This window comes from Enterobacter sp. K510, assembly GCF_055804875.1.
Window position 1 is genome coordinate 1 of sequence record NZ_JBNRLQ010000004.1, and the last position, 57,671, is coordinate 57,671.

Annotated in this window: 44 protein-coding genes and 2 pseudogenes (1 of these 46 running past the window's edge); 31 read left to right on the forward strand and 15 right to left on the reverse strand. The window is 56.1% G+C overall.

Features of this window, described 5'->3' with window-relative positions; translation table 11 throughout:
* The 4 genes and pseudogenes from ACQUTD_RS07805 to ACQUTD_RS07820 form a co-directional block, all read left to right on the forward strand.
* Positions 1–219 (forward strand): annotated as a pseudogene (locus tag ACQUTD_RS07805) (dimethyl sulfoxide reductase subunit B); the annotation flags it as partial.
* A 1-nt stretch (position 220) separates the two neighbouring features.
* Positions 221–1,084, forward strand: coding sequence for a DmsC/YnfH family molybdoenzyme membrane anchor subunit (locus tag ACQUTD_RS07810; RefSeq protein WP_473274987.1), 864 nt, complete (start codon positions 221–223; stop codon positions 1,082–1,084).
* A gap of 270 nt (positions 1,085–1,354) precedes the next feature.
* Positions 1,355–2,503: an MFS transporter gene (locus ACQUTD_RS07815; RefSeq protein ID WP_473274986.1), complete on the forward strand. Its 1,149-nt coding sequence runs from the start codon at positions 1,355–1,357 to the stop codon at positions 2,501–2,503.
* Positions 2,504–2,625: 122 nt separating this feature from the next.
* Entirely contained in the window at positions 2,626–3,108 is a 483-nt protein-coding gene (locus tag ACQUTD_RS07820) for an anti-virulence regulator CigR family protein (protein ID WP_473274985.1), read from the forward strand.
* Positions 3,109–3,157: 49 nt separating this feature from the next.
* Here the strand turns inward: ACQUTD_RS07820 and pflA are convergent, their stop codons facing one another.
* From pflA to ycaO, 4 genes are all read right to left on the reverse strand, one after another.
* Positions 3,158–3,898 (reverse strand): pyruvate formate lyase 1-activating protein, encoded by a 741-nt coding sequence (gene pflA / locus ACQUTD_RS07825; RefSeq protein WP_072568024.1) that lies wholly within the window; start codon positions 3,896–3,898, stop codon positions 3,158–3,160.
* 189 nt (positions 3,899–4,087) lie between these two features.
* On the reverse strand, positions 4,088–6,370 hold the full coding sequence (gene pflB, locus ACQUTD_RS07830) for a formate C-acetyltransferase (protein ID WP_473274984.1): 2,283 nt from the start codon (positions 6,368–6,370) through the stop codon (positions 4,088–4,090).
* Positions 6,371–6,421: 51 nt separating this feature from the next.
* Positions 6,422–7,279, reverse strand: coding sequence for a formate transporter FocA (gene focA / locus ACQUTD_RS07835; RefSeq protein WP_473274983.1), 858 nt, complete (start codon positions 7,277–7,279; stop codon positions 6,422–6,424).
* Positions 7,280–7,683: 404 nt separating this feature from the next.
* Positions 7,684–9,444, reverse strand: a complete 1,761-nt coding sequence (gene ycaO / locus ACQUTD_RS07840) for a 30S ribosomal protein S12 methylthiotransferase accessory factor YcaO (RefSeq protein WP_318377506.1) — start codon at positions 9,442–9,444, stop codon at positions 7,684–7,686.
* 138 nt (positions 9,445–9,582) lie between these two features.
* Between ycaO and ACQUTD_RS07845 the strand changes: the two genes are divergently transcribed.
* The 13 genes from ACQUTD_RS07845 (at position 9,583) to ACQUTD_RS07905 (ending at position 24,563) form a co-directional block, all read left to right on the forward strand.
* Positions 9,583–10,275 carry a DUF421 domain-containing protein gene (locus ACQUTD_RS07845; RefSeq protein WP_318377507.1) on the forward strand — a complete coding sequence of 231 codons (693 nt, stop codon included), beginning with the start codon at positions 9,583–9,585 and terminating at the stop codon, positions 10,273–10,275.
* Between the two features lie 161 nt (positions 10,276–10,436).
* Positions 10,437–11,525 carry a 3-phosphoserine/phosphohydroxythreonine transaminase gene (gene serC / locus ACQUTD_RS07850; protein WP_473274981.1) on the forward strand — a complete coding sequence of 363 codons (1,089 nt, stop codon included), beginning with the start codon at positions 10,437–10,439 and terminating at the stop codon, positions 11,523–11,525.
* A 72-nt stretch (positions 11,526–11,597) separates the two neighbouring features.
* Positions 11,598–12,881, forward strand: coding sequence for a 3-phosphoshikimate 1-carboxyvinyltransferase (gene aroA / locus ACQUTD_RS07855; RefSeq protein WP_473274979.1), 1,284 nt, complete (start codon positions 11,598–11,600; stop codon positions 12,879–12,881).
* 208 nt (positions 12,882–13,089) lie between these two features.
* A complete protein-coding gene (cmk, locus tag ACQUTD_RS07860) occupies positions 13,090–13,773 on the forward strand; it encodes a (d)CMP kinase (protein WP_072568029.1) in 684 nt (227 codons plus the stop codon).
* A gap of 117 nt (positions 13,774–13,890) precedes the next feature.
* Positions 13,891–15,564 (forward strand): 30S ribosomal protein S1, encoded by a 1,674-nt coding sequence (gene rpsA / locus ACQUTD_RS07865; protein WP_072568030.1) that lies wholly within the window; start codon positions 13,891–13,893, stop codon positions 15,562–15,564.
* Positions 15,565–15,722: 158 nt separating this feature from the next.
* Positions 15,723–16,010 (forward strand): integration host factor subunit beta, encoded by a 288-nt coding sequence (gene ihfB / locus ACQUTD_RS07870; protein ID WP_072568031.1) that lies wholly within the window; start codon positions 15,723–15,725, stop codon positions 16,008–16,010.
* A gap of 218 nt (positions 16,011–16,228) precedes the next feature.
* The gene (locus tag ACQUTD_RS07875) at positions 16,229–18,493 is read left to right on the forward strand and encodes a ComEC family protein (RefSeq protein ID WP_473274978.1); all 2,265 of its coding nucleotides are present in this window, start codon (positions 16,229–16,231) and stop codon (positions 18,491–18,493) included.
* Positions 18,494–18,529: 36 nt separating this feature from the next.
* Positions 18,530–20,278, forward strand: a complete 1,749-nt coding sequence (msbA, locus tag ACQUTD_RS07880) for a lipid A ABC transporter ATP-binding protein/permease MsbA (RefSeq protein ID WP_072568033.1) — start codon at positions 18,530–18,532, stop codon at positions 20,276–20,278.
* Positions 20,275–21,270 carry a tetraacyldisaccharide 4'-kinase gene (gene lpxK, locus ACQUTD_RS07885; protein WP_473274977.1) on the forward strand — a complete coding sequence of 332 codons (996 nt, stop codon included), beginning with the start codon at positions 20,275–20,277 and terminating at the stop codon, positions 21,268–21,270. Before msbA ends, lpxK begins: the two co-directional genes overlap by 4 nt.
* A 25-nt stretch (positions 21,271–21,295) precedes the next feature.
* Positions 21,296–22,525, forward strand: a complete 1,230-nt coding sequence (locus ACQUTD_RS07890) for a DNA glycosylase AlkZ-like family protein (RefSeq protein ID WP_473274976.1) — start codon at positions 21,296–21,298, stop codon at positions 22,523–22,525.
* Positions 22,526–22,579: 54 nt separating this feature from the next.
* A complete protein-coding gene (gene ycaR, locus ACQUTD_RS07895; RefSeq protein ID WP_072568036.1) occupies positions 22,580–22,762 on the forward strand; it encodes a protein YcaR in 183 nt (60 codons plus the stop codon).
* Positions 22,759–23,511 carry a 3-deoxy-manno-octulosonate cytidylyltransferase gene (gene kdsB / locus ACQUTD_RS07900; protein ID WP_473274975.1) on the forward strand — a complete coding sequence of 251 codons (753 nt, stop codon included), beginning with the start codon at positions 22,759–22,761 and terminating at the stop codon, positions 23,509–23,511. The genes ycaR and kdsB overlap by 4 nt, the downstream gene beginning before the upstream one ends.
* A gap of 146 nt (positions 23,512–23,657) precedes the next feature.
* Positions 23,658–24,563, forward strand: coding sequence for a phosphotransferase (locus ACQUTD_RS07905; RefSeq protein WP_473274973.1), 906 nt, complete (start codon positions 23,658–23,660; stop codon positions 24,561–24,563).
* On the opposite strand, the gene elyC is transcribed toward ACQUTD_RS07905, so the two are convergent.
* On the reverse strand, positions 24,528–25,307 hold the full coding sequence (gene elyC / locus ACQUTD_RS07910) for an envelope biogenesis factor ElyC (protein WP_473275000.1): 780 nt from the start codon (positions 25,305–25,307) through the stop codon (positions 24,528–24,530). The genes ACQUTD_RS07905 and elyC overlap by 36 nt on opposite strands.
* A gap of 115 nt (positions 25,308–25,422) precedes the next feature.
* On the opposite strand from elyC, the gene cmoM reads away from it, so the two are divergent.
* The 7 genes from cmoM to ACQUTD_RS07945 all read left to right on the forward strand — a co-directional run bounded on the left by cmoM (position 25,423) and on the right by ACQUTD_RS07945 (position 36,098).
* Positions 25,423–26,202: a tRNA uridine 5-oxyacetic acid(34) methyltransferase CmoM gene (cmoM, locus tag ACQUTD_RS07915; RefSeq protein ID WP_318376035.1), complete on the forward strand. Its 780-nt coding sequence runs from the start codon at positions 25,423–25,425 to the stop codon at positions 26,200–26,202.
* A gap of 3 nt (positions 26,203–26,205) precedes the next feature.
* Positions 26,206–27,528, forward strand: coding sequence for a chromosome partition protein MukF (mukF, locus tag ACQUTD_RS07920; protein WP_072568040.1), 1,323 nt, complete (start codon positions 26,206–26,208; stop codon positions 27,526–27,528).
* Positions 27,509–28,213: a chromosome partition protein MukE gene (gene mukE / locus ACQUTD_RS07925; protein WP_072568041.1), complete on the forward strand. Its 705-nt coding sequence runs from the start codon at positions 27,509–27,511 to the stop codon at positions 28,211–28,213. Before mukF ends, mukE begins: the two co-directional genes overlap by 20 nt.
* Entirely contained in the window at positions 28,213–32,667 is a 4,455-nt protein-coding gene (gene mukB, locus ACQUTD_RS07930; protein WP_473274971.1) for a chromosome partition protein MukB, read from the forward strand. The genes mukE and mukB overlap by 1 nt, the downstream gene beginning before the upstream one ends.
* A gap of 169 nt (positions 32,668–32,836) precedes the next feature.
* Positions 32,837–34,693, forward strand: coding sequence for a L,D-transpeptidase (gene ldtD / locus ACQUTD_RS07935; protein WP_473274970.1), 1,857 nt, complete (start codon positions 32,837–32,839; stop codon positions 34,691–34,693).
* 181 nt (positions 34,694–34,874) lie between these two features.
* Positions 34,875–35,423 carry a peptidoglycan L,D-endopeptidase MepK gene (gene mepK / locus ACQUTD_RS07940; protein ID WP_072568044.1) on the forward strand — a complete coding sequence of 183 codons (549 nt, stop codon included), beginning with the start codon at positions 34,875–34,877 and terminating at the stop codon, positions 35,421–35,423.
* 27 nt (positions 35,424–35,450) lie between these two features.
* Positions 35,451–36,098 carry an MBL fold metallo-hydrolase gene (locus ACQUTD_RS07945; protein WP_318364422.1) on the forward strand — a complete coding sequence of 216 codons (648 nt, stop codon included), beginning with the start codon at positions 35,451–35,453 and terminating at the stop codon, positions 36,096–36,098.
* 43 nt (positions 36,099–36,141) lie between these two features.
* Here the strand turns inward: ACQUTD_RS07945 and aspC are convergent, their stop codons facing one another.
* From aspC to pncB, 4 genes are all read right to left on the reverse strand, one after another.
* Complete coding sequence (gene aspC, locus ACQUTD_RS07950) at positions 36,142–37,332, reverse strand: aspartate transaminase (protein WP_318364421.1); 1,191 nt, start codon at positions 37,330–37,332, stop codon at positions 36,142–36,144.
* Positions 37,333–37,518: 186 nt separating this feature from the next.
* The gene (locus ACQUTD_RS07955) at positions 37,519–38,610 is read right to left on the reverse strand and encodes a porin (RefSeq protein ID WP_318373077.1); all 1,092 of its coding nucleotides are present in this window, start codon (positions 38,608–38,610) and stop codon (positions 37,519–37,521) included.
* 594 nt (positions 38,611–39,204) lie between these two features.
* Positions 39,205–40,605 carry an asparagine--tRNA ligase gene (gene asnS / locus ACQUTD_RS07960; RefSeq protein WP_072568048.1) on the reverse strand — a complete coding sequence of 467 codons (1,401 nt, stop codon included), beginning with the start codon at positions 40,603–40,605 and terminating at the stop codon, positions 39,205–39,207.
* A 166-nt stretch (positions 40,606–40,771) separates the two neighbouring features.
* Positions 40,772–41,974, reverse strand: a complete 1,203-nt coding sequence (gene pncB / locus ACQUTD_RS07965) for a nicotinate phosphoribosyltransferase (RefSeq protein WP_473274968.1) — start codon at positions 41,972–41,974, stop codon at positions 40,772–40,774.
* Positions 41,975–42,239: 265 nt separating this feature from the next.
* Here pncB and pepN point away from each other — a divergent pair, with 265 nt between their 5' ends.
* Entirely contained in the window at positions 42,240–44,852 is a 2,613-nt protein-coding gene (gene pepN, locus ACQUTD_RS07970; protein WP_321987248.1) for an aminopeptidase N, read from the forward strand.
* 56 nt (positions 44,853–44,908) lie between these two features.
* Here pepN and ssuB read toward each other — a convergent pair whose 3' ends face one another.
* The 5 genes and pseudogenes from ssuB to ssuE form a co-directional block, all read right to left on the reverse strand.
* The gene (gene ssuB / locus ACQUTD_RS07975) at positions 44,909–45,676 is read right to left on the reverse strand and encodes an aliphatic sulfonates ABC transporter ATP-binding protein (protein WP_473274966.1); all 768 of its coding nucleotides are present in this window, start codon (positions 45,674–45,676) and stop codon (positions 44,909–44,911) included.
* Between the two features lie 3 nt (positions 45,677–45,679).
* Positions 45,680–46,462 carry an aliphatic sulfonate ABC transporter permease SsuC gene (gene ssuC / locus ACQUTD_RS07980; protein ID WP_318376028.1) on the reverse strand — a complete coding sequence of 261 codons (783 nt, stop codon included), beginning with the start codon at positions 46,460–46,462 and terminating at the stop codon, positions 45,680–45,682.
* A 9-nt stretch (positions 46,463–46,471) separates the two neighbouring features.
* Positions 46,472–47,617 (reverse strand): FMNH2-dependent alkanesulfonate monooxygenase, encoded by a 1,146-nt coding sequence (ssuD, locus tag ACQUTD_RS07985; RefSeq protein ID WP_318364415.1) that lies wholly within the window; start codon positions 47,615–47,617, stop codon positions 46,472–46,474.
* On the reverse strand, positions 47,614–48,588 hold the full coding sequence (locus tag ACQUTD_RS07990) for a sulfonate ABC transporter substrate-binding protein (protein WP_072568054.1): 975 nt from the start codon (positions 48,586–48,588) through the stop codon (positions 47,614–47,616). Before ACQUTD_RS07990 ends, ssuD begins: the two co-directional genes overlap by 4 nt.
* Positions 48,581–49,155, reverse strand: a pseudogene (ssuE, locus tag ACQUTD_RS07995) (NADPH-dependent FMN reductase). Before ssuE ends, ACQUTD_RS07990 begins: the two are co-directional and overlap by 8 nt.
* Positions 49,156–49,393: 238 nt before the next feature.
* Between ssuE and pyrD the strand changes: the two are divergent.
* Entirely contained in the window at positions 49,394–50,404 is a 1,011-nt protein-coding gene (gene pyrD / locus ACQUTD_RS08000) for a quinone-dependent dihydroorotate dehydrogenase (protein ID WP_318364413.1), read from the forward strand.
* A 166-nt stretch (positions 50,405–50,570) separates the two neighbouring features.
* A complete protein-coding gene (gene zapC, locus ACQUTD_RS08005; RefSeq protein ID WP_072568057.1) occupies positions 50,571–51,113 on the forward strand; it encodes a cell division protein ZapC in 543 nt (180 codons plus the stop codon).
* Here zapC and ACQUTD_RS08010 read toward each other — a convergent pair.
* The gene (locus ACQUTD_RS08010; RefSeq protein WP_473274964.1) at positions 51,110–52,219 is read right to left on the reverse strand and encodes an MOSC N-terminal beta barrel domain-containing protein; all 1,110 of its coding nucleotides are present in this window, start codon (positions 52,217–52,219) and stop codon (positions 51,110–51,112) included. The two genes, zapC and ACQUTD_RS08010, sit on opposite strands and share 4 nt — an antisense overlap.
* A gap of 100 nt (positions 52,220–52,319) precedes the next feature.
* On the opposite strand from ACQUTD_RS08010, the gene rlmKL reads away from it, so the two are divergent.
* The 4 genes in view from rlmKL to pqiB are tightly spaced (at most 14 nt apart) and all read left to right on the forward strand, a layout consistent with a single transcriptional unit that may run on beyond the window.
* Entirely contained in the window at positions 52,320–54,437 is a 2,118-nt protein-coding gene (gene rlmKL / locus ACQUTD_RS08015; RefSeq protein WP_473274962.1) for a bifunctional 23S rRNA (guanine(2069)-N(7))-methyltransferase RlmK/23S rRNA (guanine(2445)-N(2))-methyltransferase RlmL, read from the forward strand.
* Between the two features lie 11 nt (positions 54,438–54,448).
* The gene (locus ACQUTD_RS08020) at positions 54,449–56,356 is read left to right on the forward strand and encodes an ABC transporter ATP-binding protein (protein WP_318373066.1); all 1,908 of its coding nucleotides are present in this window, start codon (positions 54,449–54,451) and stop codon (positions 56,354–56,356) included.
* 14 nt (positions 56,357–56,370) lie between these two features.
* On the forward strand, positions 56,371–57,624 hold the full coding sequence (gene pqiA, locus ACQUTD_RS08025; protein WP_473274961.1) for a membrane integrity-associated transporter subunit PqiA: 1,254 nt from the start codon (positions 56,371–56,373) through the stop codon (positions 57,622–57,624).
* Positions 57,625–57,628: 4 nt separating this feature from the next.
* Positions 57,629–57,671, forward strand: partial view of an intermembrane transport protein PqiB gene (gene pqiB, locus ACQUTD_RS08030; protein WP_318364407.1) — the 5' portion only. 1,598 nt of this gene lie beyond the right edge of the window; the window shows 43 of its 1,641 coding nt (coding positions 1–43); its start codon is at positions 57,629–57,631; its stop codon lies beyond the right edge, outside the window.

The window sequence follows — 57,671 nt, forward strand, 5'->3', positions numbered from 1 at the left end:
ACGGAGGGCAAAAAGCCGATCTGCGTCGAGTCCTGCCCGCTGCGCGCGCTGGACTTTGCGCCCGTTGACGAGCTGCGTGAAAAATACGGCAGTCTTGATGCCGTCGCCCCGCTGCCGTCCGGGCATTTTACAAAGCCGAATATCGTGATCAAACCCAACGCCAACAGCCGTCCCACCGGGGATAAAACCGGCTTTCTGGCTAACCCGCAGGAGGTGTGAGATGGGCAACGGATGGCATGAATGGCCGCTGATGATTTTTACCGTGTTTGGTCAGTGCGTGGTCGGTGGATTTATCGTCCTCGCCGTCGCGCTGCTGCGTTTTGAGACGACATCGTTGCAACGGCAACGCATCTTCACCGCCATGACCGGCCTGTGGGTGTTAATGGGGCTGGCCTTTGTGGCCTCGACCCTGCATCTGGGATCGCCCCTGCGCGCCTTTAATGCGCTCAATCGCATTGGGCATTCAGCGCTCAGTAACGAAATTGCCAGCGGTGCGCTGTTCTTTGCCGTGGGCGGATGCGGCTGGCTGCTGGCGATGATGAAAAAGATGCCGCCCGCGCTGTTACGCGTCTGGCTGGTGATCACCTCGCTGCTGGGGCTGACGTTTGTCTGGATGATGGCCAGGGTGTATGACAGCATCGACACCATACCTACCTGGTACAGTCTGTGGACCCCGCTGGGCTTTTTCCTGACTATGCTGATTGCCGGGCCGCTGTTAGGGTATCTGCTGTTACGGTTGGCCGGGTTTCGGGCATGTGGCATGCGCGCGCTGCCAGCGGTGACGCTGCTGGCGATCATAATCAGCCTTGTGGCTGGCCTGATGCAGGGCCATGAACTGGCAGCGATTTCCAGCTCTGTGCAGCAGGCTGCGGCGCTGGTGCCGGAATACGGTACCCTGATGGCCTGGCGCGTCGTGCTGTTGCTGGTGGCGCTGGCAGTATGGATCGTCCCACAGCTTAAAAACCGCCAGCCTGCCGTGCCGCTGCTGTCGCTGGCATTCTTGCTGGTGCTGGCAGGGGAGATGATCGCGCGCGGCATTTTTTATGGTTTACACATGACGGTCGGCATGGCGGTGGCTGGCTGACGTCATCAGGGTAAAACCGGGGGGCTAACCGCCGGTTTTACCGTTTTTTCACCATGAAATATTTCAACTGAATGTACCGGCATATCCCGGAAATAACTCATATAAAACATCACGCTATTCACTTTCCTCTTGCCTTACCCGCTCCGTTAGATGAGTAAATTCAATCGACGCCCTCTAAAACGCCCGCAGCGCCATTTTCCGTAGATTGACAAAGTTTTTGCCGGTGGCATGATGCGCTCGAATTCTGATCATCCTCACGGTTTTTCATCCATGTTTACTTATACCCGGCCGGTGCTGTTACTGCTCTGCGGCCTGTTACTGCTGACGCTGGCGATCGCAACGCTGAACACGCTCGTCCCGCTCTGGCTCGCCCATGAAAACCTTCCGGTATGGCAGGTTGGTATGGTCGGCTCTGCCTTTTTTACCGGCAACCTTGTCGGTACCCTGTTGACCGGGCGGCTGATTAAACGCATGGGGTTTAACCGTAGCTATTACATCGCGTCGCTGGTGTTCGCCAGCGGCTGCGTCGGCCTCGGTCTGATGGTCGGCTTCTGGAACTGGATGCTGTGGCGCTTCATCGCCGGTATTGGCTGCGCCATGATCTGGGTGGTGGTGGAAAGCGCGCTGATGTGCAGCGGCACGTCGCGCAATCGTGGCCGCCTGCTGGCCGCCTATATGATGGTCTATTACATCGGTACGGTGCTGGGACAACTGATGGTCAGCAAACTGTCCACCGAGCTGATGCATGTCCTGCCGTGGGTGACCGGTATCGTGCTGGCGGCTATTCTGCCGCTGCTGTTCACCCGTATTGTCGATCAGAACAGCGAACATCAGGAAACCACCAGCGTCTGGCCGATGCTGCGTCTGCGTCAGGCGCGGCTTGGGGTTAACGGCTGTATTATTTCCGGCATCGTGCTGGGTTCGCTGTACGGCCTCATGCCGCTCTGGCTGAACCACCGCGGTGTGAGTGATGCCGGGATTGGCTTCTGGATGGCCGTGATGGTCAGCGCCGGTATTCTCGGACAGTGGCCGATTGGCCGACTGGCGGATCGCTTTGGGCGTCTGCTGGTGTTACGGGTGCAGGTTTTTGTGGTGATTATGGGATGTCTGGCTATGCTCAGCAATGCGGCGATGGCACCGGCGCTGTTTGTCCTCGGCGCGGCGGGGTTCACGCTCTATCCGGTGGCGATGGCCTGGGCCTGCGAAAAGGTCGAACATCATCAGCTGGTGGCGATGAATCAGGCGCTTCTGCTCAGCTACACCGTCGGCAGTCTGTTCGGCCCGACCTTCACCGCCATGCTGATGCAAAGTTATTCCGATAATTTGCTGTTTATCATGATCGCCAGCGTCTCCTTTATCTATCTGCTGATGCTGCTGCGTAAAGCAGGTCAGCATCCAACGCCAGTGGCTCACGCCTGATAAATAAAAAAGCCTGTCCATGACAGGCTTTTTTACGGCTGCTTTCCAGGATTTCTTTCCTGTTTTTGTAAAGCGGAACGGACGATAATTGTCACGAGTACACTCTGAATAAGGCGGCAATTATGCACACTCGTCGTTTTAATACCCTCGCGCTGGCAGTCGTTTTATCCCTGTCCTTTGTTTCCGCACCGGGCATGGCTAACCCTGGTAACGGGAATGGCAACGGCAATCACGGTAACAGCGGCAATCACGGTAACGCGGATCATGGGAATAAACAGAAAAATGACCATGGCAACCGGGGCGGGGCAGACAAGAAAAACGTCAGCGATGATGTCTCTGTCCGGCTGAGTTACGATCGCGCCCGTTCGCTGGCGGTGAATCATGGCCTGACGGGTTACCGTTCACTGCCGCCTGGTATTGCCAAAAACCTGGCGCGCGGTAAGCCTCTGCCGCCGGGCATTGCCAAAAAAATGGTGCCGTCTTCTATGCTGGGGGAACTGCCTGCTTACCCCGGTTATGAATGGCGTATCGCCGGTGACGATCTGGTATTGATTGCACTGAGCACGGCCATTGTGACGGCAGTCATCAACGGCGTGTTTGAATAAAAAAAAGCCCGGTCGCTGTGCGGCACCGGGCTTTTTGTTTTTATCAAGCTTAGTACATGACCTTGTGACCATACTGTTCAAGGATGCCTTTCACGCGCTCCATGGTCTCTTTTTTCGGCGGATGTACACCATCAAGCTTGTACTCTTCGCCCATCGCCACCCACTTATGTTTGCCCAGCTCGTGATAGGGGAGCAGTTCGATTTTCTCAACATTGCCCATGTCGCGGGTAAACTCACCTAAGCGGTGGGCGGAATCATCATCGTCCGACCAGCCGGGCACCACCACATAGCGGATCCAGACCTTAATGTTTTTCTTCGACAGATACTGAGCAAACTCCAGCGTACGGTGATTGGAGACGCCCACCAGATTCTGGTGGATCTCATCGTTCATCTGTTTCAGATCGAGCATCACCAGGTCGGTGACTTCCAGCAGTTCATCAATGACCGGATCGTAACGACGCACAAAGCCATTGGTATCGAGGCAGGTATGAATACCTTCCTTGTGACAGGCGCGGAACCAGTCACGTACAAATTCAGCCTGGAGAATGGCCTCGCCGCCGGACGCGGTCACGCCGCCGCCTGACGCGTTCATAAAGTGGCGGTAGGTCACCACTTCTTTCATCAGCTCCTCGACGGTAATTTCTTTACCGCCGTGCGTGTCCCAGGTGTCACGGTTATGGCAGTACAGGCAGCGCATCAGGCAGCCCTGAAAGAAGGTGATAAAGCGAATGCCCGGGCCATCTACGGTGCCACAGGATTCAAAGGAGTGAATGCGACCGATCACTGACATTGCGATGTATCTCCAGGTGTAGCCCGTCCCGGGCTTGTATTGCACAGCTCAAACCGGCTGTGTTAAGTCTGTTTTGGCAATGGCCTGAATAGACACTTGGCAAAGCAGGCTTGATGGAGAGAGGGATCTGTTAAAAAGGCCCCACATAAGTGGAGCCTTTATTGTACGCTTTTTCAGCCGGACATGAAATTACATGGTCTGGGTGAAGGTACGGGTAATAACGTCCTGCTGCTGTTCTTTAGTCAGGGAGTTAAAACGTACCGCGTAGCCGGATACACGAATGGTCAGCTGCGGATATTTTTCCGGGTTTTCCATCGCGTCGAGCAGCATTTCACGGTTCATGACGTTGACGTTCAGGTGCTGACCGCCTTCGATGGTAGACTCGTGATGGAAGTAACCATCCATCAGGCCTGCCAGGTTGGTTTTACGCACTTCGTCATCTTTACCCAGCGCATTCGGTACGATAGAGAAGGTGTAAGAGATACCATCTTTAGCGTAAGCGAACGGCAGTTTTGCAACGGAAGTCAGAGAGGCAACGGCGCCTTTCTGGTCACGGCCGTGCATCGGGTTAGCACCTGGTCCAAACGGCGCGCCAGCACGACGACCATCCGGGGTGTTACCGGTTTTCTTACCATACACAACGTTAGAGGTGATGGTCAGAACAGACTGCGTCGGGATAGCGTTACGGTAGGTAGTCAGTTTCTGAATTTTCTTCATGAAACGTTCAACCAGGTCAACCGCCAGGTCATCTACGCGAGCATCGTTGTTACCAAACTGCGGGTATTCACCTTCGATTTTGAAGTCGATCGCCAGACCGTCTTCGTCACGCACCGGGGTGACTTTCGCATATTTGATTGCAGACAGGGAGTCAGCCGCAACGGACAGACCTGCGATACCACACGCCATGGTGCGGATAACGTCACGGTCGTGCAGCGCCATCAGAGAGGCCTCGTAGCTGTACTTGTCGTGCATGTAATGGATGATGTTCAGTGCGGTAACGTACTGTTTAGCCAGCCAGTCCATGAAGTGATCCATGCGATCCAGCACTTCGTCGAAGTTCAGGACATCGCCTTTAATAGGTTCAGACTTCGGACCCACCTGGATTTTCATTTTTTCATCAACGCCGCCGTTGATAGCGTACAGCATGGTTTTTGCGAGGTTAGCGCGAGCGCCGAAGAACTGCATTTGCTTACCAACAACCATCGGGCTTACGCAGCAAGCGATCGCGTAGTCGTCGTTGTTGAAGTCAGGACGCATCAGGTCATCATTTTCATACTGCAGGGAGGAAGTATCGATAGACACTTTCGCTGCGTATTTTTTGAAGGCCATCGGCAGTTTTTCTGACCACAGCACGGTGATGTTTGGTTCCGGAGACGGACCCATGGTGTACAGGGTGTTCAGGAAACGGAAGCTGTTTTTGGTGACCAGAGTACGGCCATCAACGCCCATACCACCGATAGATTCAGTTGCCCAAATCGGGTCGCCGGAGAACAGTTCATCATACTCAGGGGTACGCAGGAAGCGAACCATACGCAGTTTCATGACCAGGTGGTCAATCAGTTCCTGAGCTTCTTGTTCGGTGATTTTGCCCGCTTTCAGGTCGCGCTCAAAGTACACGTCGAGGAAGGTGGAAACACGACCGAAGGACATTGCTGCGCCGTTCTGGGATTTCACAGCGGCCAGGTAGCCGAAGTAAGTCCACTGTACCGCTTCTTGCGCATTTTTTGCCGGAGCAGAAATATCGCAGCCGTATTTAGCAGCCATCTCTTTGATCTGGCCCAGAGCACGGTGCTGTTCGGCGATTTCTTCGCGCAGACGGATAGTCGCTTCCAGATCAATGCCGTTTTCCAGTTTGTCCTGCAGGGACAGGAACTGGGCGTATTTGTCTTTCATCAGGAAGTCGATGCCGTACAGCGCAACGCGACGATAGTCACCGATGATACGGCCACGGCCATAGGCGTCCGGCAGACCGGTCAGCACACCGGATTTACGGCAGTTCAGGATGTCTTTGGTGTAAACATCGAACACGCCCTGGTTATGGGTTTTACGGTATTCGGTGAAGATTTTTTTCAGCATCGGGTCCAGCTCGCGGTTGTACGCTTTGCAGGAACCTTCAACCATTTTGATGCCGCCGAACGGGATGATCGCACGTTTCAGAGGCGCTTCAGTTTGCAGACCAACGATTTTCTCAAGGTTTTTGTTGATGTAGCCAGCATCATGAGAAGTAATGGTGGAGGCAATTGAGGTGTCGAAATCAACAGGTGCGTGAGTGCGGTTTTCCAGCTTCACGCCTTCCATCACTTTGTCCCAAAGCGAGGTGGTAGCTTCAGTGGCGCCGGCCAGGAAGGATTCGTCACCCTCGTAAGGCGTGTAGTTTTTCTGGATAAAGTCGCGTACGTTGACTTCGTTCTGCCAGTCACCTTTCGCAAAACCTTCCCAGGCTGTGGCTAACTTTTCATTAAGCTCGGACATATGATACCTACCTTCTTAAGTGGATTTTTTATTTACTGCCTGAGGCAACCATTAATGATGGTCGTCGCCACGCAGGTAAATGACCCAGTATGTCAACCCAACAAGTAAACCCCCGCCGATAATGTTCCCGATGGTTACCGGGATCAGGTTATCTGTTATGAAGTTCATCACTGTCAGATGAGAAAAACTTTCTGGAGTCGAACCGACCGCGGTCCAGAACTCCGGCGCTGCAAAATGACGAATTACGATACCCAGTGGGATCAAAAACATATTTGCAATACTGTGTTCAAAGCCGCTGGCGACAAACATACCGACGGGCAGAACCATGATGAGGGCTTTATCCATCAGGCTGCGGCCGGAGTAACTCATCCATACCGCCAGACAGACCATCAGGTTTGCCAGGATCCCGAGAGCCACGGCTTCGACAAAAGTGTGATGCATTTTATGATCGGCGGTTTGCAGGAGGTTGAGTCCCCAGCCACCGTTAGCGACCATATATTCACCAGATAACCACATCAACAGTACGAATAATAGCGCACCAATCAGGTTGCCGACATAAACGTTAACCCAGTTCCGGGCGAGCTGGCCCCAGGTGATGCGTCCGCTGGCTTTCGCGACGACAATCAGTACCGTTGAAGTAAACAGGTCGGCGCCGCAGATAACGCACAGGATCAGCCCCAGTGAAAAACATATGCCGCCAATCAGTTTGGCGATACCGAACGGCATAGTCGCGGTGCCGGTCGTGGCAGTGATGTAGAACACGAAAGCGATGGAGATGAATACGCCCGCGGTGATCGCCAGATAAAAGGTGGTCAGCGGAAGTTTCGTTGCTTTATAGACACCGGCTTCCTCGGCAACTTTCGCCATAGCAGCTGGTAGCAATAGATCAAAAGGGTTGTCAGCTTTCACACTAACTCTCTCTTTATTAAGTCGGCGACGAGATACTAACAAAGCATTATAGAAGAGAAATTGATGTGGATCATATCTCGCCTGGCTTATAGGCCCGTAAAGCGCATGGTTTTTCGGCAAATACGGAGTAACGTGTTGATTATCCAAATAAAAATAAATTTTAAAGTTTATTAAAAGTGTTGAAAAAAATTATATGCTCTCCCGGCTGACAGTTAATTAATATGGAGTAATGACTTAAAAAAGTAACAATTCGGCTGGGTGTCGATAATAATATTCACCCATAATTAACTTAATTATTACATTTGCGGTTCATTACAAAATAATAAAAAAAAGGGGCGATTTAATCGCCCCGTAATATAGCCTGAACCTGCGTTTACGCCTACAGGTTGTAATGTTATTTCTGCTTATTTTGTCCAGTAGGCCGCTTTCGCGCGCTGCAACTTCTCATATGCCTGTAACAGAGACTGATGCGCCGGGAAGGCGGTCAATGTGCCATCGGCGGCCTGCAGGCCATAGAAGGGCGCTTCACCGCTCAGCGCCGCGCTGGCCGCTTCCACGGCCTCTGCGCCGTACATGCGCACAAAAGCGTGCAGATATTGCAGCGGCTCGCGATCCTCTTCCTGCGTCAGCAGCAACAGCGTTTGCAGGCAGCGGTAATAGTTGGCGCGTTCCGGGGTAAAGATCGAGGCGTTGAACTCCATCGTCCATTCCGTCCAGATCAGCGCCTGCTCGGTGTCGCCACCCGCCAGCGCCAGCATCGCTTTCAGTTCGCCGATGCGCAGCGTGTACCAGCCATTATCTTTACCCGTGGCGATACCCAGCAGTTCACGCACGCGGGTGAAATCGTCATGGCCTTCTTCATCCAGCTGCGCGATCAGATTGAGATAATCTTCTTTTTCCCACGCGCTGCCCGGCAGCGCCAGCAGAGTCTCACGCAGGTGCGCGCCCATGCTGTTATTCGCCAGCCACAGATCTTCCGCCGGATAAATATCAGACATCCCCGGCACGATGATGCGGCAGGCGTACACGCTCAGGTGCTCGTAGTCGGCGATATAGACTTCTTTATCTTCCGCCTTAAAGATAGCCATCAGGGTGGCAAACTCTTCTTCGGTGGTGCCGGCAAAGCTCCAGTCCACGAACGGATAATCCGCATCCTGTTTGAACATGTCCCAGGAGATCAGACCGCTGGAATCGATAAAGTGCGTTTCGAGATTCGCATGTTCAGCCACTTCTTCATCATCAAAGGTTGGCGGCGTAAAGACGTCGAGATCTTTCAGTCCGCGTCCCTGCAACAGCTCGGTCACAGTACGCTCAAGGGCCACGCCAAAGTCCGGGTGCGCGCCGAAAGAGGCGAAGCAGGTGCCGTTAGCCGGGTTAAACAGCACGACGCAGATCACCGGATATTTACCGCCCAGCGAGGCGTCATACGCGAATATCGGGAAACCTTCGGCTTCCAGCGTTTCAATAGATGCCACCACGCCCGGATAGCGCGCCAGAACGTCAGCCGGGATTTCCGGCAGGCTGATGCTTTCGGCGATGATGCGGTTTTTGATATGGCGCTCAAACACCTCAGACAGACCCTGTACGCGGGCTTCGTTGGCGGTATTACCGGCAGACATACCGTTAGACACGTACAGGTTGCCAACAATGTTCATAGGAATATAAACCGTCTGCTGATCGGACTGACGGGTGAACGGCAGGCCGCAGATCCCGCGCTCTTCATTGCCGGACTGCAAATCAATCAGCATGCTGGCGGTCAGTTCGTTTTCCGGATCGTAGAACGCGCGCAGACGCTCGTCGAGAATGCCTTCCGGCAGTTCATCGTCTTCCGGCAGCGGGAACCATTTTTCGTTAGGGTAATGAACGAACGGGCCATTGGCGATGGCATCGCCCAGCCAGAAGTCGGCAAAGAAATAGTTGGTGGAGAGGCGTTCGAAATATTCGCCCAGCGCGGAAGCCAGCGCCGCCTTTTTGGTCGCGCCTTTGCCGTTGGTAAAGCACAGTGAGCAGGCTTTATCCCGGATGTGCACAGACCAGACGTTCGGAACCGGATTCAGCCAGGAGGCTTCTTCTATATCGAAGCCGAGATCGAGCAGTTTTTGCTGGAAGCGGGCGATGGAATCTTCCAGAGCGGCATCTTTGCCGGGGATAAATGTTTGCGTCATTGTCTTCACTTTATTCGTACGGAAAGCGCGCAATGATACGGGTTTTGCGTGACAGGCGCTATCGAAGTAAGCCGGGCGGCAAAAATAAAACTTCCCACTATGCTTATACTCACTAACGTACTGTTCAGGATGAATAAAATGAAAGCGTTTGATCTTCACCGCATGTTGCTTGATAAAGTGCCGATGGAATTTCTGGGAGAAGTGGCACTGCGTAGCGCCTATACCTTTGTACTGGTCTTCCTGTTCCTCAAACTCACCGGGCGGCGTGGCGTCAGGCAGATGTCGCTGTTTGAAGTGCTCATTATTCTGACCCTCGGGTCGGCAGCGGGCGACGTGGCGTTTTATGATGATGTCCCCATGCTGCCGGTATTTATTGTTTTCGTTTCGCTGGCGGCGCTTTACCGGCTGGTGATGTGGCTGATGGCGCACAGTGAAAAGCTGGAGGATCTGCTGGAAGGCAAAGCGGTGATCGTCATCGAAGAGGGCGAACTGGCGTGGGAAAAACTGCAAAAAGAAAACCTGACCGAATTTGAGTTTTTCATGGAACTGCGCGTGAACGGCGTCGAGCAACTGGGCCAGGTCAAGCTGGCGATCATGGAAACCAACGGTCAGATCAGCCTCTATTATTATCCTGATAATGAAGTGCGGCCTGGGCTGTGCATTCTGCCGCCGGAATGGAATCCCCGTTTCACCACCATTCCTGACGAAGATGATTATGCCTGTGTGCGCTGTAGCGAAGTTATCAGGATGAAGGCGGGTCAGCGGCTGTTATGCCCGCGCTGCGCCCATCCGGAATGGTCAAGAGCGAGCCGCGCGGTACGCATTACCTGACAGCTTTTTTATCCAGCGAAAATCAGCAAGCCCGGACATTGTGCTATGTGATAACGCCCACAATTCCGGGCTGTCCACCATTACCCGTTGCGACACCTGTCACTGAATGGTAAAACCGATGTCACAGGAATAACTTATTGCTATCAGCGTGGTGAGGGGAAATGGCTCAGGTCTTTAATTTCAGTTCAGGTCCGGCGGTTTTACCGGCAGAGGTGCTTAAACAGGCGCAACAGGAGTTGTGCGACTGGAACGGTCTTGGCACATCGGTAATGGAAATCAGCCACCGTGGAAAAGAATTTATTCAGGTGGCAGAAGAAGCAGAACAGGATTTTCGCGATCTGCTGAACATCCCCTCAAACTATAAAGTTTTATTCTGTCACGGCGGCGGTCGCGGTCAGTTCGCCGGTATCCCGCTGAATATCCTCGGCGATAAAACCACTGCCGATTATGTCGATGCCGGTTACTGGGCGGCAAGCGCGGTAAAAGAGGCGAAAAAATACTGCACCCCAAACGTTATTGACGCTAAAACTACCGTTGACGGTCTGCGTGCTGTGAAGCCGATGCGTGAGTGGCAGCTCAGTGATAACGCCGCGTATATGCATTATTGCCCGAACGAAACCATCGACGGTATCGCCATTCATGAGACTCCGGATTTCGGGCGCGACGTCGTGGTAACCGCGGATTTATCCTCGACCATTCTCTCCTCGCCGCTGGATGTCAGCCGCTTCGGCGTGATTTACGCCGGCGCGCAGAAAAATATCGGCCCGGCCGGACTGACGCTGGTGATCGTACGTGAAGATCTGCTCGGCAAAGCGCATCCCGCCTGTCCATCGATCCTCGATTACACTGTGTTAAACGATAACGACTCCATGTTTAACACTCCGCCGACCTTTGCCTGGTATCTGTCAGGGCTGGTGTTCAAATGGTTGAAAAAGAATGGCGGCGTCACGGCCATGGACCACATCAATCAGCAAAAAGCCAGCCTGCTGTACGGCGTCATCGATAACAGCGACTTCTACCGCAACGATGTGGCCGTCGCTAACCGCTCGCGCATGAACGTGCCTTTCCAGCTGGCCGACAGCCAGCTTGATAAGCTGTTCCTTGAAGAGTCCTTCGCCGCCGGTTTACATGCGCTGAAAGGCCACCGCGTCGTGGGCGGTATGCGCGCCTCGATTTATAACGCCATGCCGCTGGAAGGTGTTCAGGCGCTGACCGACTTCATGACGGATTTCGAACGCCGCCACGGTTAATCCCGCATCCCATCGCTACCCCCGCAGCCTGACTGCGGGGTTTTTATTCCGTTTTTTTGAGAGTTAAGCTTCATGGAATCCCTGACGTTACAACCCATCGCGCGTGTTAATGGCACCATCAATCTGCCAGGTTCAAAAAGCGTCTCCAACCGCGCGTTGCTGCTGGCCGCACTGGCGCACGGCACCACTGTTCTGACCAACCTGCTGGACAGTGATGACGTTCGCCATATGCTCAATGCCCTGAGCGCGTTGGGGGTGCAGTACAGGCTGTCCGACGATCGTACCCGCTGTGAAGTGACAGGCGCAGGCGGCCCGTTAGTTTCCGCTGAAAAGCTGGAGTTATTTTTAGGTAACGCCGGTACGGCGATGCGTCCGCTGGCGGCGGCGCTTTGTCTGGGAGACAACGATCTGGTGCTGACCGGCGAGCCGCGTATGAAAGAGCGTCCTATCGGGCATCTGGTGGACGCCCTGCGTCAGGGCGGCGCGCAGATCGACTATCTGGAGCAGGAAAATTACCCGCCGCTGCGTTTACGCGGTGGTTTCGCTGGCGGCGAGATTGAAGTTGACGGCAGCGTCTCCAGTCAGTTTTTAACCGCACTGCTGATGACCGCGCCGCTGGCGGCGCAGGATACCTTTATCACCATTAAAGGCGATCTGGTATCTAAGCCGTACATCGACATCACCCTGCATCTGATGAAAACCTTCGGTGTGACGGTGGATAACGAGAATTATCAGCGCTTTGTGGTACGCGGTGCCCAGCGTTACCAGTCGCCAGGACATTATCTGGTAGAAGGCGATGCCTCTTCAGCCTCTTATTTCCTTGCGGCGGGTGCCATCAAAGGCGGGACGGTAAAAGTCACCGGCATTGGCCGCAACAGCGTGCAGGGCGATATCCGTTTTGCGGACGTGCTGGAAAAAATGGGCGCGACCGTGGAGTGGGGCGATGATTACATTGCCTGCACCCGTGGTGAGCTGAATGCAGTGGATATGGATATGAATCATATCCCGGATGCGGCAATGACCATCGCCACGGCAGCGCTGTTTGCCCGCGGCACCACGACGCTGCGCAACATCTACAACTGGCGCGTAAAAGAGACCGACCGTCTGTTTGCGATGGCGACCGAACTCCGCAAAGTGGGCGCAGAGGTGGAGGAGGGCGAAGATTATATTCGTATCACGCCGCCGGCCTCGTTAACCGCGGCCGAAATCGGCACCTATAACGATCACCGTATGGCCATGTGTTTCTCGCTGGTGGCGCTGTCCGACACGCCGGTCACCATTCTCGATCCGAAATGTACGGCGAAAACCTTCCCGGATTATTTCGAACAGCTGGCGCGCATCAGTACGCTGGCATAAAGGGCGACAAGCCCGCCACTGTGGTTAAAAAGTAAAAAATTGTCTCTTTCCGGGCTGACTTTCTGTCAGCCCTCTATACTTGCGCCATTCTTCTCCCCACCGTTATTACGCTTTTGGTTATTTTCACGCGACAGTAACGGTCATTCGCGTTGCAGCGTATAATGCGCGGCGTTCACGTTAACGGTATGCCTTTATTAAGGAGAAAAAGATGACGGCAATTGCCCCGGTAATCACCATTGATGGGCCAAGCGGCGCAGGTAAAGGTACGCTGTGCAAAGCGATGGCGGAAACATTGCAATGGCATCTGCTGGATTCAGGCGCAATTTATCGCGTGCTGGCATTGGCGGCATTACATCACCACGTTGATGTGACCTCGGAAGATGTCCTGGTTCCGCTGGCAGCCCACCTGGATGTCCGCTTTGTCTCTACCAATGGCAATCTGGAAGTGATCCTCGAAGGGGAAGACGTGAGCGGCGAGATCCGCACCCAGGAAGTGGCCAGCGCCGCCTCGCAAATCGCGGCGTTCCCACGTGTACGTGAAGCCTTGCTTCGTCGTCAGCGCGCCTTCCGCGATGCCCCGGGACTTATCGCCGACGGCCGCGACATGGGCACGGTGGTTTTCCCCGACGCGCCGGTGAAGATTTTCCTCGACGCCTCCTCGGAAGAACGTGCGCATCGCCGCATGCTACAGTTGCAGGAGAATGGCTTTAGTGTTAACTTTGAACGCCTTTTGGCCGAGATAAAGGAACGCGACGATCGCGACCGTAACCGGCCTGTGGCGCCGTTAGTGCCGGCTGCTGATGCATTAGTTCTGGATTCGACCAGTTTAAGCATTGAGCAAGTGATTGAAAAAGCGCTACAATACGCCCGCGAAAAGCTGGCGCTCGCTTAATTAGCGACCAAATTCCGAAGTACCTGCTGCAATGGAGTGTGAGCAGGCATGTGAAACAACCCCATCCGGCATGAAGCCAGATGGACGTTAAATTGAAGAATCCTGAAGATTATCAATATGACAGAATCTTTTGCTCAACTATTTGAAGAATCCTTAAAAACAATCGAAACCCGTCCGGGTTCCATCGTTCGTGGTGTTGTTGTTGCTATCGATAAAGATATCGTACTGGTTGATGCCGGTCTGAAATCTGAGTCCGCCATCCCGGCTGAGCAGTTCAAGAACGCCCAGGGCGAACTGGAAATTCAGGTTGGTGACGAAGTTGACGTTGCGCTGGACGCAGTCGAAGACGGCTTCGGTGAAACTCTGCTGTCCCGTGAGAAAGCTAAACGTCATGAAGCTTGGATCACGCTGGAAAAAGCATACGAAGACGCTGAAACTGTTGTTGGTGTTATCAACGGCAAAGTTAAAGGTGGCTTCACTGTTGAGCTGAACGGTATTCGTGCGTTCCTGCCGGGTTCCCTGGTAGACGTGCGTCCGGTTCGCGATACTCTGCACCTCGAAGGCAAAGAGCTTGAGTTCAAAGTTATCAAGCTTGATCAGAAACGCAACAACGTGGTTGTTTCCCGTCGTGCGGTTATCGAGTCTGAGAACAGCGCTGAGCGCGATCAGCTGCTTGAAAACCTGCAAGAAGGCATGGAAGTTAAAGGTATCGTTAAGAACCTCACTGACTACGGTGCATTCGTTGATCTGGGTGGCGTTGACGGCCTGCTGCACATCACTGACATGGCATGGAAACGCGTTAAGCATCCGAGCGAAATCGTAAACGTTGGCGACGAAATCACTGTTAAAGTGCTGAAGTTCGACCGCGAGCGTACTCGTGTATCTCTGGGCCTGAAACAGCTGGGCGAAGATCCGTGGGTAGCTATCGCTAAGCGTTATCCGGAAGGTACCAAACTGACTGGTCGCGTGACCAACCTGACCGACTACGGCTGCTTCGTTGAAATCGAAGAAGGCGTTGAAGGCCTGGTTCACGTTTCCGAAATGGATTGGACCAACAAAAACATCCACCCGTCCAAAGTTGTTAACGTTGGCGATGTAGTGGAAGTTATGGTTCTGGATATCGACGAAGAACGTCGTCGTATCTCCCTGGGTCTGAAGCAGTGCAAATCTAACCCATGGCAGCTGTTTGCTGAGACGCACAACAAAGGCGACCGTGTTGAAGGTAAAATCAAGTCTATCACTGACTTCGGTATCTTCATCGGCCTGGACGGCGGCATCGACGGCCTGGTTCACCTGTCTGACATCTCCTGGAACGTTACAGGCGAAGAAGCAGTTCGTGAATACAAAAAAGGCGACGAAATCGCAGCCGTTGTTCTGCAGGTTGACGCAGAGCGTGAGCGTATCTCCCTGGGCGTTAAACAGCTCGCAGAAGATCCGTTCAACAACTACGTTGCTCTGAACAAGAAAGGCGCAATCGTAAACGGTAAAGTGACTGCAGTTGACGCTAAAGGCGCAACCGTAGAACTGGCTGACGGCGTTGAAGGTTACCTGCGCGCTTCTGAAGCGTCCCGTGACCGCGTTGAAGATGCAACTCTGGTTCTGAACGTAGGCGACGACGTTGAAGCTAAATTCACCGGTGTTGACCGTAAAAACCGCGTAGTTAGCCTGTCTGTTCGTGCGAAAGACGAAGCTGACGAGAAAGATGCAATCGCTACTGTTAACAACAAACAGGAAGAAAGCAACTTCTCCAACGCGATGGCTGAAGCGTTCAAAGCAGCTAAAGGCGAGTAATCAGGTACTCTCTATCTTTTGTGCTAACGCATGAAGGATGACGAGTAGCTTGACAGATTGCAGGATTCGTCCTGTAATCAATAACAAAGGGCGGCTACGGCCGCCCTTGTTTAATAAGCTGTTAGCTAATTTTCCTTACTAAGGAAACCGGAGGAATCATGACCAAGTCAGAATTGATCGAAAGACTTGCCACCCAGCAATCGCATATCCCGGCAAAGGCTGTTGAAGATGCGGTGAAAGAGATGCTGGAGCATATGGCCTCGACTCTTGCACAGGGCGAGCGCATTGAGATCCGCGGTTTCGGCAGTTTCTCTCTGCACTATCGTGCACCCCGCACCGGACGTAACCCAAAGACAGGCGACAAAGTGGATCTGGAAGGCAAATATGTCCCACACTTTAAGCCGGGTAAAGAATTACGTGACCGCGCCAACATTTATGAAAATTAAGTTTTACTGCTGATAAGCGAAAACTTAATGACCTGAAAAAAGCACCCACTGAGGTGCTTTTTTCATGGGTGGTACATCTCTCCGGAACCCGCGCCGCATTTTTAAAGCGCCATTGCTGTAAACCGATAAAATCTTCCCGGCCTTCGCCGTAAATCCGCAAACGCCTGCCCGACATCTCACGCTGGTTTAAGCACACTACCTGCAACAAGGAGGTGGGGATGCATTTGCCAGGAATTGCCCTGTGTCTGCTGACCGCGATAACGCCACTGCTGTGGTTGCCAAAACTGCCGGATCTTAACAGCATCTTCATTATGATCTTTGTCGGTTGTTTGGCAGGCGTTTGCCGCAATCGCCGCTCAGGTTATATCGGGCTATGGCTGCTGTTTATGGCGTGGGGGATGCTTGCCGCTAAAGAAGCCCTCTGGCCGACAGAGCACCTGCCCGGACGCGTCCGGCAGGCGGAAGTGCGTCTTACCGGTACCGATAACGTCACTACGCACCGCGGCGTGATAGAACGGCTGAACGGGAAAGCTCTGTATCCTGCCCCGGGGATCATGCTTTACGGCGAATACCTGCCGCAGCCTGCCTGTGCCGGACAATTATGGGAGATGACCCTCAGGGTGCGCCCGGTTCACGGTCAGCTTAACGACGGGGGATTTGATACTCAGCGCTACGCCCTGGCCACACACAAGCCTGTCACCGGGCGCTTCACCCGGGCAAACGTGCTTGATGCCCGTTGTAGCCTGCGGGCGCAGTATCTGGCTTCCCTTGACGCAACGCTTGAAAAAGCACGCTGGCGAGCGGTGCTGCTGGCATTAGGAATGGGGGAGCGAAGGGCACTGGATGCCCCGGTGAAAGCGATTATGCGACAGACCGGCACTGCACATCTGATGGCCATATCCGGACTGCATATTGCTCTTGCGGCCACGCTCGGCTGGCTGTTAGCTCGCGGAATACAGTTCTTACTGCCGGGGCGCTGGATCGACTGGCGCGCACCCTTATTAACAGGACTGCTATGCGCGGCAGGATATGCCTGGCTGACCGGGCTGCAACCGCCCGCCCTGCGCACCGTAGTGTCGCTTGCGGTGCTGGCGGCGCTGCGGCTTTCAGGACGGCAATGGTCGGCGTGGCACGTCTGGCTCTGCTGTCTCGCGGCGATCCTGTTTATCGATCCGCTTGCGGTATTGTCGGAAAGCCTGTGGCTGTCGGCATTCGCGGTAGCGGCGTTAATCTTCTGGTATCAGTGGCTACCGCTGCCCGCGCTTCGCGGCGGACGATTTCTGCGCAGCATGATAAGCCTGATCCACCTGCAAACCGGCATGATGCTATTACTGCTGCCGTTACAGGTGGCGCTGTTTCACGGCATCAGCCTGACATCCCTGTTGGCTAATTTGCTGGCGGTGCCGCTCGTCACCTTCGTATGTGTGCCGTTGATCCTGGCGGGAATGTTGCTGCATCTGACGGCCTTTAACGGACTGGAAGCCTGGATCTGGACGCGGGCCGATGACACGCTGACGGCGCTGTTCGGCTTTCTGAATGCTTTACCCGATGGCTGGTACAGCATCGACAGGCGCTGGCAATGGCTGGCATTTGCGCCCTGGCTGATGATAGTTATCTGGCGTCTGCGTATCTGGAAAACGTCGCCCTTTGTCTGTGCCGCGGCTGTGCTGCTGATGGCGCAGCCGTTATGGAAAAGCACGCCCAAAGACCGCTGGTCTGTCTACATGCTGGATGTCGGGCAGGGGCTGGCAATGGTGGTTGCCCGGCAAGGCAAGGCTATTCTCTATGATACCGGCCTGGCATGGCCGGGCGGCAACAGTGCACAGCAACTGATTGTGCCCTGGCTGCGCTGGCATCACCTGCAGCCGGAAGGCATCATCCTCAGTCATGACCATCTCGATCACCGGGGCGGGCTGGAAACCCTGCGTCAAACGTGGCCAGCGGCCTGGATCCGCAGTCCGCTGGACGAGGCCGGGCATTTGCCGTGCTTTCGCGGCCAGCGCTGGCAATGGCAGGGGCTGACGTTCAGCGTTCACTGGCCGTTGCCGGGTACTGCCCTTCAGGGAAACAACCGCTCCTGCGTGGTAAAAGTGGACGACGGTAAAAACAGCATTTTGCTTACCGGCGACATTGAAGCTTCCGCAGAGCAATCTATGCTTAGCCATTACTGGCAGCATTTACGGGCAACTGTCGTTCAGGTGCCGCATCATGGCAGCAGCACATCGTCGTCGCTGCCCTTGCTGCAACGGGCAGGAGGACACGCGGCACTGGCCTCAGCGTCACGCTTTAACGCCTGGCGATTGCCATCAGAAAAGATTGTTCGCCGTTACCAACAGCAGGGATATAAGTGGTTCGATACCCCGCACCAGGGGCAAATCAGCCTCCATTTTTCCGCAGAAGGATGGGAAATCTTAGGCTTACGGGATCAACTTTTCCCGCGTTGGTATCATCAGTGGTTTGGCGTCCCAGGATATAACAGGTAGAATATGCGGCTATTTCAACAAGTGCTGGTTTTTTGAATGCATAACGACAAAGATCTCTCCACGTGGCAAACATTCCGCCGTCTCTGGCCAATGATTGCACCTTTCAAAACGGGTCTGCTCGTGGCGGGTGTAGCGTTAATCCTCAACGCAGCCAGCGATACCTTCATGCTATCGCTCCTCAAACCTTTACTGGACGAAGGCTTTGGTAAAACAGACCGATCGGTGCTGCTGTGGATGCCGCTGGTGGTCATTGGACTGATGATCCTGCGCGGACTCACCAGTTATGTGTCGAGTTACTGTATCTCCTGGGTGTCGGGCAAAGTGGTGATGACCATGCGTCGTCGCCTGTTTGGTCATATGATGGGGATGCCGGTTGCTTTCTTCGACAAGCAATCTACCGGGACGCTGCTCTCCCGTATCACTTACGACTCCGAGCAGGTGGCTTCCTCCTCCTCCGGTGCGCTGATCACCGTCGTACGCGAAGGGGCCTCGATTATCGGGCTGTTTGTACTGATGTTTTACTATAGCTGGCAGCTCTCCCTCATTCTTATTGTCCTGGCGCCCATTGTGTCCATCGCTATTCGCGTGGTGTCGAAGCGTTTTCGCAGCATCAGTAAGAATATGCAGAACACCATGGGGCAGGTGACCACCAGCGCCGAGCAGATGCTGAAAGGCCACAAAGAAGTGCTGATTTTCGGTGGTCAGGGCGTCGAAGCCAAACGCTTCGATAAGGTCAGCAACAAGATGCGTTTGCAGGGCATGAAAATGGTCTCCGCATCGTCGATTTCCGATCCTATTATTCAGCTGATCGCCTCGCTGGCGCTGGCATTTGTACTCTATGCCGCCAGCTTCCCGAGCGTAATGGAAACCCTCACGGCCGGTACCATCACCGTGGTGTTCTCCTCCATGATCGCCCTGATGCGTCCGCTGAAATCGCTCACCAACGTCAACGCCCAGTTCCAGCGAGGTATGGCTGCCTGTCAGACGCTGTTCTCTATTCTCGACAGCGAGCAGGAAAAAGACGAAGGCACCCGCCAGCTTGAGCGCGCGAAAGGCGACATCGAATTCCGTAACGTCACCTTCACCTATCCGGGCCGCGATACGCCTGCGCTGCGTAATATCAACCTGACCATTCCGGCGGGTAAAACCGTGGCGCTGGTCGGGCGCTCCGGGTCGGGTAAATCGACCATGGCAAGCCTGCTGACCCGTTTTTACGACATCGACGAAGGGGAAATTCTGCTCGACGGACACGATCTGCGCGAATACACCCTGGCGTCGCTGCGTAATCAGGTGGCGCTGGTTTCACAGAATGTCCATCTCTTCAATGATACCGTAGCTAATAACATTGCCTATGCCCGCACTGAAGAGTACAGCCGCGAGCAGGTAGAGAATGCCGCCCGCATGGCCTATGCGCTGGACTTTATCAATAAGATGGATAACGGTCTCGATACCATCATTGGTGAAAACGGCGTCCTGCTTTCCGGCGGTCAGCGTCAGCGTATCGCCATTGCCCGCGCGCTGCTGCGTGATAGCCCGATCCTCATCCTTGATGAAGCCACCTCGGCGCTGGACACCGAATCAGAACGCGCCATTCAGGCGGCGCTGGATGAACTGCAAAAAAATCGCACTTCCATGGTTATCGCGCATCGCCTGTCGACCATCGAACAGGCCGATGAAATTGTGGTGGTGGAAGACGGACGTATCGTCGAACGCGGTAGCCACGCCGATTTGATTGCCCGTCAGGGCGTGTACGCTCAGCTGCATAAGATGCAGTTCGGCGAATGATAGCCCGCATCTGGTCAGGGGAGTCGCCGCTGTGGCGACTGCTGCTGCCGCTCTCCTGGCTGTATGGTCTGGTGAGCGGCGCGATCCGCCTGAGCTACCGTATCGGACTGAATAAATCCTGGCGCGCGCCCGTGCCGGTGGTGGTGGTGGGGAATCTCACCGCGGGCGGCAACGGCAAAACGCCGGTGGTGATCTGGCTTGTGGAGCAACTGCAACAGCGTGGCGTGCGCGTGGGCGTCGTCTCGCGCGGTTATGGTGGCAAGGCTGCCCGCTACCCGCTGCTGCTCACTCCGCAAACGGCTACCGCTGAAGCCGGTGATGAGCCAGTGTTGATTTTCCAGCGCACCGGCGCGCCAGTGGCGGTGTCGCCGGTGCGATCCGACGCAGTGCAGGCGATCCTTGCCCGCTACCCGGTGCAAATCATCGTCACTGACGACGGTTTGCAGCACTACCGTCTCGCCAGAGATAAAGAAATTGTGGTGATCGACGGCGTACGTCGCTTCGGCAATGGCTGGTGGCTGCCCGCAGGCCCGATGCGCGAGCGGGCTTCCAGACTGCAAAGCGTGGATGCGGTGATCGTCAACGGCGGCGAAGCGCGGCAGGGTGAGATCCCGATGCGTCTGCACCCTGGTCTGGCGATTAACCTGAAAAGCGGCGAGCGTCGGGACGTGCGCGAACTGGCGCATGTCGTTGCGATGGCGGGCATTGGTCATCCGCCGCGCTTCTTTGCCACCCTGGCCGACTGCGGCGTGCAGCCTGAAAAAGCTATTGCGCTTGCCGATCACCAGGCGCTGGATCATGCTCAGGTCAGCGCCTTTACCGGATCCGGTCAGACGCTGGTCATGACCGAAAAAGACGCGGTGAAGTGCCGTGCGTTTGCTGAAGATCACTGGTGGTATCTGCCGGTGGATGCACAGCTTACGGGAGACAAACCCGAACAACTTCTCCGGGAACTGCTTACGCTGGCGCAGCAGGGTAACCATCCGGCCTGAGGCGCTGCTTATCACAGGGATCCCTATGTCCGTTGCGCATCTTTCGCTGTCCGCCGCCCGCTGTCTGCATCTCGCCGCACAGGGGCTGCTGAAAAAAACGCGTCGCCGTGCCCGTCCCGCCGATATTCTCGCCGCGATCCGCCGCATGTCCCTGCTGCAAATCGACACCATTAATATCGTGGCGCGCAGCCCTTATCTGGTGCTGTTCAGCCGTCTCGGCGCTTACCCGCAACACTGGCTGGATGACGCCTTACGCGCCGGTGATCTCATGGAATACTGGGCCCATGAGGCCTGTTTCCTGCCGCGCAGCGATTTTGCGCTGGTGCGCCATCGCATGCTTAACCCGCAAAATATGGGCTGGAAATACCGTGCCGCCTGGATGGAGGAGCATGCGCCGGAGATCGAACAGCTGTTGCTGCAAATCCATGAAAACGGCCCGGTACGCTCTGCGGACTTTACCCATCCTCGCACCGGTACCAGCGGTTGGTGGGACTGGAAACCGCATAAAAAGCATCTGGAAGGGCTGTACACTGCCGGCAAGGTGATGGTGGTTGAACGGCGAAACTTTCAGCGCGTCTACGATCTGACCAGCCGCGTGATGCCGGAGTGGGATGACGAACGCGATCTGCTCAGCCAGTCCCGTGCCGAAGCCATTATGCTGGAAAACAGCGCCCGCAGCCTTGGGCTGTTTCGTCCTCAATGGCTGGCGGATTACTACCGTCTGCGTCAGCCTGCGCTGCCAGCCTTACTCGCTCGCTGGCAGGAAGAACAAAAAATTATTCCGGTCACCGTTGAGGAGCTTGGCCCGGCATGGGTGCACGCCTCGCTGGCGGAAGAGCTGGCGCTGGCCGCAGCGGGCAAACTGACAGCCACCCGGAGCGCCGTGCTGTCGCCCTTTGATCCTGTGGTCTGGGATCGCAAGCGCGCCGAACAGCTGTTTAACTTCAGCTATCGTCTGGAATGTTATACCCCAGCGCCCAAACGGCAGTATGGCTACTTTGTACTGCCACTGCTGCACGTGGGCCAGCTGGTCGGGCGTATGGATGCCAAAATGCACCGTAAAACGGGCGTGCTGGAAATCATTGCGCTCTATCTGGAGGCGGATATGAGACCTGGCCGCACGCTGGAAAAGGGTCTTCGCGGGGCCATTACCGAATTTGCCGCCTGGCAGGGGGCGACCCGCGTGAGCATAACGCGTTGTCCGCCGGATCTATTTACTGACTGCACCACCGGCTGGGAAATTGACCCGGCCTGAAAAATGTATATGGTAAACTTTTGCGAAACCTTATCCGTTCCATCTGGAGGAACCATGGATCACCGTCTGCTTGAAATCATCGCCTGCCCGGTTTGCACCGGCAAACTCTATTACAGCCAGGAGAAACAGGAGCTGGTCTGCAAAATCGACAACCTGGCATTCCCGGTGCGTGAAGGCATTCCGGTGTTGCTGGAAAACGAAGCCCGCGCGCTGACTGCTGAAGAGAACCGTCCATGAGTTTCGTCGTCATTATTCCGGCGCGCTATGCCTCAACCCGTCTGCCGGGCAAACCGCTGGTGGACATCAACGGCAAGCCGATGGTGGTGCATGTGCTGGAGCGCGCCCGTGAGTCTGGCGCGGAACGTATTATTGTCGCCACGGATCATGAAGAGGTGGCCCGTGCGGTGGAAGCGGTGGGTGGCGAAGTGTGCATGACCCGCGTCGAGCATCAGTCCGGTACCGAACGTCTGGCGGAAGTGGTGGAAAAATGCGGTCTTAGCGATGACACCATCATCGTCAATATTCAGGGCGATGAGCCGATGATCCCCCCGGCGATTGTGCGTCAGGTGGCGGAAAATCTGGCGCAGCGCGACGTCGGCATGGCAACCCTGGCGGTGCCGATCCACAGCGCAGAAGAAGCCTTCAATCCGAACGCGGTAAAAGTGGTAACCGATGCGCAGGGCTATGCGCTCTATTTCTCCCGCGCCACCATTCCCTGGGATCGCGATCGTTTTGCGCAAAGCCGTGACGCTATCGGTGATACCTTCCTGCGCCATATCGGGATTTATGGCTATCGCGCTGGCTTTATCCGCCGCTATGTCACCTGGCAGCCAAGCCAGCTTGAGCAGATCGAAATGCTGGAGCAGCTGCGTGTGCTCTGGTACGGCGAGAAAATTCACGTGGCCGTCGCACAGACGGTGCCAGGTACGGGTGTGGACACGCCGGAAGATCTGGAGCGTGTTCGCGTCGAAATGGCCCGCAGCTAATCCCTCCGTACTTCGTCCAGAGATAAGCTAAAACGCGGTACAGCCTTATCTTTGGACTATCTCCTGCTCTTTTGATCTCATGCGGGTGACAAGATCGTGATAGACGCTCATTATGAAAACAGTAGTTTTTATAGGGGTAAACGGATATGGAACGATTGCGCGCTGAATTGAGTCATCTGCTGGGCGAAAGGCTAAGCCGCCTGGAATGCGTAAGCGAAAAAGCGGATACCGCACTGTGGTCACTGTACGACAGCAACGGTAATCCGCTGCCATTACTGGCAAGAAGCTTTACCACGCCCGGGGTTGCCCGTCAGCTGGCGTGGAAAATGTCGATGCTGGCGCGCAGCGGCACGGTACGTTTACCGGTGGTGTACGGTGTCATGACCCATGAAGAGCACCCCGGCCCCGACGTCTTACTGATTGAGCGGCTGCGCGGGGTATCGGTGGAAGCCCCGGCCCGTTCGCCGGAGCGCTGGCAACAGCTGAAAGATCAGATTGTCGAAGGCCTGCTGAGCTGGCACAGACACGACAGCCACGGCTGCGTGGGCGTGGTGGACAGCACCCAGGAAAACATCTGGCCGTCCTGGTATCGCCAGCGCGTCGAAGTGCTGTGGACCACCCTCGGTCAGTTCAAAAATACCGGTCTTACCATGCAGAACAAACGCATTTTGTTTCGTACGCGTGAATGTCTGCCCGCGCTCTTTGACGGCTTTAATGACAACTGTGTGCTGGTGCACGGCAATTTCACGCTGCGCAGTATGCTGAAAGATGCGCGCAGCGATCAGCTGCTCGCGGCGGTTACGCCCGGCCCGATGCTCTGGGCGCCCAGGGAGTATGAACTCTTCCGGCTGTGCGAAAGCGACTACGCCGAAAGCCTGTTGTGGCAGTACCTCCAGCGCGCGCCCGTTGCGGAGTCCTTTATCTGGCGGCGCTGGTTGTATACGCTGTGGGATGAAGTGGCCCGGCTGGTCAATACCGGGCAGTTTAACCGCAGCCGCTTTGAGCTGGCCTCCAAATCACTCCTTCCCTGGCTCGCCGGAAGTGCCTTTTAACCACTGCCAGATGCGTCCCAGGGTTTCATAGCCCACCCGGTCGCTGTGCATCAGCCAGACCGGGGAGGGAATAATACGTTCCCAGGTATTAAGCGGCGAGGCGATCGCCAGCTGATTCGCCGGTGCAGGCAGCGGATGTAACCCGGCCTGCTGGAAAAAAATCATCGCCCGCGGCAGATGGGACGCCGACGTCACCAGCAGGAAAGGCGCATCGCCAATCGCCGCTTTTACCGCCGCTGCTTCTTCTTCCGTATCTTTCGGCGTCCCCAGCGTAATAATGTCGCTGCGCGGAATACCGAGGGTTTCCGCCACCCGCGCGCCCGCTTCAGCGGTGGTCACCGGATTGCCTGGCGCCGCCGCGCCGGTGAAAATCATCTTCGCGCCGGGGTTCATGCGCCACAGCCGCACCGCTTCATTAAGGCGCGGCAGACTGTTGTTGATTAAATTCGAGCTGGGCGCCCAGTCAGGGTTCCAGGTATAACCGCCCCCCAGCACCACGATATAACTCACCTGCTGCGTACCGCGCCAGGTGGGGTATTTATCTTCGATCGGTTTTAACAGGCCATCGGCGACAGGTTGCAGGCTCAGCAGTAACAGCACCAGCCAGCTGACGCTGACGAGGGTTTTGCCCGTGCGCTGGTAACGGGAAAACCACAGCAGAGCGATCCCGAGCGCCATCAGCAAAAGCAGCAGCGGCAGGGGGAGAATGAAACCGCCTATATATTTTTTGAGCGTAAAAAACACCGCATCCGTCTCCTTTTTAACCATACAGCAGGTGAATTCCGGCGATATTACACCAGATAGGTTCCTTCTGGGCGCGGCTGTGACAAAATAGCGGTTTTGCCAGGATCGCACAGCCATGAAGGATCGCAATTTCGACGACATCGCGGAAAAGTTCTCCCGCAACATCTATGGCACGACCAAGGGCCAGTTGCGTCAGGCGATCTTATGGCAGGATCTTGACGGTCTGCTGGCGACCTTTGGCACGCAGCCGCTGCGCATTCTCGATGCTGGCGGCGGTGAAGGACAAACGGCAATTAAAATGGCGCAGCGCGGTCATCACGTGACGCTGTGCGATGTGTCGGCTGAGATGATCGTCCGCGCAAAAGCGGCCGCCGACGCGCAGGGTGTGAGCGGCAACATGCATTTTGTACAATGCGCGGTGCAGGACATCAGCCAGCATTTGGAAAGCCCGGTTGATCTGATATTGTTTCACGCTGTGCTGGAATGGGTGGCGGAACCGGTCGCCGCGCTCCAGACCTTATGGTCGGTATTGCGCGAAGGCGGGGCGTTGTCCCTGATGTTCTTTAACGTCCATGGCCTGCTGATGCACAACATGGTGGTCGGGAATTTTGATTACGTACAGCTCGGGATGCCGAAGAAGAAAAAGCGCACGTTGTCGCCCGATTATCCGCGCGATCCCGCCGAGGTGTATCGCTGGCTGGAACAGATTGGCTGGCAGATCACCGGCAAAACGGGCGTGCGGGTGTTCCATGATTATCTGCGTGTAAAACAGATGCAACGCGACTGTTTTCCAGCGCTAGTCGAATTAGAAACACGCTATTGCCGTCAGGAGCCTTATATCAATCTTGGCCGCTATATACACGTGACCGCGCTAAAGCCGCAGGTGCAAGGATAAACGATGAGTGAATTTTCTCAGACAGTCCCCGAACTGGTCGCCTGGGCGAGGAAAAATGATTTTTCCATTTCGCTGCCGGTGGACAGGCTTTCATTTCTGCTGGCCGTCGCCACGCTGAATGGCGAACGCCTCGACGGAGAGATGAGCGAAGGGGAACTGGTAGACGCGTTCCGCCACGTCAGTGATGCGTTTGAGCAAACCAGCGAAACCATCAATGTGCGCGCGAACAACGCCATCAACGACATGGTGCGTCAACGTCTGCTGAACCGCTTTACCAGCGAACAGGCCGAAGGCAATGCCATTTACCGCCTGACGCCGCTGGGCATGGGCATTACCGATTACTATATTCGCCAGCGCGAATTCTCGACGCTGCGCCTTTCCATGCAGCTGTCCATCGTGGCGGCAGAGCTGAAACGGGCCGCCGATGCCGCCGATGCAGGCGGGGACGAGTTCCACTGGCACCGTAACGTTTTCGCGCCGCTGAAATACTCGGTGGCGGAGATTTTCGACAGCATCGATCTGACCCAGCGCGTGATGGACGAGCAGCAGCAGCTGGTGAAAGACGACATCGCCCAGTTACTGAACAAAGACTGGCGCGCGGCCATCTCCAGCTGTGAACTTCTGCTGTCAGAAACCTCAGGTACACTGCGCGAACTGCAGGATACGCTGGAGGCGGCGGGGGATAAGCTGCAGGCCAATCTATTGCAGATCCAGGATGCCACCGTCGGACGCAACGATCTGGAGTTTGTTGACCGTCTGGTCTTCGATCTGCAAAGCAAGCTCGACCGCATCATCAGCTGGGGCCAGCAGGCCATTGACCTGTGGATCGGCTATGACCGCCACGTACACAAATTTATCCGTACCGCTATCGACATGGATAAAAACCGCGTCTTTGCCCAGCGTCTGCGCCAGTCGGTACAAACCTATTTCGATGCCCCCTGGGCGCTGACCTACGCCAGCGCAGACCGACTGCTGGATATGCGCGACGAAGAGATGACGCTGCGCGATGAAGAAGTCACCGGCGAACTGCCGCCGGATCTGGAGTTTGAAGAATTTAATGAAATCCGCGAGCAGCTCGCCGCGATGATCGAAGCACAGCTGGCGGTGTACAAAACCAGACAAGTGCCGCTCGATCTGGGCCTCGTGGTGCGCGAATATCTGTCGCAATACCCGCGCGCGCGTCACTTCGACGTGGCGCGGATTGTGGTTGATCAGGCGGTGCGCCTCGGCGTAGCGCAGGGCGATTTCACCGGACTGCCACCAGAATGGCAGCCGATTAACGATTACGGAGCCAGGGTACAGGCGCATGTCATTGACAAATATTGAACAAGTGATGCCAGTGAAACTGGCGCAGGCGTTGGCGAATCCGTTGTTTCCGGCGCTGGACAGCGCACTGCGCGCCGGTCGTCACATCGGGCTGGATGAGCTGGATAATCACGCCTTTTTGATGGATTTCCAGGAGTATCTGGAAGAGTTTTACGCGCGTTATAACGTGGAGCTGATCCGCGCGCCGGAAGGTTTCTTCTATCTGCGCCCGCGCTCCACCACGCTTATTCCCCGCTCGGTGCTGTCAGAGCTGGACATGATGGTCGGCAAAATTCTCTGCTACCTCTATCTCAGCCCGGAGCGTCTGGCGAACGAAGGCATTTTCAGCCAGCAGGAGCTTTATGATGAGCTGCTGTCGCTGGCGGATGAAATGAAGCTCTTAAAACTGGTGAACAACCGTTCTACCGGCTCTGACCTTGACCGCCAGAAACTGCAGGAAAAAGTGCGCTCCTCGTTAAATCGTCTGCGCCGTCTCGGCATGATCTGGTTTATGGGCAACGACAACAGCAAATTCCGCATTAACGAATCGGTATTCCGCTTCGGCGCGGACGTGCGCAGCGGCGACGATCCGCGTGAAGCGCAGCGTCGCTTAATTCGTGATGGCGAAGCCATGCAGATTGAAAATAACCTGCAGCTCAATGACGAGCAGGAAGAAACTCTGCCGGACGGTGGGGAGGAAGAATAATGATCGACCGCGGAAAATTTCGCTCACTCACGCTGATTAACTGGAACGGCTTTTTTGCCCGCACCTTTGACCTCGATGAACTGGTCACCACGCTGTCAGGCGGCAACGGTGCCGGTAAGTCCACCACCATGGCGGCGTTCGTCACGGCGCTGATCCCGGATCTGACGCTGCTGCACTTCCGTAACACCACCGAAGCGGGGGCCACCAGCGGCTCGCGCGATAAAGGTCTGCACGGCAAACTGAAAGCGGGCGTCTGTTATTCGGTACTCGACGTCATTAACTCGCGCCACCAGCGCGTGGTGGTGGGCGTGCGCCTGCAACAGGTCGCCGGACGCGATCGCAAAGTGGATATCAAGCCGTTCGCCATTCAGGGGCTGCCTGCCGATATTCTGCCGACGCAGCTGCTGACCGAAACGTTGAACGAGCGCCAGGCGCGCGTGCTGTCGCTGGCCGAGCTGAAAGATAAGCTCGACACCCTCGAAGGGGTACAGTTTAAGCAGTTCAACTCCATTACCGACTATCATTCGCTGATGTTCGATCTGGGCATTGTCGCCCGTCGTCTGCGCTCAGCCTCCGACCGTAGCAAATTCTACCGTCTGATCGAGGCCTCGCTGTATGGCGGGATCTCCAGCGCCATTACCCGTTCACTGCGCGACTACCTGCTGCCGGAAAACGGCGGCGTGCGTAAAGCGTTCCAGGATATGGAAGCCGCGCTGCGTGAAAACCGCATGACGCTGGAAGCGATCCGCGTCACCCAGTCGGACAGGGATCTGTTTAAACACCTGATCTCGGAAGCCACCAACTATGTGGCGTCGGACTATATGCGCCACGCCAACGAGCGCCGCGTGCATCTCGATCAGGCGCTGGCCTACCGTCGCGAACTCTTTACTTCCCGCCAGCAGCTGTCGGCGGAGCAGTACAAGCACGTGGATATGGCGCGCGAGCTGCAGGAGCACACCGGGGCCGAAGGCGATCTGGAAGCCGAATATCAGGCCGCCAGCGATCACCTGAACCTGGTGCAAACCGCGCTGCGTCAGCAGGAAAAGATCGAACGCTACGAAGCGGATCTTGAAGAGCTGCAAATCCGCCTCGAAGAACAGAACGAAGTGGTGGCGGAAGCCGCCGATCAGCAGGAAGAAAACGAAGCCCGCGCCGAAGCCGCTGAGCTGGAAGTGGATGAACTGAAAAGCCAGCTGGCGAACTATCAGCAGGCGCTGGACGTGCAGCAAACGCGCGCCATTCAGTACAACCAGGCGCTACAGGCCCTGCAGCGCGCCCGCGAGCTTTGCCATCTGCCGGATCTGACCGCCGAAAGCGCCGACGAATGGCTGGAAACTTTCCAGGCCAAAGAGCAGGAAGCCACCGAAAAACTGCTGTCCCTCGATCAAAAAATGAGCGTCGCGCAAACCGCGCACAGCCAGTTTGAACAGGCTTACCAGCTGATGGCGGCGATCAACGGCCCGCTGTCCCGTAACGAGGCCTGGAGCGTGGCGCGCGAATTACTGCGCGACGGCGTGAACCAGCGCCATCTGGCGGAGCAGGTGCAGCCGCTGCGTATGCGTCTGAACGAGCTGGAGCAACGTCTGCGCGAACAGCAGGACGCCGAGCGTCTGCTGGCGGAATTCTGCAAACGCCACGGCAAAAATATCGATGCCGACGGCCTCGAAGCCCTGCATCAGCAGCTGGAAGCGCAAATTGCCTCGCTGTCTGAAACGGTGGCGAATGCCGGTGAACAGCGTATGGCGCTGCGTCAGGAGCTGGAACAGCTTCAGTCGCGTATTCAGGTACTGATGAAGCGCGCCCCAATCTGGCTGGCGGCGCAGAACAGCCTGGCGCAACTGTGTGAGCAGACGGGCGAGGAGTTCGAAAGCAGCCAGGAAGTCACGGAATACCTGCAACAGCTGCTGGAGCGCGAGCGCGAAGCCATCGTCGAGCGCGATGAAATCGGCGCGCGCAAACAGGCGGTTGACGACGAAATCGAGCGCTTAAGTCAGCCGGGCGGCTCCGAAGATCCGCGTCTTAACGCGCTGGCGGAGCGTTTCGGCGGCGTGCTGCTGTCGGAAATCTATGACGATGTCAGCCTTGAAGACGCGCCCTATTATTCCGCGCTTTACGGCCCGTCGCGCCACGCGATCGTGGTGCCGGATCTGTCGCTGATCACCGAGCAGTTAGAGGGGCTGGACGATTGTCCGGAAGATCTCTATCTGATCGAAGGGGATCCGCAGTCCTTTGACGACAGCGTGTTCGGCGTGGATGAACTGGAAAAAGCGGTGATTGTGAAAGTCGCCGACCGCCAGTGGCGTTACTCCCGGTTCCCGTCGCTGCCGCTGTTTGGCCGCGCGGCGCGTGAAAACCGTATCGAAAGCCTGCATGCCGAGCGCGAAACCCTCTCTGAACGTTTCGCGACCCTGTCCTTTGACGTGCAGAAAACCCAGCGTCTGCATCAGGCGTTCAGCCGCTTTATCGGCGGTCATATCGGCGTGGCGTTCGAAAACGATCCCGAAGCCGAGATCCGCCAGCTGACCAGTCGCCGTGGCGAACTGGAACGCGCCATCAGCGCGCATGAAAATGACAACCAGCAAAGCCGCATGCAGTTTGAGCAGGCGAAAGAGGGCGTCGCCGCCCTTAACCGCCTGCTGCCGCGCATCAGTCTGCTGGAAGATGACACCCTTGCCGACCGCGTGGACGAGATCCGCGAACGCCTCGACGAGGCCGAAGAAGCGGCGCGCTTTATTCAGCAGTTCGGCAATCAGCTGGCGAAGCTGGAGCCAATGGTATCGGTGCTGCAAAGCGATCCGGAACAGTACGAACAGCTGAAAGAAGATTACGCGTACTCCCAGCAGGTACAGCGCGATGCGCGTCAGCAGGCGTTTGCGCTGATCGAGGTGGTACAGCGCCGCGCGCACTTCAGCTACAGCGATTCAGCGCAGATGCTCGATGGCAACAGCGATCTGAACGAGAAGCTGCGTAAACGTCTGGAGCAGGCCGAAGCCGAACGCACCCGCGCCCGTGAAGCGATGCGCAGCCACGCCGCGCAGCTGAGCCAGTACAGTCAGGTGCAGGCATCGCTGAAAAGCTCTTACGACACCAAAAAAGAGCTGCTCAACGATCTGCTTAAAGAGTTGCAGGATATCGGCGTGCGCGCCGACAGCGGTGCCGAGGAGCGCGCGCGCATTCGTCGCGACGAACTGCATGCCCGTCTCTCCGGCAACCGCTCACGCCGCAACCAGCTGGAAAAAGCCCTGACCCTGTGTCAGGCAGAAATGGATACCCTGACGCGCAGCCTCAAACGCCTTGAGCGCGATTATCATGAGATGCGCGAGCAGGTCGTGATGTCGAAAGCGGGCTGGTGCGCGGTAATGCGCATGGTGAAAGACAATGGCGTTGAACGCCGTCTGCACCGCCGCGAGCTGGCATATCTCAGCGCCGATGAGCTGCGTTCCATGTCGGATAAAGCGCTGGGCGCGCTGCGTCTGGCGGTGGCCGACAACGAACACCTGCGTGACGTGCTGCGCCTGTCGGAAGATCCCAAACGTCCGGAGCGTAAAATTCAGTTCTTCGTGGCGGTGTATCAGCATCTGCGCGAGCGTATCCGTCAGGATATTATCCGCACCGACGATCCGGTCGAGGCCATCGAACAGATGGAAATCGAACTGAGCCGTCTGACGGAAGAGCTGACCTCCCGCGAGCAGAAGCTGGCTATCAGCTCCCGCAGCGCGGCGAATATCATCCGTAAAACCATTCAGCGCGAGCAGAACCGTATTCGTCAGCTGAACCAGGGCCTGCAAAGCGTCTCCTTCGGCCAGGTAAACAGCGTGCGGCTTAATGTCAACGTGCGGGAAACCCACGCCACGCTGCTGGACGTCCTCTCGGAGCAGCATGAGCAGCATCAGGATCTGTTCAACAGCAATCGCCTGACTTTCTCGGAAGCGCTGGCGAAGCTGTATCAGCGCCTGAATCCGCAGATCGACATGGGCCAGCGCACGCCGCAGACCATCGGTGAAGAGTTGCTGGACTACCGCAACTATCTGGAGATGGAAGTGGAAGTGAACCGTGGCTCCGACGGCTGGCTGCGTGCGGAATCCGGGGCGCTCTCCACCGGGGAGGCGATCGGTACCGGTATGTCCATTCTGGTGATGGTGGTACAAAGCTGGGAAGACGAAGCCCGCCGCCTGCGCGGAAAAGATATCTCGCCATGCCGTCTGCTGTTCCTTGATGAAGCGGCCCGTCTGGATGCCCGTTCCATTGCCACGCTGTTTGAACTTTGTGAACGCCTGGAGATGCAGCTGATCATCGCGGCGCCGGAAAATATCAGTCCTGAAAAAGGCACCACCTACAAACTGGTGCGTAAGGTCTTCAACAACCAGGAGCACGTACACGTGGTGGGGCTGCGCGGCTTTGCGCCGCAGTTGCCGGAGCCCTTACCCGGAACGGCGGATGCCAGCGCATCCTGATTTTTCAAAACAGAGGGTGGCTTTTGCCACCCTTTTCTTTTCTGAACGCCAGGTTTTCTTTAAACTTCTTTACATTAGGCCGGGCAAATGTATTTTTAGCTTTATATACTCAATATAAGCGTGACGCGTTAACCTCGTCGCAACAATTTATAAAAACAGGGGGCAAGGAATGTTGCTGAATAAAATGAAGGGTCGTCGGATGTCCGCACTGGGTTTGTGCCTGGCATTCGCATTTGCTCCGCTGTTTAACGCCATGGCCGATGAGCCGGAGGCGATCCCCACCGACAGCTCGGCAACTACCGGCCAACAGCCAACGGCGCTGTTACAGCCGCTGGAACAGTCACGCGCCACGGCGGTGATGGCAGGCCTGGTGACGCTGCCGGACGACGCGGTCGCCAGTACGCGCAGCGCGCTTGAGGCGGCATTACCGGCGGGCTATAAACCGGTCTATATGAATCAGCTGGCGGCGCTGTACGCGGCGCGCGAGCAGAAGCCGATGTGGGAGAATCGCGAGGCGGTGAAAGCCTTCCAGCAGCAGCTGGCGGAAGTGGCGATCGCCGGTTTCCAGCCGCAATTTACCGCCTGGGTGGAATTACTCACCGATCCAGGCGTGAGCGGAATGGCGCGCGATCTGGTGCTGTCTGACGCGATGATGGGCTATCTGCAGTTTATTGCCGCCATCCCGGTTAAGGGCAACAGCTGGTTGTACAGCGCTAAACCTTATGCGCTGGCGACCCCGCCGTTGTCAGTCATTAATCAGTGGCAGCTGGCGCTGGATAAAGGCGAACTGCCCTCATTCATTGCGCAGCTTGCGCCGCAACACGAACAGTACGCCGCCATGCACAGCGCGTTGCTGGCGCTGGTGGCGGATTCCCAGCCCTGGCCGCAACTGACCTCCGCGGGCAAGCTCAACCCGGGTCAGTGGAGTAATGACGTGCCGGCGCTGCGCGAAATTCTCAGCCGCTCCGGTATGCTTGATGACGGTCCGAAGATTGCGCTGCCGGGCGACAGCAGCGACAGCGGGGCGGTGGTCAGTCCGTCGGCGGCAAATGTGGACGAAAACGCAGCCCAGCCGACGCCGGTAGCGGATAAGAAAAAGAAGCGGGTGGCTGCGGTACGCAGTGCCTACAGTAAAGATCTGGTGGAAGGGGTGAAGCGCTTTCAGGCTTCTCAGGGGCTTGGAGCAGACGGCGTGATAGGGCCATCAACCCGCGACGCGCTGAATATCTCCCCTGCGCAGCGGGCGGGTGTGCTGGCGCTTAATATTCAGCGACTGCGGCTGCTGCCGGAGAAGCTCTCCACCGGCATTATGGTGAATATTCCGGCCTATTCGCTGGTGTACTATCAGCAGGGCAACCAGGTGCTGTCGTCGCGGGTCATTGTGGGCCGTCCGGATCGTAAAACGCCGATGATGAGCAGCGCACTGAATAACGTGGTGGTTAACCCGCCGTGGAACGTGCCGCCGACGCTGGCGCGTAATGATATTCTGCCGAAGGTGTGGAACGATCCGGGGTATCTGGAGCGCCACAATTATGTCGTGCTGCGCGGCTGGAACAGTAAAGAGACCATCGATCCATGGCAGGTGGACTGGGGCACGATCACGCCGTCCAATCTGCCATTCCGTTTCCAGCAGGCGCCGGGCGCGCACAACTCGCTGGGCCGCTATAAATTCAATATGCCCAGCTCAGACGCCATCTATCTGCACGACACGCCGAACCATAACTTGTTCCAGAAAAACGCCCGTGCGCTGAGCTCCGGGTGCGTCAGGGTCAATAAGGCCTCAGAGCTGGCTAACATGCTGTTGCAGGATGCGGGCTGGAACGATACGCGCATCTCCGATGCCCTGCGCCAGGGCGACACGCGCTATGTGAATATTCGTCAGAGCATTCCGGTGAACCTTTACTACCTCACCGCCTTTGTCGACGCTGATGGCCGTACGCAGTATCGTACAGATATTTACAATTATGATCTCACCGCGCGATCAAGCGCACAAATCCTGCCAAAAGCGGAACAATTAATCAGGTAAATGAAGCAGTTCAGAAAAATCTGGAGTCGTAATTTCCGGCACTTACGCGCAAACGGGCAGAAATGCCCGTTTATTCGGGCTATTGACCTGGCTTGACGCAGACTTTGTTGCCCGGTAAGGTGCCTCTCGTGCGCCAGAAGTGCATAAATTACGCAACTCTTGACCTGTAGATCTGATTATCATGGATAAATTTGACGCTAATCGCCGCAAATTGCTGGCGTTAGGTGGCGTTGCACTGAGTGCTGCCATCTTACCGACGCCTGCATTTGCAACCCTTTCCACCCCACGCCCACGTATATTGACGCTGAATAACCTGCATACCGGCGAATCAATTAAGGCGGAGTTCTTTGATGGCCGGGGCTATATTCAGGATGAATTAGCAAAACTTAACCATTTTTTCCGCGATTATCGCGCGAATAAAGTGAAATCCATCGACCCAAAACTGTTCGATCAGCTTTATCGTTTGCAGGGACTGCTGGGCACCCGTAAACCGGTGCAGCTTATTTCTGGCTATCGCTCGCTGGATACCAATAATGAGCTGCGTGCCCACAGCAGCGGTGTGGCGAAGAAAAGCTATCACACCAAAGGACAGGCGATGGATTTCCATGTTGAAGGCATTGCATTAAGCAATATTCGCAAAGCGGCGTTATCTCTGCGCGCAGGTGGTGTAGGATATTACCCCAGCAGCAACTTTGTGCATATTGATACCGGGCCAGTCCGGCACTGGTAATCTAAGCCTTCAATAGACAGGAGCAGTATGAACTATCGTATTATTCCGGTTACCGCTTTCGCCCAGAACTGTTCTTTAATCTGGTGCGAAGAAACACGGCAGGCAGCCGTGGTTGATCCCGGTGGCGACGCAGATAAAATCAAACAGGTTGTGGACGCCAGCGGCATGACGCTGACGCAGATTTTATTGACCCACGGTCATCTTGATCATGTCGGCGCCGCCGCAGAACTGGCGCAACATTATGCTGTGCCGGTGATCGGCCCGGAAAAAGAAGATGAGTTCTGGCTAACGGGCCTGCCCGCCCAGAGCCGGATGTTTGGCCTGGAAGAGTGTCAGCCTCTGACGCCGGATCGCTGGCTGAATGAAGGGGAAAGCGTCAGCCTGGGCAATATCACGCTTCAGGTACTGCACTGCCCTGGACATACGCCGGGACACATCGTGTTCTTTGATGAACGCGCCCGTCTGTTAATTTCCGGCGATGTGATTTTTAAAGGCGGCGTGGGGCGCAGTGATTTCCCGCGCGGCGACCATGCGACGCTTATCGATTCGATCAAGCGTAAGCTGTTGCCGTTAGGTGACGACGTGACCTTCCTGCCGGGGCATGGCCCGCTGTCGACGCTCGGCGAAGAGCGCCTGCACAATCCTTTCTTACAGGATGAAATGCCGGTCTGGTAATAAAAAAAGGTCGCCGTGGCGACCTTTTTTAATGCTCAGAAACTTACAGCACGGCGACGATGGCTTCGCACAGCGGCGCCATATTGTCCGGCGTCATACCCGCCACGTTGACACGGCCTGATGCCACTGCATACACGCCGAATTCCTCACGCAGACGCAGCACCTGCTCTTTGGTCAGGCCGCTGAAGGAGAACATGCCGTTCTGTTTGATGATGAAGCTGAAGTCCTCCTGCGCGCCTTTCTCCTGTAAGGTATTCACAAACAGCAGACGCATACGCTGGATACGCTGACGCATATCCGTCAGCTCCTGCTCCCAGATGGCGCGCAGCGCGTCATTGCTGAGAATAGTCGCCACCACCGAGGCACCGTGTGCCGGTGGGTTAGAGTAGTTGGCGCGGATCACCGACTTCATCTGGCTGAACGCACGATCCACGGTTTCTGCATCCGCACACACCAGCGTACAGGCCCCCACGCGCTCATTGTACAGGCCGAAGTTTTTGGAGTAGGAGCTGGCAACGATCAGTTCCTGATGCAGTGCTGCAAAGGCGCGCAGACCTTCAGCATCTTCTTCCAGCCCACGGGCGAAGCCCTGATAAGCGAAGTCGAACAGCGGCAGCCAGCCTTTTTGCGCGGACAGCTCAGCCAGCTGTTGCCACTGATCCAGCGTCGGATCGATACCCGTTGGGTTATGGCAGCAGCCATGGAACAGCACCACGTCACCGGCCTGGGCTTCGTTCAGGCTGGCCAGCAGGCCGTCGAAGTCCAGGGTGTGGTTGGCAGCGTCATAGTACGCATATTCACGCACTTCCAGACCGGCGGAGTTAAACACGCTCTTATGGTTCGGCCAGCTTGGGTTGCTTACCCAGACGCGTTTTACGTCCGTATTTTTCGCCAGAAAATCCGCCGCCACGCGAAGCGCGCCTGTACCGCCGGGGGTTTGTGCCGTGCGGGCGCGTTTGTCGTTGATGAGGGCATTGCCTTTGCCAAACAGCAGCTCCTGCGTGCAACGGCCAAACTCCGGAATACCGTCAATGCCGAGGTAATTTTTAGTCGTTTCATTTTCCAGCAGATACTGCTCAGCTTTTTTCACGCTGGTCAGCACCGGGGTCTTGCCGGTTTCATCTTTATAGACGCCGATGCCCAGATTAATTTTAGTGGGGCGAGTATCGGCACGAAACAGATCGGCCAGGCCCAGGATTGGGTCGGCAGGGGCAGCGGTGATTTTCTCAAACATGACGAGGTTCCATTGTGGTGTCAAAAAGGGAAAGCCGCTATCAGGTTAACGGCTGATGGAGCAAATGCCAACCGTTTGCGACAAAAAGAAAAAGGAAGTGGGGGTGAAGGGAATAACAGGATTTTAAGCATAAAAAAACAGGGCCGGAGCCCTGTTTAATAAGCATATAACGAGGTGTGTTACGACTTAGAACTGGTAAGTTACACCAACAACAGCCTGGTCGTCGGTACCAACGAAGCTGGTCGGTGCATCTTCGTCGTCCAGCAGGTTGATACGGTAGTCGCCGTATACGTTGAAGTTCTTGTTGAAGTAGTAAGTTGCGCCAACGGTCACGTATTGTGCCAGATCGCGGTCGCCGATGCCCGGCAGGTCTTTACCTTTGGACTGCACGTAAGATACGGACGGACGCAGGCCGAAGTCGAACTGGTACTGTGCAATCATCTCGATGTTCTGAGTTTTGTTAGCAACGTTGTAGCCAGAAGCGATAGAGTCGCCGTCGCCATCCAGGATGGTCATGTTGCGGGTTTCAGCATACACAGCAGCGAGGTATACGTTGTTTGCGTCGTATTTCGCGCCAACAGCCCATGCATCAGCACGGTCGCCTTTGCCATCTTCTTTCTGCGCAACGGTACGGTTAGCAGTGCTGTAAGAGCCGATCACGCCGAAGCCTTCACCGAACTCGTAGCCCAGGGACGCGCCCACGCCGTCGCCGTTGGCTTCGTTCAGGTTGTCACGGTCGTTTTTGCCCTGATATTGCAGGCCAAAGCTCAGACCATCAACCAGACCGAAGAAGTTGCTGTTACGGTAGGTCAGCAGGCCGGTAGAACGGCTGGTCATGTAGTTGTCGGTGTATGCGCCGCCCCAGGTTTCGCCAGAGAAGGACGGAGCCATATCGGTGTAAGACTCAACGTCGTACACGATGCCGTAGTTACGGCCGTAGTCCAGAGAGCCAGCGTCAGCAATTTTGATACCAGCGAATGCCAGACGGGTTACGTTGTCCTGGCTGCCTTCAGCTTTGCTTGCTTTAGCACGATATTCCCACTGGCCGTAACCGGTAACTTGATCGTTAACCTGAGTTTCGCCTTTGAAGCCGATCTGGCCGTAAGAGTTATCTTTGTTAGAAGTGTTGTCGCCAGAAGTGGTGAAGGCGTGCTCGCCAACAACTTTGCCGTACAGATCCAGTTTGTTGCCGTTTTTGTTATAAACTTCTGCAGCGTTAGCTGCACCGGCTACCAGCAGAGCAGGGATAACCACTGCCAGAATATTGCGCTTCATCATTATTTATTACCCTCATTAGGTTTTATGAACACCTGCCACTGCCGCCAATAGATTCCGTCAATAAATATTTACGGAACTATTGATGAGAGTTTGGTGTCTCTCTGTGTCTGAGAGGCATCTTTCCATTCATGTAATCGTTTCGCTAGCGCCAAAGTGCTACAAATGTCTTAAAGCGGTAACGAAAAGAAATAATGTGTAACATTGTGTGAATTTTTCGGAACTTTGTGAACCATCTCTAATTTCCTGACTCTCCGCTGATAAATTCAGCGAATCCATTCCTATATATATGAATTGCTTATATTTAATAGTGCTAATGGCAATTCTTATTTAAGAATCATTCTTATCTCTCTTTTTCTTATAATTGAATTTAGCCGTCCGGATTGCCGGGCGATTTTTATCCACTTGTGCTAATGCTTCAGAAAAACCTAATCCGCAATAATAGAAGGGCTTATTTTTTGTTCAGAAATGTAAAGACGACAGGGATGGTTACAAAAGTGAAGAGAAGAGAGAGGAGTGTTGAGAATACAGACTGAATGTTAACAAAAGTTGACAATGAGTCTTAAAAATAAGGGCCAGATTAGCTGGCCCTGATATTCAGAAACTGGCGTTACGCGGGGTACGCGGGAACGGAATCACGTCACGCACGTTCTGCACGCCGGTCACATAGGCAATCAGACGTTCAAATCCCAGACCGAAACCGGCATGAGGAACGGTGCCGTAGCGACGCAGATCGCGATACCAGCCGTAGTCTTCTTTATTAAGACCCATTTCAGCCATACGCGCATCCAGGACATCCAGACGCTCTTCACGCTGGGAACCACCGATGATTTCACCAATCCCCGGCGCCAGCACGTCCATCGCGGCAACGGTCTTGCCGTCATCGTTAAGACGCATATAGAAGGCCTTGATGTCTTTCGGGTAGTTCTTCACCACCACCGGCGCTTTGAAATGTTTCTCGGCAAGATAACGCTCGTGTTCGGAGGAGAGATCCACGCCCCAGTAAACCGGGTTTTCGAATTTCTCACCGCAGGTTTCCAGAATGCGCACCGCATCGGTGTAATCCACCTGGGCGAAGTCCGCAGAGATGAAACGCTCCAGACGTTCAATGGCGTCTTTGTCCACGCGCTCAGCGAAGAATTTCAGATCGTCCATACGCTCGTCCAGCACGGCTTTGAAGACATACTTCAGCATGGCTTCTGCGAGCGCGGCGTTATCTTCCAGATCGTTAAACGCCACTTCCGGCTCCAGCATCCAGAACTCGGCCAGATGGCGGCTGGTGTTGGAGTTTTCCGCGCGGAAGGTCGGGCCGAAGGTATACACCTTTGACAGAGCGCAGGCGTAAGTTTCCGCGTTAAGCTGGCCGGAAACGGTCAGGAAGGCTTCTTTACCGAAGAAGTCTTTATCGAAATCGATTTTGCCCTGGTCGTTGCGCGGCAGGTTTTCCAGATCCAGCGTCGACACGCGGAACATTTCGCCGGCGCCTTCGGTATCGGAGGCAGTGATCAGCGGCGTCGACACCCAGAAGAAGCCCTGCTCATGGAAGAAACGGTGCAGCGCCTGAGCCAGCGTGTGACGTACGCGGGCTACCGCGCCAATCAGGTTGGTGCGTGGACGCATATGCGCCACTTCACGCAGATACTCAATGCTGTGGCGTTTGGCCGCCATCGGATAGGTATCCGGATCCTCAACCCAGCCGGTAACTTCAACGCTGGTGGCCTGGATTTCAAAGCTCTGGCCCTGGCCCGGCGATGCCACGACGGTACCGGTAACGATCACCGAGCAGCCGGTGGTTAAATGCAGCACTTCGTCATTGTAATTGGGCAGAGAATTATTAATAACGGCCTGTACAGGATCAAAGCAGGAACCGTCATAGACGGCCAGGAAGGAGATGCCAGCTTTTGAATCTCGGCGGGTACGTACCCAACCGCGCACGGTGACCTGCTGGTCAACGGCTACACGGCCCTGGAGTACGTCGGCTACAGGCGCAACGCTCATAATATTCTCTCTGTTAATTGTCTGGAAAAAATAGTCATTTATCCACCCAAAGGGGGGATACCTATGTTACCTGGCATGCGCCATCAGACAAGCAGAATTCGCAGCAACCGGCGAAGAATTAATAAATAAATAAGAAGAAGGGAGCCATTCAGGCTCCCTTTTGCGATTAACTGGCTTTTTTAACCAGCGGTAAATCGAAGGCTTCGCGCAGGGCGCGGACAAAAGCTTTATCATGACAGATGGTTTTTCCGGGGCTGTCCGAGAGTTTGGCGACGGGCTTGCCGTTGCACTCCACCAGCTTGATCACGATATTCAGCGGCTTCACCTGCGGAATATTGCAGGTCAGGCGGGTGCCGATACCAAAGCCTAAATTCACCCGTGAAGAGAAGTGCCGGTACAGATCGACCGCTTTTTTCAAATCCAGATTGTCGGAGAACACCAGCACCTTGCTGTGCGGATCGATACCGAGCTTCTGATAGTGGGCAATGGCTTTTTCACCCCATTCCACCGGATCGCCGGAGTCGTGACGCAGGCCCTGGTAGCGGGTGGCGAATTCCGGACCGAAATCCCGCAAGAAGGCGTCCATGGTGATGCAGTCGGTCAGCGCAATGCCCAGCTGATCCGGGTATTCGGCAAGCCAGGCGGCGAGAGCCGCGCGCTGGCTGGTCGCCAGGTCCGGGCTGATCTGCTGATGCGCCTGGAACCATTCGTGCGCCTGGGTGCCCATTGGCGTCAGCGACAGACGGCGCGCCAGATCGTAATTGCTGGTGCCGGTAAACCACGGCTCCTGGATCAGACGCTCGACAATGGCCTGCTGCACGCTGCGGGAAAAACGACGGCGGGTGCCGAAATCCATCAGCCGGAAACGCGACAGATCCAGATCGGCGGTCAGGTCAGCAAACTCCAGCAGCTTCTCTTCCAGCATCGCCAGCGCCTGCGGCACCCCTGCTTCCGGTGAACGGTAGCTGTGCACCAGCTCGCTAATCACCGCCAGCAGCGGCACTTCCCACAGGATCACTTCCCGCCACGGGCCGCTCAGACGAATATTGAGTTTGCCGTTCTCGTTAATGACTTCCACCTGTTGCGGGTCATAACGGAAATCGCGCAGCCAGTTGAGGTAGTCCGCTTTAAAGAAGGGAAGGCCGGAAAGCCACTGGAATTCATCATCCTGCAAGCGCAAATGTTGCATGGCATTTATCTGCTCGCGGATGGCATCCGCGTAGATGCCCAGCAGATCGTCACCACGGCAGCGGAATTCAGCCACCACCTGCACATCGGCGTAGCGGTGGAAAACAGCCTGTTGCATGTGCAGCTTGTACGCATCGGTATCAAGCAGCGTATGCAGGATCGGGGAAGCAAATTGTGTCATGGCGTGCCGTAGCATCCTCTCACAGGAGCGTTTAGTACATTAAACAACAGGGGAGAATCGCTGGAGTATACCCTGTTTAGCAATTTATTGAACCCCGATCACAACATAAGCGGGCTTTTCAGACGAGCGCAATTCGTGCCACTGTTATAAAAATGTAGCAAACAGGACGTTTCTGTCTGAAAAGATGAAGATTCTGCGTGGCGAGTTGTTCACAACAGGAATAGACTGGAGTCGATACCATACTAAAAGATGCTAAAGGTTTTTTATGACACAACAGCCACAAGCCAAATACCGCCACGACTACCGTGCGCCGGACTACCTGATCAGCGATATTGACTTGACCTTTGACCTGGATGCCGCCAAAACCGTTGTGACCGCCGTAAGCCGCGTGTCTCGTCAGGGCGCGTCCGATGCCCCTTTGCGTCTGAATGGTGAAGATTTAACCCTGGTCTCATTGCACATTAATGATGCGCCCTGGACCGACTACCAGATCGAAGACAATTATCTGGTGATTTCGGCGCTGCCGGACCACTTTACCCTGCGCATCGTCAACGAGATCAGCCCGGCGACCAATACGGCGCTGGAAGGCCTGTACCAGTCCGGCGAAGCGCTCTGTACCCAGTGTGAAGCGGAAGGTTTCCGCCATATCACCTGGTATCTGGATCGCCCGGACGTGCTGGCGCGTTTTACCACCAAAATCATTGCCGATAAAACCACCTACCCGTACCTGCTCTCCAACGGTAACCGTGTGGGCGAGGGGGATCTGGAAAACGGGCGTCACTGGGTGCAGTGGCAGGATCCGTTCCCGAAACCCTGCTACCTGTTTGCGCTGGTGGCGGGGGATTTCGACGTGCTGCGCGATACCTTTACCACCCGCTCAGGCCGCGAAGTAGCGCTGGAGCTGTTCGTCGACCGCGGCAATCTTGACCGCGCGCCATGGGCGATGACCTCGCTGCAAAACTCTATGAAATGGGATGAAACCCGCTTCGGTCTGGAATACGACCTCGACATCTATATGATCGTCGCCGTGGACTTCTTCAACATGGGCGCGATGGAGAATAAAGGCCTGAACGTCTTTAACTCCAAATATGTGCTGGCGCGTACCGACACCGCCACTGATAAAGACTATCTCGATATTGAGCGCGTTATCGGCCACGAATATTTCCATAACTGGACCGGTAACCGCGTCACCTGCCGCGACTGGTTCCAGCTCAGCCTGAAAGAAGGCCTGACGGTGTTCCGCGATCAGGAGTTCAGCTCGGATTTAGGCTCCCGCGCCGTGAACCGTATAAGCAATGTACGCACCATGCGCGGCCTGCAGTTTGCTGAAGATGCAAGTCCGATGGCGCACCCGATCCGCCCGGATAAAGTCATTGAGATGAATAACTTCTACACCCTCACGGTGTATGAAAAAGGGGCGGAAGTGATCCGTATGCTGCATACGCTGCTGGGAGAAGAAAACTTCCAGAAAGGGATGCAGCTTTACTTTGAGCGTCACGATGGCAGCGCGGCCACCTGCGATGATTTTGTGCAGGCGATGGAAGACGCGTCCAACGTGGACCTGTCACACTTCCGCCGCTGGTACAGCCAGTCCGGTACGCCGATTGTCAGCGTGCGCGACGACTATAACCCGGAAACCGAGCAGTACACCCTGACCATCAGCCAGCGCACGCCGCCGACCGCTGAGCAGGACGAAAAGCTGCCGCTGCATATTCCGTTCGATATCGAACTTTATGATAACGACGGCCATGTGATCCCGCTGCAAAAAGACGGTCATGCTGTGCATCACGTGCTGAACGTCACCCAGGCCGAGCAGACCTTTGTCTTTGATAACGTCTATTTCCAGCCGGTGCCGTCGCTGCTGCGTGAATTCTCCGCGCCGGTCAAACTGGAATACAAATGGAGCGATCAACAGCTGACGTTCCTGATGCGCCATGCCCGTAACGATTTCTCCCGCTGGGATGCGGCGCAAAGCCTGCTGGCGACTTACATCCGCCTGAACGTGGCGCGCCAGCAGCAGGGGCAGCCGCTCTCCTTACCGCTGCATGTCGCCGATGCCTTCCGTGCGATCCTGCTGGATGAGCAGATCGATCCGGCGCTGGCCGCCGAGATCCTGACGCTGCCATCCGCCAGTGAAGTGGCCGAACTGTTCGATATTATCGATCCGGTGGCCATCGCTGCGGTACGCGAAGCCCTGACCCGCACCCTGGCGACAGAGCTGGCGGACGAGTGCCTGGCCGTTTATAACGCCAATAAACTCGACGCCTACCGCGTGGAACATGCGGACATCGGCAAGCGCTCTCTGCGTAACACCTGTCTGCGCTACCTGGCGTTTGGCGATGCGCAGCTGGGCGACCGTCTGGTGAGCGAACAGTATCATAACGCCGATAATATGACGGACGTGCTGGCCGCGCTCTCTGCCGCTGTAGCGGCGCAGCTGCCATGCCGCGATGCGCTGATGCAGGACTATGACGACAAGTGGCATCACGACGGTCTGGTGATGGATAAGTGGTTTATTTTGCAGGCCACCAGTCCGGCCGCCAACGTGCTGGATACCGTGCGCAGTCTGCTTAATCACCGCTCGTTCACCCTGTCTAACCCGAACCGCGTGCGTTCGCTGATTGGCGCTTTCGCCAGCAGCAACCCGGCGGCGTTCCATGCGGAAGACGGCAGCGGCTATCAGTTTATGGTGGAGATGCTTACCGAGCTGAACCGTCGTAACCCGCAGGTGGCTTCACGTCTGATTGAGCCGCTGATCCGCCTGCGTCGCTATGATGAAAGCCGTCAGGCGTTAATGCGTATCGCGCTGGAAAAACTGAAAGGGCTGGATAATCTGTCGGGCGATCTGTTCGAGAAGATTGAGAAAGCGCTGGCGTAATCCGGCTGTTGTCACCCTCTCCCGATGGGAGAGGGCAGGGGTGAGGAGCGTATTCCTCACCCTGTCTTTACTGCTCTTACCGGCGTCTCGCCGCGTTTCATCACCCGATCCAGCACTTCTGATTCCAGCTCTGCCAGTCGCACCGAGCTGAGCCTGCGCGGACGCGGGATATCCACCGTCAGATCCAGCCCGATTTTTCCGTCTTCAATCAGCAGGACGCGATCCGCCATCGCCACCGCCTCGCTGACATCGTGAGTCACCAGCAATACGGTAAAGCCCTGGGATTGCCACAGCGATTCAATCAGCGCCTGCATTTCCAGCCGGGTCAGCGCATCCAGCGCGCCCAGCGGTTCGTCCAGCAACAGCAAACCCGGTTTGTGGATCAGCGCCCGCGCCAGCGCCACGCGCTGTTTTTGACCGCCCGAGAGCGCCGCTGGCCACTCGGTCGCGCGATCTTCAAGGCCAACCGCCGCCAGCGACTGACGGGCCGCGTCGCGCCAGTCGCCCTTCAGGCCAAGGCCAACGTTATCAATGACCGATTTCCACGGCAGCAGACGCGCATCCTGGAACATCATTCGCGTGTCGTCCTGAATCTGCGCCAGCGGCGTGGATCCGGCGAGGATTTCGCCGCTTTGCGGTTTTTCCAGCCCGGCCAGCAGGCGTAACAGCGTACTTTTGCCGCCGCCGCTGCGTCCGACCACCGCAACAAACTGCCCGGCAGGAATGTGCAGATCCAGGCCATTGAGAATGGTGTTCTGGCCGTAGCGTTTAGTGACGCCGTTGAGCACCAGCGGCGTACCGCGATTAAGGCGCGCAGTATTCATAGATCACTCCTTCACAGAATAGGCCGGGTTCCAGCGTAACCAGACGCGTTCCAGCAGTTGCGCGCTCAGATCTGCCAGTTTGCCCAGCACGGCATAAAGAATGATGGCGACCACCACCACATCGGTCTGCAAAAACTCACGGGCGTTCATCGCCAGATAACCGATCCCGGCGTTCGCCGAAATGGTTTCCGCCACGATCAGCGTCAGCCACATCAGGCCCAGCGCAAAACGCACACCAACCAGAATCGACGGCAGGGCGCCGGGCAGGATCACATGGGCAAAAAGCGCGAAACCGGACAGCCCGTAACTGCGGGCCATCTCCACCAGACCCCGGTCGATATTGCGGATGCCGTGCCAGGTATTGATATAAATGGGGAACAGCGTCCCGAGGGCGACGAGGAAAATTTTGGCGCTCTCGTCGATACCAAACCACAGGATCACCAGCGGGATCAGCGCCAGATGCGGCACGTTGCGCAGCATCTGCACCGAAGTATCCAGCAGCCTTTCTCCCCAGCGCGACAGGCCGCTGATCAACCCCAGCGTCAGGCCAATCGACCCGCCGATGGAGAAGCCAATCAGCGCCCGCCATGAACTGATAGCCAAATGCTGCCACAGCTCGCCGCTGGCGGAGAGCGACCAGAACGCCTCCACCACGCCCTCCGGCGAGGGAAGAATTCGGGTGGAGAGCCAGCCGGTTGACGAGGCGATCTGCCAGATCACCACCACGGCTACCGGTAAAAACCAGGGCGCGGCGCGCAGCAGCCACTGACGGGACGAGTCGGACATAGCGCCTCCTTAACTCTGTGAAACGTTGCGCGGAATGTAATCATTCGCCACCGCTTCGCCCTGCGCCTGTAACTGGCGTGGCTGCGGTACGGCGGGAATGGCGACATCCAGATGCGGGAACAGCAGTTCGCCCACTTTGTAGGCTTCCTCCAGATGCGGATAGCCGGAGAGGATAAAGCTGTCGATGCCCAGCGCGGCGTATTCATTAATACGCGCCGCCACCGTCGGGCCATCGCCCACCAGCGCCGTACCCGCGCCGCCGCGCACCAGACCGACGCCCGCCCACAGGTTCGGGCTGATTTCCAGATTTTCGCGTCTGCCGTTATGCAGCGCCGCCATGCGCTGTTGACCCACCGAATCCTGACGGGCAAACGCCGCCTGGGCGATGGCGATGGTTTCATCATCCAGATGGGAGATCAGCCGATCCGCCGCCTGCCACGCTTCTTCGTTGGTTTCCCGCACAATCACATGCAGGCGGATACCGAAGCGCACGCTGCGCCCGTGTGCCGCCGCTTTAGCGCGCACCTGCTCGATTTTCTCTTTCACCAGTTCCGGCGGTTCGCCCCAGGTGAGATAAAGATCGACCTGCTCGGCGGCCAGATCCTGCGCCACATCTGACGAGCCACCGAAATAGAGCGGTGGACGGGGCTGCTGCACCGGCGGGAAGAAGAGTTTTGCGCCACGCACATGGATATGCTTGCCGTGATAGTCCACGGTGTCGCCCTCCAGCAGACGCCGCCAGACGTGGGTGAATTCTGCCGAGGCTTCATAGCGTTCGGTGTGATCGAGGAACACGCCATCGGCGGCCAGCTCCTGCGGATCGCTGCCGGTCACCAGATTGAACAGCGCGCGACCGTTGGAAAGGCGATCCAGCGTTGCCGCCTGACGGGCCGCCACGGTCGGGGAGGTCACGCTCGGGCGCAGCGCCACCAGAAACTTCAGTCGCTGGGTCACCGGGATCAGCGATGCGGCCACCAGCCACGCATCTTCACAGGAGCGACCCGTCGGGATCAGCACGCCGCTAAAACCGATGCGGTCAGCCGCCTGGGCGATCTGCTGCAAATAACCATGATCGACCGGGCGGGCGGCATGTTCAGTGCCAAGATAGTGGCCATCGCCGTGGGTCGGTAAAAACCAGAACAGATTCAGGCTCATGATTTAGCTCCTTGAGTAGTGGCCGGATGCCAGATGCGGGTGCGGATATCCACCTGTTTCGGGACAAGGCGGTTCTGATAAAACAGATCGGCGGTCTGCTGTTGCAGGGCGGCCGTGGCGTCGTTGACCGGCGAAATGCGCGTCGGCGGACGGTGGTCAAAATAGGTGGCGATCACCGGCTCAGGCAGCCCCATGGTTTTCGCCAGTAAGCTGATGCTGGCCTCGCGCTGGCTGAGGGTTAACGCATCTGCTTCGCTGAAGGTATCCAGAACGCCCTGAATAAAAGCGCCATTTTTTTCAGCATAGGGACGGGAGGCGAGATAAAACGAACCTGTCTGCTTCAAATCGGTGCCGTCTTTCAGCACCCGCACGCCACCCTGTAACAGGGCTGCGGAATAATAGGGATCCCAGATGGCCCAGGCGTCCACATTGCCCTGCGAAAACGCGGCGCGCGCATCGGCAGGCGTCAGATAGGTTGGCTGTATATCGGTGAATTTCAGTCCTGCCTGTTGCAGGGCGCGCAGCAGCAGGTTGTGAGAACTGGAACCTTTCTGGAACGCCACCTTATGGCCTTTCAGATCGGCGACGGTTTTGATCGGGCTGTTTTCCGGCACGAGGATCACTTCCGCTTTCGGCTTCGGCGGCTCAACGCCGACATACAGCAGATCCGCCCCGGCGGCCTGGGCAAAGATAGGCGGAATATCCCCGGTGCTGCCCAGATCAATACTGCCGATATTCAGGGCTTCGAGCATCTGCGGGCCGGCAGGGAACTCCACCCAGGAGATTTTGGTGTCCGGGTAACGTTTTTCCAGTAGCTGATGATTTTTCGCCAGCACCATGCTGACGCTGCCTTTCTGATAGCCAATGCGCAGCGCGTCCGGGGCCGTTTCCGCCGCCTGCGACCAGGCGGAGAGCGTTAACATGCCGCTGAGCGCCAGCCACTGGGCGCGGGATTTGAAAAGGTTAAACATGGGCGACTCCTTGCGTATCACTGATCGGCGGGGCTTTCGGCTCAAGGCGGTGCAGCGCCTGGGTAAAGGTTTCCAGCGCGCTATCGAGGCGGGCCTGCAGATGCGGGCTGAAGGTGGCTTTATGCTGGTAATCGGCGATCTGGCTATCATCAGCGAATACCCCCTGCAAAATTTCCTGCGCGCTCAGGGCGCTCAGGACCGGTTTCAGGGCGTAATCTACCGCCAGCATATGGGCGATGCTGCCGCCGGTCGCCAGCGGTAACACGACTTTCCCCGCCAGCGCGCGCTCCGGAAGCAGATCAAGCAGCGTTTTTAGCGCGCCGGAAAAGAGGCTTTATAGATGGGCGTGGCGACAATCAGTCCGTCAGCATCCGTTAACTGTTCGTTCAGCGCCAGCAGCGCGGGGCTGTCAAAACGTGCATAGAGCAAATCTTCCGGCTCGAAGTTATGCAGATGCCAGTGGCAGACCTCGATCCCCTGGTCGCTTAAGCTTTCGCGGGCGTATTCCAGCAGGGCGCTGGAGCGCGAGGGGAAACGCGGGCTTCCCGCTAATGTCACTACACGCATACTGACTCCTTATAACCAAATGTTTGCTTTTATCTAACATTGATAACAATTTGCCAGAGTGTTTTTATTCCACTAAATGATTTATCTGAACAAGAATTGCCAAAAACTGGCATAAGAAAAGACGGAGAGGTAAACGTTTGCCCTTTTGCGGGTTTTTTTGCCGCAGGTCAATTCCCTTTCGCCGCGGGATGAAACATAATACGCCCCCGGTTTGCACACCGGGAATCCAGGAGAGTTCATGTACTACCCCTTCGTTCGTAAAGCCCTTTTTCAGCTCGATCCTGAGCGCGCTCATGAAGTGACCTTTCAGCAATTACGCCGGGTGTCCGGTACGCCATTTGAAGCACTGGTGCGCCAGAATGTGCCGGTAAAACCCGTCACCTGCATGGGGCTGACCTTCAAGAATCCGCTTGGCCTGGCGGCGGGTCTTGATAAGAATGGTGAATGTATTGATGCCTTCGGCGCGATGGGATTTGGCGCAATTGAAATCGGCACCGTAACGCCACGTCCGCAACCCGGTAACGATAAACCGCGTATTTTCCGCCTTGTGGAAGCTGAAGGCTTAATCAACCGCATGGGCTTTAATAACCTGGGCGTTGATAACCTGGTGGAGAACGTTAAAAAAGCGCATTTTGACGGTGTGCTGGGTATTAATATCGGCAAAAATAAAGACACGCCGGTGGAGCAGGGGAAGGATGACTACCTGATTTGCATGGAGAAAGTCTATGCTTATGCCGGGTATATCGCGATTAATATTTCCTCGCCTAACACACCTGGTTTGCGTTCACTGCAATATGGCGAAGCGCTGGATGATTTGCTGCTGGCAATCAAGAATAAGCAAAGCGAATTGCAGAATATCCATCACAAATATGTTCCGGTGGCAGTCAAGATTGCTCCCGATCTGAGCGAAGAAGAATTGATCCAGGTGGCTGATAGTTTAGTTCGCCATAATATTGATGGTGTTATTGCCACCAATACTACGCTGGAACGATCGCTGGTGCAGGGCATGAAGCATGGCGATGAAACGGGTGGGTTAAGCGGCCGTCCGTTGCAATTAAAAAGCACAGAAATTATCAGGCGTTTAGCGCTTGAGCTGAATGGCCGTCTGCCAATTATCGGCGTCGGCGGAATCGATTCGGTGATCGCCGCCAGGGAAAAAATGGCAGCCGGCGCAACGCTGGTACAAATCTATTCGGGCTTTATTTTCAAAGGCCCGCCGCTGATTAAAGAAATTGTCACCCATATCTGACGTTTATCCCGCTAAATGACAACCAGGGCTTTATTTCCTGCCCTGGTTGTTTTATATTCCGTCGTTGTTGCTTATTTAAACATTGTGGTCTTTTATTATTTACACAATAAGCGAAGCGGCAAAATGGATAAATAAGCAACAGGACGCTTGCGGACGGGAGAGGAAGATGCGAATTAAACCTGACGATAACTGGCGCTGGTATTTTGATGAAGAGCACGATCGTATGATGCTCGATCTGGCCAATGGCATGTTATTTCGGTCCCGTTTTCCCCGTCGCATGTTAACCCCCGATGCTTTCGCGCCGACCGGTTTTTGCGTGGAAGATGCCGCGCTCTATTTCTCTTTCGAAGAAAAATGCCGCTATCTGGATTTAAGCCGTGAACAGCAGGCGGAGCTGGTGCTGAATGCGCTGGTGGCCATCCGTTTTCTGAAACCGCAAATGCCGAAAAGCTGGCACTTCTTAGCGCATAACGACCGTTGGACGCCGCTGCAGGGCGAAGCCGCCAGCGTCTGGCTGAGCGACACCGCAGAGCAGGTGAATCTGCTGGTGGTCGAACCGGGCGATAACGCCGCGCTCTGTCTGCTGGCGCAGCCGGGTGTAGTGATTGCCGGGCGTACCATGCAGCTTGGCGATGCCATCAAAGTGATGAATGACCGGCTGAAGCCGCAGCCGATTGCCGCCAGCTTCAGCCTCGAACAGGCGGTTTAAGGTTCCAGTTTCAGCGCCGTTCTGGGGATGCAGCTACAGCTCAGAATGGTGCCATCCTCACTGATTGCCGACTGTTTCAGCGCACTGACTTCCCCCTCGACTAAACGGATCCGGCAACAGCCGCAGATACCCGCCCGGCAGGAGTAGGGTACACGGATCCCCTGACTTTCCAGTTGTTCGAGTAATACCTGTTGATTATTACCGGTAAATTGCTGTCCCTGAAAATCAATGCTGACGCCTGAGGGATCCGCTTTATCGACGTTAAGCGTTTCAGCAACGTTTCCTGCACCATAGATTTTTCCCGGCGCGCGGGCCAGCACCGTGACTTCATCGCCGACGCGGATCACGCCGCTGTTGCGGGCGATCAGGTTCTGGCCGAAATCCACATCGCCATTATCCTGTGCGGTACGGAAACTCTGTAAGGTGGCGAGCGGTTCTCCCGACGGATGCTTTTGCCCGCGCTCGGGGCTGACGGTGGTGAATACGCAACGGCTGCAGGGTTTAACCACATCGAAAATCACCTCGCCGATGCGCACCACTTTCCAGCCGTCTTCTTCCCAGGCGGCGGCGCCGCTGATCACCAGGTTGGGCCGGAACTGCTCAATTTGTACGCTGGCGGGGCAGCGCTGCTGGAGATCCCGTAACGAGGCGTCGTTGACCAGCAGATAGGGAAAGCCGTCGGCAAAAGAGAGCGGCACGCTTTCAAAGCGTTTTACCCGGCGCGTTGGCTGCGGGCCAACCCAGCGGAGTTGCACCTCACGGGCGAAAAAACCGCTCAGCCACTGGTTGATGGCCGCAGGCGCAATAAAGGCCGTAAAATGGTTGCCCCAGACTTCAGTGGGTTCTGGTTGCGGGTCAAAATCCGCAAAACGCACCAGCGCACTGCTGCCATCGGGGGCGGTGAGGTGCAGCCCATCGGGTAACAGGGCTGGCGTGAAGCGTACCATCGCGGGAAACTGACGGGCGGTAATGAAGGTGCCGTCGGGTTCAGTGACCATAAATATACGATCGAACGCCAGGCCGCTGCTGTCCGCCAGCGCATGGGTAAGACCGGTGCCGCGCATTGATTTAACCGGATGAATAAAAAGCCGCGATAAGGTTGCCACGCCATCCTCTTCAGAATCTGGAAATAAGCGCTCAACTTTATGACATAGCGTTGAGATTAGCTATAATGCGCAACAATTTTCTAAGTGAATAAGTGACGATATGATTTCTCTGTTTGCCAGTACGGCCCGCGGGCTGGAAGAGCTGTTAAAAACTGAACTGGAAAACCTGGGCGGGCAAAACGTCCAGGTGGTTCAGGGTGGTGTCCATTTTGAGGGGGACACCCGGCTTGTCTACCAGAGCCTGATGTGGAGTCGTCTGGCTTCGCGCATCATGATGCCGATGAGCGAGTGCAAGGTGTACAGCGACCTTGATCTCTATCTCGGGGTGCAGGCGATAGACTGGACGGAGATTTTCAGCCCCGGCGCGACCTTTGCAGTGCACTTCAGCGGCCTGAACGACACCATCCGTAACAGCCAGTACGGCGCGCTCAAGGTCAAAGACGCCATCGTCGACAGCTTCACGCGCAAAAATCTGGAACGCCCGAACGTCGATCGTGAAAAGCCCGATCTGCGTATCAACGTCTGGCTGAATAAAGATACTGCGCATATCGCGTTGGATCTGAGCGGCGAAGGCCTGCACCAGCGCGGCTACCGTGACGGCACCGGCCTTGCGCCCATCAAAGAAAGCCTTGCGGCCGCCATTGTGATGCGATCTGGCTGGCAGCCGGGCACGCCGCTGCTCGATCCAATGTGCGGTTCCGGTACGCTGTTGATCGAAGCGGCGATGTACGCCACCGACCGTGCCCCTGGCCTGCATCGCGGGCACTGGGGATTCGGCGGCTGGGCGCAGCACGACGACGCCATCTGGAAAGAAGTGAAAGCCGAAGCCCAGGTACGCGCCCGTAAAGGCCTGGCGGATTACGGTTCGCGTTTCTATGGTTCCGACAACGACAGCCGCGTGATTGAGCGCGCCCGCAGCAACGCCCGTCGCGCCGGTGTGGCTGATCTGATCGCGTTTGAGGTGAAAGACGTCGCCAAACTCACGAACCCGCTGCCGGAAGGCCCGACCGGGACAATCCTCAGCAACCCGCCATATGGCGAACGTCTGGACAGCGAACCGGCGCTGATCGCGTTGCACAGCATGCTGGGGCGCACTATCAAAAGTCAGTTTGGTGGCTGGAATTTATCCCTGTTCAGCGCTTCGCCGGATCTGCTCAACTGTCTGCAACTGCGTGCTGACCGCCAATTTAAAGCCAAAAACGGCCCGCTGGACTGCGTGCAGAAAAACTATGCTATTGCCGTGACCAGCGCCGATGCGCAGGGCGGCGGCAGCGCGTCGATAGCGGAAGATTACGCTAACCGCCTGCGTAAGAACGTCAAGAAACTGGAAAAATGGGCGCGTCAGGAAGGCATTGAATGCTATCGCCTGTATGACGCCGATTTACCGGAGTACAACGTGGCGGTGGATCGCTACGGCGATTCCGTGGTGGTGCAGGAGTACGCGCCGCCGAAAACCGTGGATCCGCAGAAAGCCCGTCAGCGCCTGTTCGATATTATTTCCGCCACTATCGCGGTGCTGGGTATCGCCCCGAACAAGCTGGTGCTGAAAACCCGTGAGCGGCAGAAAGGCAAAAACCAGTATCAGAAGATGAACGAGAAAGGGGACTTCATGCAGGTGAGCGAATATAACGCGCGCCTGTGGGTCAACCTGACCGATTATCTGGATACCGGCCTGTTCCTCGATCACCGTATCGCCCGTCGCATGTTAGGCCAGATGAGTAAGGGTAAAGATTTCCTTAACCTCTTTGCCTATACCGGCAGCGCCAGCGTGCATGCGGGGCTGGGCGGCGCGAAATCCACCACCACCGTGGATATGTCCCGCACCTACCTGGAGTGGGCCGAGCGCAACCTGCGTCTGAATAATCTCAGCGGCCGCGCGCACCGTCTGATCCAGGCCGACTGTCTGGCCTGGCTGCGCGATACGGATGAGCAGTTTGATCTGATCTTCATCGATCCACCGACATTCTCTAACTCAAAAAGAATGGAAGATGCCTTTGACGTGCAGCGCGATCACCTGCGCCTGATGAAAGATTTGAAACGTCTGCTGCGCAAAGGCGGCACCATTATGTTCTCGAACAACAAACGCGGTTTCCGTATGGATCACGACGGTCTGGCTGAGCTCGGACTGAAAGCACAAGAAATCACGCAAAAAACACAGTCGCAGGATTTCGCCCGTAACCGTCAGATCCACAATTGCTGGCTGATCACCTCAGCCTGAAGGAAGAATAAATGTCATTAATTAGTATGCACGGTGCCTGGCTGTCGTTCAGCGATGCGCCGCTTCTCGATAACACCGAACTGCACATCGAAGATAACGAGCGCGTGTGTCTGGTGGGACGTAACGGCGCGGGTAAATCGACGCTGATGAAAATCCTCAACCGCGAACTGGGACTGGATGACGGGCGTATTGTCTACGAACAGGATTTGGTGGTGGCGCGCCTGCAACAGGATCCGCCCCGCAATGTAGCGGGCAGCGTGTACGATTTCGTGGCGGAAGGTATCTCGGAGCAGGCGGAATACCTGAAGGCCTATCATGAGATTTCCCATCTGGTGATGACCGATCCGAGCGAAAAAAATCTTAACGAGATGGCGCGCTTACAGGATCTGCTGGACCACCACGGCCTGTGGCAGCTTGAAAACCGTATCAACGAAGTGCTGGAACAGATCGGCCTGGAAGCGGATATGGCGCTGGCCTCGCTGTCCGGCGGCTGGTTGCGTAAAGCGGCGCTCGGCCGTGCGCTGGTCAGTAACCCGCGCGTGCTGCTGCTCGACGAGCCGACCAACCACCTCGACATTGAGACTATCGACTGGCTGGAGGGCTTCCTCAAGACCTTCAACGGCACCATCATCTTTATTTCCCACGACCGTTCGTTTATCCGCAATATGGCGACGCGCATTGTCGATCTGGATCGCGGCAAGCTGGTGACCTATCCGGGCAGCTACGATCAGTATCTTCTGGAGAAAGAAGAAGCGCTGCGCGTGGAAGAACTACAGAATGCGGAATTTGACCGCAAGCTGGCGCAGGAAGAAGTGTGGATCCGCCAGGGCATCAAAGCACGTCGTACCCGTAATGAAGGCCGTGTGCGCGCCCTGAAAGCGATGCGTCGCGAGCGTGGCGAACGCCGTGAAGTGATGGGCAGCGCGAAAATGCAGGTTGAAGAAGCTTCCCGCTCTGGCAAGATCGTCTTTGAGATGGAAAACGTCAACTACGGCGTGGACGGCAAAGTGCTGGTGCGGGATTTTTCCGCCCAGGTGCAGCGTGGCGACAAGATCGCGCTTATCGGGCCGAACGGCTGCGGTAAAACTACCTTGCTGAAGCTGATGCTCGGGCAGTTACAGGCTGACAGCGGCCGCGTGCACTGCGGCACCAAACTGGAAGTGGCCTACTTTGACCAGCACCGCGCGGAACTCGATCCGGACAGAACGGTGATGGATAACCTCTCCGAAGGCAAACAGGAAGTGCTGGTAAACGGCAAGCCGCGCCATGTGCTTGGCTATCTGCAGGACTTCCTGTTCCATCCGAAACGCGCCATGACGCCGGTGCGCGCGCTGTCGGGCGGAGAGCGTAACCGCCTGCTGCTGGCGCGTCTGTTCCTCAAGCCCAGCAACCTGCTGATCCTCGATGAACCGACCAACGACCTGGATGTGGAAACCCTCGAACTGCTGGAAGAGTTAATCGATGGCTATCAGGGCACCGTCATGCTGGTGAGCCACGATCGTCAGTTCGTCGATAACACCGTGACGGAATGCTGGATCTTCGAAGGCGAAGGCCGCATCGGTCAGTATGTCGGCGGTTACCAGGACGCGCGCGGCCAGCAGGCGGCTTCGCTGGCGCATAAACAGTCAGCGTCGAAAAAAAGTGCCGAAGCGGCGGCCCCTAAAGCAGAAACTGTTAAACGTGCCGGTAACAAACTAAGCTATAACCTGCAACGCGAACTTGAGCAGCTCCCGCAGCGTCTGGAAACCCTGGAGGCGGAACTGAGCGCGCTTCAGGCGCAGGTCGCTGACGGTGCATTCTTCAGCCAGCCTCATGACCATACGCAAAAAGTGCTGGCCGATATGGCGCAGGCTGAACAGGCGCTGGAAGAAGCTTTTGAGCGTTGGGAATACCTTGAGGCCCTTAAAAACGGCGCGTAATTCAGGATAAACGTATGTGCGATCACCACCATGCCACCCGGCACATTTTGTGTTCTCAGTGTGACTTGCTGGTGGCACTACCCGCGCTGGAGGACGGTCATAAAGCGGACTGTCCTCGCTGCGGGCATACCCTGACCACAAAATGGGCCGAACCGCGTCAGCGTCCCAGCGCCTGTTCGCTGGCAGCGCTCTTTATGCTGCTGCTGGCCAATCTCTTTCCCTTCGTCAATATGAAGGTCGCCGGTATCACCAGTGAGGTGACGCTGCTGGAAATTCCTCGCGTGATGTTTTCGGAAGATTACGCCAGCCTCGGCACCTTTTTCCTGCTGTTTGTGCAACTGGTACCGGCGTTTTGCCTGGTGACGATCCTGTTGCTGGTCAACCGCGTCGCGCTGCCCTGGCGCGTACAGGCTTTTCTTGCGCGGATATTTTTCCAGCTAAAATCCTGGGGCATGGCGGAGATTTTCCTCGCCGGCGTGCTGGTGAGTTTTGTGAAGCTGATGGCCTACGGCGATATAGGCATCGGCAGCAGTTTTGTGCCCTGGTGCCTGTTTTGTTTGCTGCAACTGCGTGCCTTTCAGTGCGTTGACCGGCGCTGGCTGTGGGACGATCTCGCGCACATGCCGCCGGTGGATCAGCCGCTTAAAACGGGCGTTACTGGTCTTCGCCAGGGGCTGCGCTCCTGTCCGTGCTGCACCGCGATCCTGCCTGCGGATTTACGCCAGTGTCCGCGCTGTCATACCCGCGGTTATGTGCGGCGTAAAAACAGCCTGCAATGGACAATGGCGCTGCTGGTTACCTCTATCCTGCTTTACTTGCCCGCTAATATTCTGCCGATCATGATCACCGATCTGCTGGGCGATAAAATGCCCTCCACCATTCTGGCGGGGGTCATTTTGCTGTGGGGGGAGGGATCCTATCCGGTGGCGCTGGTCATTTTTATCGCCAGTATTATGGTGCCGACGCTCAAAATGATCGCGCTTGGCTGGCTGTGCTGGGACGCAAAAGGGCACGGCAGGCGCGACGGCGAGCGCATGCACCTGATTTATGAAGTGGTGGAATTTGTCGGCCGCTGGTCGATGATTGACGTTTTTGTTATCGCTGTACTGTCCGCGCTGGTGCGCATCGGCGGTCTTATGAACATATACCCCGCAACAGGCGCATTAATGTTTGCGCTGGTGGTCATCATGACAATGTTTGCGGCAATGACTTTCGATCCCCGTCTGTCCTGGGATCGTGAGCCAGAATCAAGCCATGAGGAGCAGTAAAAACATGGAGACGAAAAGTGGGGATGCGAAGGTGCAAAAGGTAAAAA

Excerpts from the sequence above, each read along its gene's own strand:
- ACQUTD_RS07810 (WP_473274987.1), top strand. The coding sequence starts at position 221 with ATGGGCAACGGATGGCATGAATGGCCGCTGATGATTTTTACCGTGTTT.
- ACQUTD_RS07815 (WP_473274986.1), top strand. The coding sequence starts at position 1,355 with ATGTTTACTTATACCCGGCCGGTGCTGTTACTGCTCTGCGGCCTGTTA.
- ACQUTD_RS07820 (WP_473274985.1), top strand. The coding sequence starts at position 2,626 with ATGCACACTCGTCGTTTTAATACCCTCGCGCTGGCAGTCGTTTTATCC.
- pflA (WP_072568024.1), bottom strand. The coding sequence starts at position 3,898 with ATGTCAGTGATCGGTCGCATTCACTCCTTTGAATCCTGTGGCACCGTA.
- pflB (WP_473274984.1), bottom strand. The coding sequence starts at position 6,370 with ATGTCCGAGCTTAATGAAAAGTTAGCCACAGCCTGGGAAGGTTTTGCG.
- ycaO (WP_318377506.1), bottom strand. The coding sequence starts at position 9,444 with ATGACGCAAACATTTATCCCCGGCAAAGATGCCGCTCTGGAAGATTCC.
- ACQUTD_RS07845 (WP_318377507.1), top strand. The coding sequence starts at position 9,583 with ATGAAAGCGTTTGATCTTCACCGCATGTTGCTTGATAAAGTGCCGATG.
- serC (WP_473274981.1), top strand. The coding sequence starts at position 10,437 with ATGGCTCAGGTCTTTAATTTCAGTTCAGGTCCGGCGGTTTTACCGGCA.
- aroA (WP_473274979.1), top strand. The coding sequence starts at position 11,598 with ATGGAATCCCTGACGTTACAACCCATCGCGCGTGTTAATGGCACCATC.
- cmk (WP_072568029.1), top strand. The coding sequence starts at position 13,090 with ATGACGGCAATTGCCCCGGTAATCACCATTGATGGGCCAAGCGGCGCA.
- rpsA (WP_072568030.1), top strand. The coding sequence starts at position 13,891 with ATGACAGAATCTTTTGCTCAACTATTTGAAGAATCCTTAAAAACAATC.
- ihfB (WP_072568031.1), top strand. The coding sequence starts at position 15,723 with ATGACCAAGTCAGAATTGATCGAAAGACTTGCCACCCAGCAATCGCAT.
- ACQUTD_RS07875 (WP_473274978.1), top strand. The coding sequence starts at position 16,229 with ATGCATTTGCCAGGAATTGCCCTGTGTCTGCTGACCGCGATAACGCCA.
- msbA (WP_072568033.1), top strand. The coding sequence starts at position 18,530 with ATGCATAACGACAAAGATCTCTCCACGTGGCAAACATTCCGCCGTCTC.
- lpxK (WP_473274977.1), top strand. The coding sequence starts at position 20,275 with ATGATAGCCCGCATCTGGTCAGGGGAGTCGCCGCTGTGGCGACTGCTG.
- ACQUTD_RS07890 (WP_473274976.1), top strand. The coding sequence starts at position 21,296 with ATGTCCGTTGCGCATCTTTCGCTGTCCGCCGCCCGCTGTCTGCATCTC.
- ycaR (WP_072568036.1), top strand. The coding sequence starts at position 22,580 with ATGGATCACCGTCTGCTTGAAATCATCGCCTGCCCGGTTTGCACCGGC.
- kdsB (WP_473274975.1), top strand. The coding sequence starts at position 22,759 with ATGAGTTTCGTCGTCATTATTCCGGCGCGCTATGCCTCAACCCGTCTG.
- ACQUTD_RS07905 (WP_473274973.1), top strand. The coding sequence starts at position 23,658 with ATGGAACGATTGCGCGCTGAATTGAGTCATCTGCTGGGCGAAAGGCTA.
- cmoM (WP_318376035.1), top strand. The coding sequence starts at position 25,423 with ATGAAGGATCGCAATTTCGACGACATCGCGGAAAAGTTCTCCCGCAAC.
- mukF (WP_072568040.1), top strand. The coding sequence starts at position 26,206 with ATGAGTGAATTTTCTCAGACAGTCCCCGAACTGGTCGCCTGGGCGAGG.
- mukE (WP_072568041.1), top strand. The coding sequence starts at position 27,509 with ATGTCATTGACAAATATTGAACAAGTGATGCCAGTGAAACTGGCGCAG.
- mukB (WP_473274971.1), top strand. The coding sequence starts at position 28,213 with ATGATCGACCGCGGAAAATTTCGCTCACTCACGCTGATTAACTGGAAC.
- ldtD (WP_473274970.1), top strand. The coding sequence starts at position 32,837 with ATGTTGCTGAATAAAATGAAGGGTCGTCGGATGTCCGCACTGGGTTTG.
- mepK (WP_072568044.1), top strand. The coding sequence starts at position 34,875 with ATGGATAAATTTGACGCTAATCGCCGCAAATTGCTGGCGTTAGGTGGC.
- ACQUTD_RS07945 (WP_318364422.1), top strand. The coding sequence starts at position 35,451 with ATGAACTATCGTATTATTCCGGTTACCGCTTTCGCCCAGAACTGTTCT.
- aspC (WP_318364421.1), bottom strand. The coding sequence starts at position 37,332 with ATGTTTGAGAAAATCACCGCTGCCCCTGCCGACCCAATCCTGGGCCTG.
- ACQUTD_RS07955 (WP_318373077.1), bottom strand. The coding sequence starts at position 38,610 with ATGATGAAGCGCAATATTCTGGCAGTGGTTATCCCTGCTCTGCTGGTA.
- asnS (WP_072568048.1), bottom strand. The coding sequence starts at position 40,605 with ATGAGCGTTGCGCCTGTAGCCGACGTACTCCAGGGCCGTGTAGCCGTT.
- pncB (WP_473274968.1), bottom strand. The coding sequence starts at position 41,974 with ATGACACAATTTGCTTCCCCGATCCTGCATACGCTGCTTGATACCGAT.
- pepN (WP_321987248.1), top strand. The coding sequence starts at position 42,240 with ATGACACAACAGCCACAAGCCAAATACCGCCACGACTACCGTGCGCCG.
- ssuB (WP_473274966.1), bottom strand. The coding sequence starts at position 45,676 with ATGAATACTGCGCGCCTTAATCGCGGTACGCCGCTGGTGCTCAACGGC.
- ssuC (WP_318376028.1), bottom strand. The coding sequence starts at position 46,462 with ATGTCCGACTCGTCCCGTCAGTGGCTGCTGCGCGCCGCGCCCTGGTTT.
- ssuD (WP_318364415.1), bottom strand. The coding sequence starts at position 47,617 with ATGAGCCTGAATCTGTTCTGGTTTTTACCGACCCACGGCGATGGCCAC.
- ACQUTD_RS07990 (WP_072568054.1), bottom strand. The coding sequence starts at position 48,588 with ATGTTTAACCTTTTCAAATCCCGCGCCCAGTGGCTGGCGCTCAGCGGC.
- pyrD (WP_318364413.1), top strand. The coding sequence starts at position 49,394 with ATGTACTACCCCTTCGTTCGTAAAGCCCTTTTTCAGCTCGATCCTGAG.
- zapC (WP_072568057.1), top strand. The coding sequence starts at position 50,571 with ATGCGAATTAAACCTGACGATAACTGGCGCTGGTATTTTGATGAAGAG.
- rlmKL (WP_473274962.1), top strand. The coding sequence starts at position 52,320 with ATGATTTCTCTGTTTGCCAGTACGGCCCGCGGGCTGGAAGAGCTGTTA.
- ACQUTD_RS08020 (WP_318373066.1), top strand. The coding sequence starts at position 54,449 with ATGTCATTAATTAGTATGCACGGTGCCTGGCTGTCGTTCAGCGATGCG.
- pqiA (WP_473274961.1), top strand. The coding sequence starts at position 56,371 with ATGTGCGATCACCACCATGCCACCCGGCACATTTTGTGTTCTCAGTGT.